The organism is Streptomyces sulfonofaciens, from assembly GCF_014656295.1.
Classification (GTDB): Bacteria; Actinomycetota; Actinomycetes; order Streptomycetales; family Streptomycetaceae; genus Streptomyces; species Streptomyces sulfonofaciens.
In genome coordinates this window covers 1-47,255 of sequence record NZ_BNCD01000035.1, presented here as the reverse complement: position 1 = coordinate 47,255, position 47,255 = coordinate 1, and the positions used below count along the sequence as shown (strand labels likewise).

40 protein-coding genes are annotated in these 47,255 nt (G+C 70.9%); 26 read left to right on the top strand and 14 right to left on the bottom strand.

Annotation, left to right across the window (positions count from 1 at the left end; all coding sequences use genetic code 11):
- Nucleotides 1-148 precede the first annotated feature (148 nt).
- Together IE313_RS33010 and IE313_RS33005 are read right to left on the bottom strand one after the other, a co-directional pair.
- The gene (locus IE313_RS33010; RefSeq protein ID WP_189938795.1) at nucleotides 149-391 is read right to left on the bottom strand and encodes a DUF5302 domain-containing protein; all 243 of its coding nucleotides are present in this window, start codon (nucleotides 389-391) and stop codon (nucleotides 149-151) included.
- A gap of 162 nt (nucleotides 392-553) precedes the next feature.
- The gene (locus IE313_RS33005) at nucleotides 554-1,540 is read right to left on the bottom strand and encodes an MsnO8 family LLM class oxidoreductase (protein WP_189938793.1); all 987 of its coding nucleotides are present in this window, start codon (nucleotides 1,538-1,540) and stop codon (nucleotides 554-556) included.
- A 182-nt stretch (nucleotides 1,541-1,722) separates the two neighbouring features.
- On the opposite strand from IE313_RS33005, the gene IE313_RS33000 reads away from it, so the two are divergent.
- A complete protein-coding gene (locus IE313_RS33000) occupies nucleotides 1,723-2,268 on the top strand; it encodes a hypothetical protein (protein ID WP_189938792.1) in 546 nt (181 codons plus the stop codon).
- On the opposite strand, the gene IE313_RS32995 is transcribed toward IE313_RS33000, so the two are convergent.
- Together IE313_RS32995 and IE313_RS32990 are read right to left on the bottom strand one after the other, a co-directional pair.
- Nucleotides 2,244-2,684: an FAD-dependent oxidoreductase gene (locus tag IE313_RS32995; protein ID WP_373317116.1), complete on the bottom strand. Its 441-nt coding sequence runs from the start codon at nucleotides 2,682-2,684 to the stop codon at nucleotides 2,244-2,246. The genes IE313_RS33000 and IE313_RS32995 overlap by 25 nt on opposite strands.
- A 1,085-nt stretch (nucleotides 2,685-3,769) precedes the next feature.
- A complete protein-coding gene (locus tag IE313_RS32990) occupies nucleotides 3,770-4,471 on the bottom strand; it encodes a sulfotransferase family protein (RefSeq protein ID WP_189938789.1) in 702 nt (233 codons plus the stop codon).
- Nucleotides 4,472-4,782: 311 nt separating this feature from the next.
- Between IE313_RS32990 and IE313_RS32985 the strand changes: the two genes are divergently transcribed.
- Entirely contained in the window at nucleotides 4,783-5,376 is a 594-nt protein-coding gene (locus IE313_RS32985; RefSeq protein ID WP_189938787.1) for an ALF repeat-containing protein, read from the top strand.
- 97 nt (nucleotides 5,377-5,473) lie between these two features.
- Here the strand turns inward: IE313_RS32985 and IE313_RS32980 are convergent, their stop codons facing one another.
- The gene (locus tag IE313_RS32980) at nucleotides 5,474-6,061 is read right to left on the bottom strand and encodes a TetR/AcrR family transcriptional regulator (protein WP_189938785.1); all 588 of its coding nucleotides are present in this window, start codon (nucleotides 6,059-6,061) and stop codon (nucleotides 5,474-5,476) included.
- A gap of 132 nt (nucleotides 6,062-6,193) precedes the next feature.
- On the opposite strand from IE313_RS32980, the gene IE313_RS32975 reads away from it, so the two are divergent.
- Both IE313_RS32975 and IE313_RS32970 read left to right on the top strand, forming a co-directional pair.
- Nucleotides 6,194-7,180: a zinc-dependent alcohol dehydrogenase family protein gene (locus IE313_RS32975; RefSeq protein WP_189938783.1), complete on the top strand. Its 987-nt coding sequence runs from the start codon at nucleotides 6,194-6,196 to the stop codon at nucleotides 7,178-7,180.
- A 115-nt stretch (nucleotides 7,181-7,295) separates the two neighbouring features.
- The gene (locus IE313_RS32970) at nucleotides 7,296-8,141 is read left to right on the top strand and encodes an oxidoreductase (protein ID WP_189938781.1); all 846 of its coding nucleotides are present in this window, start codon (nucleotides 7,296-7,298) and stop codon (nucleotides 8,139-8,141) included.
- A gap of 174 nt (nucleotides 8,142-8,315) precedes the next feature.
- Here the strand turns inward: IE313_RS32970 and IE313_RS32965 are convergent, their stop codons facing one another.
- Nucleotides 8,316-9,173 carry an aldo/keto reductase gene (locus tag IE313_RS32965; RefSeq protein WP_373317115.1) on the bottom strand — a complete coding sequence of 286 codons (858 nt, stop codon included), beginning with the start codon at nucleotides 9,171-9,173 and terminating at the stop codon, nucleotides 8,316-8,318.
- A gap of 465 nt (nucleotides 9,174-9,638) precedes the next feature.
- Here IE313_RS32965 and IE313_RS32960 point away from each other — a divergent pair, with 465 nt between their 5' ends.
- Nucleotides 9,639-10,268 (top strand): TetR/AcrR family transcriptional regulator, encoded by a 630-nt coding sequence (locus IE313_RS32960; RefSeq protein ID WP_229925153.1) that lies wholly within the window; start codon nucleotides 9,639-9,641, stop codon nucleotides 10,266-10,268.
- 186 nt (nucleotides 10,269-10,454) lie between these two features.
- The gene (locus IE313_RS32955) at nucleotides 10,455-11,024 is read left to right on the top strand and encodes a DUF421 domain-containing protein (protein ID WP_189938774.1); all 570 of its coding nucleotides are present in this window, start codon (nucleotides 10,455-10,457) and stop codon (nucleotides 11,022-11,024) included.
- 34 nt (nucleotides 11,025-11,058) lie between these two features.
- Here IE313_RS32955 and IE313_RS32950 read toward each other — a convergent pair whose 3' ends face one another.
- Complete coding sequence (locus IE313_RS32950; protein WP_189938772.1) at nucleotides 11,059-12,147, bottom strand: L-dopachrome tautomerase-related protein; 1,089 nt, start codon at nucleotides 12,145-12,147, stop codon at nucleotides 11,059-11,061.
- A 425-nt stretch (nucleotides 12,148-12,572) separates the two neighbouring features.
- On the opposite strand from IE313_RS32950, the gene IE313_RS32945 reads away from it, so the two are divergent.
- The 4 genes from IE313_RS32945 (at nucleotide 12,573) to IE313_RS32930 (ending at nucleotide 21,085) form a co-directional block, all read left to right on the top strand.
- Entirely contained in the window at nucleotides 12,573-13,505 is a 933-nt protein-coding gene (locus IE313_RS32945) for an NADP-dependent oxidoreductase (RefSeq protein WP_189938801.1), read from the top strand.
- Between the two features lie 202 nt (nucleotides 13,506-13,707).
- Nucleotides 13,708-14,721, top strand: a complete 1,014-nt coding sequence (locus IE313_RS32940; RefSeq protein WP_229925152.1) for a zinc-binding alcohol dehydrogenase family protein — start codon at nucleotides 13,708-13,710, stop codon at nucleotides 14,719-14,721.
- Between the two features lie 376 nt (nucleotides 14,722-15,097).
- On the top strand, nucleotides 15,098-17,848 hold the full coding sequence (locus tag IE313_RS36265) for a helix-turn-helix transcriptional regulator (RefSeq protein ID WP_189938770.1): 2,751 nt from the start codon (nucleotides 15,098-15,100) through the stop codon (nucleotides 17,846-17,848).
- 489 nt (nucleotides 17,849-18,337) lie between these two features.
- Complete coding sequence (locus tag IE313_RS32930; RefSeq protein WP_189938768.1) at nucleotides 18,338-21,085, top strand: helix-turn-helix transcriptional regulator; 2,748 nt, start codon at nucleotides 18,338-18,340, stop codon at nucleotides 21,083-21,085.
- Between the two features lie 101 nt (nucleotides 21,086-21,186).
- On the opposite strand, the gene IE313_RS32925 is transcribed toward IE313_RS32930, so the two are convergent.
- A complete protein-coding gene (locus tag IE313_RS32925) occupies nucleotides 21,187-22,377 on the bottom strand; it encodes an L-dopachrome tautomerase-related protein (RefSeq protein ID WP_229925151.1) in 1,191 nt (396 codons plus the stop codon).
- Nucleotides 22,378-22,728: 351 nt separating this feature from the next.
- Here IE313_RS32925 and IE313_RS35785 point away from each other — a divergent pair, with 351 nt between their 5' ends.
- Nucleotides 22,729-23,271, top strand: coding sequence for a choice-of-anchor C family protein (locus IE313_RS35785; protein WP_229925155.1), 543 nt, complete (start codon nucleotides 22,729-22,731; stop codon nucleotides 23,269-23,271).
- Nucleotides 23,272-23,643: 372 nt separating this feature from the next.
- Here IE313_RS35785 and IE313_RS32915 read toward each other — a convergent pair whose 3' ends face one another.
- Together IE313_RS32915 and rph are read right to left on the bottom strand one after the other, a co-directional pair.
- Nucleotides 23,644-24,267: a hypothetical protein gene (locus IE313_RS32915; RefSeq protein ID WP_189938764.1), complete on the bottom strand. Its 624-nt coding sequence runs from the start codon at nucleotides 24,265-24,267 to the stop codon at nucleotides 23,644-23,646.
- 458 nt (nucleotides 24,268-24,725) lie between these two features.
- Nucleotides 24,726-27,338 (bottom strand): rifamycin-inactivating phosphotransferase, encoded by a 2,613-nt coding sequence (gene rph, locus IE313_RS32910; RefSeq protein ID WP_189938762.1) that lies wholly within the window; start codon nucleotides 27,336-27,338, stop codon nucleotides 24,726-24,728.
- Between the two features lie 964 nt (nucleotides 27,339-28,302).
- Here rph and IE313_RS32905 point away from each other — a divergent pair.
- Nucleotides 28,303-28,557: a hypothetical protein gene (locus IE313_RS32905; RefSeq protein ID WP_189938760.1), complete on the top strand. Its 255-nt coding sequence runs from the start codon at nucleotides 28,303-28,305 to the stop codon at nucleotides 28,555-28,557.
- Nucleotides 28,558-28,952: 395 nt separating this feature from the next.
- Here the strand turns inward: IE313_RS32905 and IE313_RS32900 are convergent, their stop codons facing one another.
- Complete coding sequence (locus tag IE313_RS32900; RefSeq protein ID WP_189938758.1) at nucleotides 28,953-29,537, bottom strand: helix-turn-helix domain-containing protein; 585 nt, start codon at nucleotides 29,535-29,537, stop codon at nucleotides 28,953-28,955.
- Nucleotides 29,538-29,684: 147 nt separating this feature from the next.
- Here IE313_RS32900 and speB point away from each other — a divergent pair, with 147 nt between their 5' ends.
- The 4 genes from speB (at nucleotide 29,685) to IE313_RS32880 (ending at nucleotide 33,381) form a co-directional block, all read left to right on the top strand.
- The gene (gene speB, locus IE313_RS32895; protein WP_189938756.1) at nucleotides 29,685-30,677 is read left to right on the top strand and encodes an agmatinase; all 993 of its coding nucleotides are present in this window, start codon (nucleotides 29,685-29,687) and stop codon (nucleotides 30,675-30,677) included.
- 9 nt (nucleotides 30,678-30,686) lie between these two features.
- Nucleotides 30,687-32,135, top strand: a complete 1,449-nt coding sequence (locus IE313_RS32890) for a purine-cytosine permease family protein (RefSeq protein ID WP_189938754.1) — start codon at nucleotides 30,687-30,689, stop codon at nucleotides 32,133-32,135.
- The gene (locus IE313_RS32885) at nucleotides 32,132-33,004 is read left to right on the top strand and encodes a nitrilase family protein (protein WP_189938752.1); all 873 of its coding nucleotides are present in this window, start codon (nucleotides 32,132-32,134) and stop codon (nucleotides 33,002-33,004) included. Before IE313_RS32890 ends, IE313_RS32885 begins: the two co-directional genes overlap by 4 nt.
- Before the next feature lie 104 nt (nucleotides 33,005-33,108).
- Nucleotides 33,109-33,381: a hypothetical protein gene (locus IE313_RS32880; protein ID WP_373317114.1), complete on the top strand. Its 273-nt coding sequence runs from the start codon at nucleotides 33,109-33,111 to the stop codon at nucleotides 33,379-33,381.
- A gap of 663 nt (nucleotides 33,382-34,044) precedes the next feature.
- On the opposite strand, the gene IE313_RS32875 is transcribed toward IE313_RS32880, so the two are convergent.
- The gene (locus IE313_RS32875) at nucleotides 34,045-34,869 is read right to left on the bottom strand and encodes an IclR family transcriptional regulator (protein ID WP_189938750.1); all 825 of its coding nucleotides are present in this window, start codon (nucleotides 34,867-34,869) and stop codon (nucleotides 34,045-34,047) included.
- A 140-nt stretch (nucleotides 34,870-35,009) separates the two neighbouring features.
- Between IE313_RS32875 and IE313_RS32870 the strand changes: the two genes are divergently transcribed.
- The 10 genes from IE313_RS32870 to IE313_RS32825 all read left to right on the top strand — a co-directional run bounded on the left by IE313_RS32870 (nucleotide 35,010) and on the right by IE313_RS32825 (nucleotide 46,354).
- The gene (locus IE313_RS32870; RefSeq protein WP_308439246.1) at nucleotides 35,010-35,873 is read left to right on the top strand and encodes a sugar phosphate isomerase/epimerase family protein; all 864 of its coding nucleotides are present in this window, start codon (nucleotides 35,010-35,012) and stop codon (nucleotides 35,871-35,873) included.
- Complete coding sequence (locus IE313_RS32865; RefSeq protein WP_189938747.1) at nucleotides 35,870-36,376, top strand: MaoC/PaaZ C-terminal domain-containing protein; 507 nt, start codon at nucleotides 35,870-35,872, stop codon at nucleotides 36,374-36,376. Before IE313_RS32870 ends, IE313_RS32865 begins: the two co-directional genes overlap by 4 nt.
- Nucleotides 36,376-37,140 carry an SDR family NAD(P)-dependent oxidoreductase gene (locus IE313_RS32860; protein ID WP_189938745.1) on the top strand — a complete coding sequence of 255 codons (765 nt, stop codon included), beginning with the start codon at nucleotides 36,376-36,378 and terminating at the stop codon, nucleotides 37,138-37,140. Before IE313_RS32865 ends, IE313_RS32860 begins: the two co-directional genes overlap by 1 nt.
- Entirely contained in the window at nucleotides 37,137-38,756 is a 1,620-nt protein-coding gene (locus IE313_RS32855) for an acyl CoA:acetate/3-ketoacid CoA transferase (protein ID WP_189938742.1), read from the top strand. The genes IE313_RS32860 and IE313_RS32855 overlap by 4 nt, the downstream gene beginning before the upstream one ends.
- Nucleotides 38,753-40,009 carry a CaiB/BaiF CoA transferase family protein gene (locus tag IE313_RS32850; RefSeq protein ID WP_189938740.1) on the top strand — a complete coding sequence of 419 codons (1,257 nt, stop codon included), beginning with the start codon at nucleotides 38,753-38,755 and terminating at the stop codon, nucleotides 40,007-40,009. Before IE313_RS32855 ends, IE313_RS32850 begins: the two co-directional genes overlap by 4 nt.
- A gap of 39 nt (nucleotides 40,010-40,048) precedes the next feature.
- Nucleotides 40,049-41,224 (top strand): DUF993 family protein, encoded by a 1,176-nt coding sequence (locus IE313_RS32845; RefSeq protein WP_189938739.1) that lies wholly within the window; start codon nucleotides 40,049-40,051, stop codon nucleotides 41,222-41,224.
- A gap of 44 nt (nucleotides 41,225-41,268) precedes the next feature.
- Nucleotides 41,269-42,636, top strand: a complete 1,368-nt coding sequence (locus tag IE313_RS32840; protein WP_229925150.1) for a four-carbon acid sugar kinase family protein — start codon at nucleotides 41,269-41,271, stop codon at nucleotides 42,634-42,636.
- 133 nt (nucleotides 42,637-42,769) lie between these two features.
- Nucleotides 42,770-43,759 carry a D-erythronate dehydrogenase gene (gene denD / locus IE313_RS32835; RefSeq protein ID WP_189938737.1) on the top strand — a complete coding sequence of 330 codons (990 nt, stop codon included), beginning with the start codon at nucleotides 42,770-42,772 and terminating at the stop codon, nucleotides 43,757-43,759.
- Between the two features lie 40 nt (nucleotides 43,760-43,799).
- Entirely contained in the window at nucleotides 43,800-45,119 is a 1,320-nt protein-coding gene (locus tag IE313_RS32830) for an MFS transporter (RefSeq protein WP_189938736.1), read from the top strand.
- Between the two features lie 407 nt (nucleotides 45,120-45,526).
- A complete protein-coding gene (locus IE313_RS32825) occupies nucleotides 45,527-46,354 on the top strand; it encodes a class II fructose-bisphosphate aldolase (RefSeq protein WP_189938735.1) in 828 nt (275 codons plus the stop codon).
- A gap of 105 nt (nucleotides 46,355-46,459) precedes the next feature.
- Here IE313_RS32825 and IE313_RS32820 read toward each other — a convergent pair whose 3' ends face one another.
- Nucleotides 46,460-46,849: a hypothetical protein gene (locus IE313_RS32820; RefSeq protein ID WP_229925149.1), complete on the bottom strand. Its 390-nt coding sequence runs from the start codon at nucleotides 46,847-46,849 to the stop codon at nucleotides 46,460-46,462.
- Nucleotides 46,846-46,995, bottom strand: a complete 150-nt coding sequence (locus IE313_RS32815; protein WP_229925148.1) for a hypothetical protein — start codon at nucleotides 46,993-46,995, stop codon at nucleotides 46,846-46,848. Before IE313_RS32815 ends, IE313_RS32820 begins: the two co-directional genes overlap by 4 nt.
- Between the last annotated feature and the right edge of the window lie 260 nt (nucleotides 46,996-47,255).

Sequence of the window (47,255 nt, the reverse complement as noted above, 5' to 3'; positions counted from 1 at the left end):
GCTGCGGGGCCGACCCCGCAGCGGGCACGCGGAGCCCCTCACGCCGAGGCGGTGACACCTCCGGGACCCGTTCGCACTCTTCGGAACGGGTCGTAGGGGTGTCGGGCGGACGGAGTCCTGCCGGTCCCGTCCGGTGTCCGGGTGGGACTCAGCCGCCGCTCTTGCGCCGGAACGACCGCTGGTTCGCGGCCGGACCGTGCGCGCCTCGAACCTTGGACGCGTCGGTGTTCGCGGCGAGGGCAGCGGCCTCCGCCTGCATGCCTCGCTTGCGGGCCAGGGCCTCCCGGAACTTGGCCTTCAGGTCATACTGGCCGTTCTCGTCGGGTGCCAGGGCGGGGCTCTCGTCCTCGGTCGACTCCGAACCTTCCTGTGATGGGGACTCCTCGGCCATGGTGACCTCCTGGGTTCGGGTACTGGGAAGCACAGCTTGTCATGCCGGGCACCGCCGTGGTCGCCCGCGTCCGGATGTAGTCGGCCGGCGGCCGTATGCGGCTGCCGCGGGCCGGGGAACCGGGGGCGCCGGGGCCGAGGCGAACGATCTCGAAGCCCTGGACTACCGCGCCTTTGCCGCGCGGATGTGGTCCACGATCAGCTCGAAGGAACGGACCCGGTCGCGGAGGTCGTAGACAGGGGTGACGAGCATCAGCTCGTCGGCCCCCGTGGCCTCGGCGAGCAGACCGAGCTTGCGGACGGCGTCCTCCGGGGTCCCCTGGACCTGGTGTGCCTTGAACGCCGCCAGCGCCTTTCGCTCCTGGGGAGTGAACTCGTGGGCCGCCGCGGCCTCGGGAGTGGGGAAGGCGGCTTCGCTGCGCCCCTGGAGGAGCCCCGTCTTGATCACGTCCATCGGACCGGCGAGGCGTGCGGCCGCCTCCTCGGTCTCGGCGCAGACGGTTTCCACGCACACCAGTACCTGCGGCCGCCCGCTCCAGCGCGAGGGCGTGAAGTCCTTGCGGTAGAGCTCCAGCGCGGCGAGCGTGTTGTCGGGGCGGATGTGATGGGCGAAGGCGATCGGCAGGCCGAGCCCGGCCGCGAGCGCGGCGCCCGCGGTGCTGGACGCCAGGAGCCACGGCTGCGGCAGATGCCCCAGATCGACCTCGGTGATCAGGTAGTCGAGCGTTGCCGCCACGTCGTCGCGGTACTCGTCGTCCGTGGCGGGGGCGGACCCGCGGCGCAGTGCGCGAGCGGTGGCCTCGTCGAACGTACCGGGCCCGCGCCCGATGCCGAGGTCGATCCGGTCCGGGTGCAACGCGGCGAGCGTCGCGAACTGCTCGGCCACGGTGATCGGCGCGTGGTTGGGCGCCAGGACCCCGCCGGAACCCAGCCGGATCGCCGAGGTCGCGGCGGCGGTGTGCGCCGTGAGTACCACGGGCGGGAAGGCGCCGATGGCGGGGGAGTGGTGGTGCTCGGCGTACCACAGCCGGGCGTAGCCCAGCCTGTCGAGCTCCTGGGCGAAGACGGCGCTGTCGCGCAAGGTCGCCTTGGCCGGCTTGCCGGCCTCGACCATGGCGACCTCGAGCGCGGAGAGCGGTAGATCGATCACGCGACCAGCCTAAACGCTCCGGGGCGGCTGCGTTCGGTGCATCGGGCGGACCGGGAGGAGGACGCGAGGGCGGGCGCCCGCAACCGGGCCCGGCCGCGGGCACGTTGAGTGGGGCCGCCGCCCAGGCTGTCTGTGCGGTGGTGGGCTGTGTAGCCACCGCACCTGGTGGAGACCGTTCAGGTGTGAGCGACACGATTGCGATTGCCTTGGTCACGGCGGTGTCCACGTTGCTCGGGGTCTGGTTCAGCGGGCTTGTCGCGTTACGGACGACGGCGCGTCAGTTGGAGGCCCAGGAGAAGCAGCGGCGCGGGGAGCACGAGGAACAGCGAGCGGCCAGGAAGCGAGAGCTGCGCCGTCAGGTGTACGTGCAGTTCCTCGACGAGTCCCAGGCACTGGAGAACGCGTTGATCCAGACGTGGGACCACCCGCTGCCCCAGGACTGCGAGTCCATCGTCAACGACCTCCGCACCAGGCTGCTGAGGCTTCGGGGCATATTCCACGTGCTGGACCTGGAAGGGCCCCCGCCCGTGACGGAGGCGGCACGCGACGTCCAGATCGCGGCGCAGAGGCAGATCGACCAACTGGAGACCGTTGCGCGCAGGGCACGTGGCCAGCGTACGACCAACAGCCTCGGCATCTTCGCCGGTGCTGAGTGGGAGGCGTGTCTGAGGGTTTCGGACAGCGTGCGTGACGAGCTTCTGCGTCAGGCACGCAGTGCGCTGGAATGAAGGGCCGCAAACCGGCGGGACGGAGAGCACGTCCCTTTTCGCACGAGCTCGTTACGGCCGGGACCCGGGCGTTCCCGCAGCCCGGGAACCGGGGGCAGCTCATCGACCAGGCCCGTCGTCACCAGCAGCCGCCTCGCCCGGAAACGGCGGCCGCTTGCGGCCTCGACGACGAAGCCGCCCGCCACGCGCCGGGCGGCCACGACCCGATCGGACACGATCCGCCCGCCGTAGCCGGCAACCTCCTCCCGCCCGATGCGCAGCAGCCCAAGCGGCGGCACACCGTCCCGGGACAGCAGACCGTGCGCGGCCGCGGCGGGCGCGTTGCGCGGTTCACCGGAGTCGACGACCAGTACGGAACGGCGGGCGCGTGCCAGGGTCAGCGCCGCTGAGAGCCCGGCGACACCTCCTCCGACCACCAGACGTCACATTCGTCGCAAGCCTTCTTCGCGGTCATGCCCACACCGTGCTCCGGGCCCATGAGACCCGCAGTCTTTCTTGCCGTTCCGGCAATCCCTCGGGGACGCACTCAGAGTCCCGGTTCTCGACGGCGCGTCGGAGTTCGCCGGTGAGGTGGGCGAACAGTTTCCGGTCGGGACGTGCCGCACCCTCGCCCACCTCGGAGGCAACTGCCGCCCGTGGTCGGTGATCTTGGGGCGGGCGGCGTGGCCGTGCCCGGGTGGGGTCCGCTGCACCGTGCCCCGCTGCTCCAGCGCGCGCACCGTGGCGTGCGTGCGCTGCGCCGTGACGCCGGCCCGGCGGGCGAGGTTCGGAGCGGAAGAGGCCGGGGCGGTGCGGCAGAGGGGCCAGTGTGCCGTCATGGCGCATGGTGAGCCCCGGCGGCGCGAGTTCGGCATCGACTCTCCGGCTCGGCATCCGCCCGGCGGCGACCATCAGAACCGCACGGGAGCCCTTATGCGCGGGCTCGCCCTCACCCGTCATGGCCAGCGTGTTCTCCCGGCTCGGGCGGTACTCCCTGCCCTCCGCGCCCCAGTAGTGGCGCGGAGGGCAGGAAGCCGCCCGGCTACCGGATTGGCGGCGGCCGGGTCGGGCGGCGTGGCGGAGAGCCGGGCGCCGGGGCAGAGGATCGGGCACAGCCCCGGCTGCCCCGACCGCGACGGGGTGATCCGCCTGGATCAGGAAGCTGACGCGGGCCGGACGACGCTGGACAGGGACCTGCGTCTACCCCTCGGGAGGCGGTGGGGGCCGGGTGGGCCGGGCGGGGCGATGCCGAACGGACGAGTCGATCCTGCCGTCCTCGGCTCCGGTCCGCCGCCCGCTGCCGTGCCGGTAACGCCCCGGACTCGGCTGAGGCCCAGCGCTGCCGCACGTGTGGGCGGAGAGCCGGATTCAGCTCGGTCGGCGCGTACCCGGGGCGACCGATCCCGCCGGGTCCCTCTATGCGTATGCGTACAGGCCCGCTTGCCGGCGGGGGCCAGGCGTCCCGCCGACCGTCCACCGTGCAGTCGCAGACACCCGTCAACGGGACCCCGGTCAGTGGGAGTCAGCCGTCGGTGTCCCCGCCGGGCGCGGACCGGGCGGCGACGAGCGCCCGCTGCCGCCGTGCGAGGAGCTGCTTGGCGAGTTCGGCGAAGCCGCCGGACTCGTTGACGCGTGGGAACTCTTCCTCGGGGACCGGCACCTGCAGGAAGTCGCAGAGCGGGCCCCAGCCCTCGCTCACCTGGAAGACCAGCAGCCGCTCGGCCGGCACGGTGGCCTTCACCTCGGCGATGTGCCGGTTGAAGGCCTTCACGGCGTCGTCCTCGTCCATCTCGCTCAGCAGACGGTCGCCGCCGACGTCGAGGATGCGCGGATGCAGCTCCTCGGACATGAAGCGGATGAACGCGGCGGTGCCCGGGTCGACGTCCTGCGGATGCGGCATGTGCTTGGCGAAGATGGTCTGTCTGGCGCTCGCGTACCAGCGGTGCGGGTCCCGCACCGTCAGCACGACCTTGGCCTCGGGCCATGCCTCCATCAGCTCCCGCCAGAAGACGCAGCCGGGGAAGTCCACCGTCGCCCGGTACCCCTCGAACAGCCGGCGCACGTCCAGCGTGTCACTGGCCAGCTCCTCCTGCCACAGCGGCATCTGAAGAGGATTGGTGATCACTTCGGCCATGTGATGACAGGGGTCGAAACCGAGCCTCTTGAGCGCCGCTTGCATCGATAACGTACCGGTGCGGCCGTATCCGGCGCCTATCACGTCCATGCTGATCGTTCCCTCCTGCGCGGGGTACTTCCCCGTGCGTTCGGGACACTACGCCTGGCCGGCGCCGGCAATCGGAGTGGTGTCCAGCTCAGCAGGCCCTGGTGCGCTCGCCGTTGCGCCGACCGCATCCGCGGGATGCCGCCGACGATCCGACCAGTTCCTCTACGCCGGCCGGCAGCCGGCACCATGGCGGCAGGGGAACGACACGATGTCCGCTCGACAAGGGCATGTCCCTGGATACTGTTGGTGCCTTTGGTGCACAAAGGGTGAGGACCACCTCACCCACGGCATGCCCGTGGAGGCATACACACATGAGACCGACCCGTGCCGCGCTGCTCGTCGCTGCCACCGCCATGGCGCCCGCCCTCCTTCTCGCCGGCCCGGCATTCGCCGCCGTTCCGACGGGCACGTCCACTGTCACGACGGCCACGTCCGGCACACCGGTGGATGAGATGACGGAAGCGGAACTGCGCGCCGCGATAGCCGACATCCTGGCGGACGACAGCGGCAGAGCAGTCGTTCGGGAGGCCGGCGAGGCCCTCAACGGCACCGTCGAGGACATGCGCGCGTTCCTGGTGTCCGGGTACCGCCAAGCCCGGTTCGAGGACGACCTGGTCGCCATCGCCCGCATCCTCGACGGGGCGTTGAGGAACGGTGACAAGGCGGTCATCGCGGGGTGCAACGAGGCGCTCGACGCCCATACCCCGGAAACCGCGCGCGCCTTCCGGGAGACGGGGTACCGGCTCGCTCAGGCGGAGGACGACGCCGTCTACATCGCCCGCATGCTCGCCGACCCGGACATCAGCGACGCTCTGCGCGCTGCCGCAAACGCGGTCCTCGACGACGGCTCCCCCGAGGCCCTGCGGTACTTCCGGGTGACCGGGCAGTACGAGGTGAACGGCTAGGACTCCTCCCACCGGCGGGAACGGCCGCCGCCGTTCCCGCTCGGTACCCGCCCGGCGACGGCCTGCACACCCCCGCCGAATGCGGGCTGCCCCCGGTTCAGGCCGCGGGCTGTGCGGCGTGGGTGCGCACGCAGTCGCGGGCTGACGCCTTGGCGGCGTCCACCACGCCGCGGTCCTGCAGGAGGCGGCCCGAAGCGAGGGCACCGTCGATCAGCAGTCCCAGGTGGTCGGCCAGTGCGGTCGGGTCCCCGGCGCCCGCGGCGCGGCCGAGCCCGGCCAGCCATTCCTGCCGCCGTCGGGTGTGGGTCGTGGCGGCCTCATGGGCCTTGGAGCCCGGCTCGGCCTCGACGGCGGCACTGATGAAGGGGCAGCCGAAGAAGCCGTGGCGGTCGAACGAGGCCACCAGTGCGTCGAACAGCCCCACTATCTGCTGGGCGGGGGCAGGCCCGGCCGCCTCGGCCGCTGTCCGCAACTGCTCCATCCATGAGTCGTCCGTGCGCCGCAGATAGGCCGCGATGAGGTCGTCCTTGGTGCGGAAATGGGCGTACAGCGTGGACTTGGCCACCCCGGACTCCGCGATGACCTGGTCGATCCCGACCCCGCGCAGCCCGTGCCGGTGGAAGAGGCCGGCGGCCGTGTCGAGGATCTTCTGCTCGGTGTTCGTCTTGCGTACGCGCGTCGCCATGCCATACAGACTAGTCCGTTTTATTAACTGCCGCATCCGGTTGCATCCGCTTAATCGAACAGACTAGTCTGTCTTCCTGCCGGGGGCTGGAGACGCCGGCCACCGGGAGTGGTCCGAGAAGAAGGTGCTGTGATGCGTGCGATGGTGCTGGAGCAGTTCGGCGGGCAGGTGGAGCTGCGGGAGATTGCGAGGCCCGTGCCCGGACCGGGTCAGGTCCTGGTGCGGATCCATGCCAGCGGGGTCAATCCGCTGGACACGAAGATCCGGGCGGGTCAGGCCGCGCACGCGCAAACCCGGCTGCCCGCCGTGCTCGGCATGGACCTGGCCGGTGAGGTGGTGGAGACCGGGGCGGGCGTGGACGGGTTCCGTGCCGGTGACGAGGTCTACGGGCTGACCGGCGGGGTGGGGGATCTGCAGGGCTCGCTGGCCGAGTTCGCGGCGGTCGATGCGCGCCTGCTCTCACCCAAGCCCGCCGCGCTGACGATGCGTGAGGCCGCGGCCCTTCCGCTGGCCGTGATCACGGCGTGGGAGGGGCTGGTGGACCGCGCCGGTGTGCATGGCGGGCAGCGGGTGCTGGTGCACGGAGGGGCCGGCGGGGTGGGCAGCGTCGCCGTCCAGATCGCCCGGGCCCGCGGGGGCGAGGTGTACGCGACCGAGTCGGCGGCGAAGGTTCCCGTCGTGCGCGACCTGGGGGCGGTCCCGATCGACCGCACCGCGATGTCCGTGGCCGAGTACGTGGCCGAGTTCACGGACGGAGAGGGGTTCGACGTGGTGTACGACACCGTGGGGGGCCCGGTTCTGGGCGTCTCCTTCGAGGCGGTGCGCACCTATACGGGGCACGTGGTCAGTTCGCTGGGCTGGGGCACCCACGCGCTGGCGCCCCTGTCGTTCCGCGGTGCCACCTACTCCGGTGTGTTCACCCTGCTGCCGATGCTGACGGGGCGGGGCCGTGAGCACCACGGCCAGATCCTGCGCGAGGCGGCGGTGCTCGCCGACAGCGGCAGGCTGCGGCCGCTGCTCGATCCGACGCACTACGACCTGGCGGAGGCCGGCGAGGCGCACCGGGCGATCGAGGACCGCACCGCGTCCGGGAAGGTCGTCGTCGACATCGTGCCCTGACGGGAGCCCGAGCCCACGGGCCGGGAGAGGGGGCCGGGGGCGCCGGGGTCCCGGGAGCGGCAATGAAGTAAACTGATCGTACAGTTCAGTTCTGGCCCCAGTCAGGGAGGACGCCATGGGTGTCTGGTTCATCACCGGTGCATCGCGGGGCTTCGGCCTCGAACTCGTCCGTGCGGCGTTGGCCAGGGGGCATCGGGTCGTCGCCACGGCCCGCAGCTCCGCGCCCCTCGGGGAGCTCCTGCCCGGCGCGGGAGGGGACCTGCTGGCTCTCGATCTCGACGTGACCGACCAGGAGCAGGTCAGGAGCGCGGTCGCCGCCGCCGTCGACACCTTCGGCCGGCTCGACGTCGTCGTGAACAACGCGGGCCGCGGACTGCTGTCCGCCGTCGAGGAGGCGAGCGACGAGGCGGTGCGCGCCGTGTACGAGGTCAATGTGTTCGGCACGCTGCACGTCCAGCGTGCCGTACTTCCCATCCTGCGGGCCCAGCGCGCGGGCCACGTCATCAACATCTCCTCCGTCGGCGGTCTCGTCGGATCAGCCGGGTGGGGCATCTACGCCTCGACGAAGTTCGCCGTGGAGGGCTTCAGCGAGGCCCTCAGCCACGAAGTGGGTCCGCTGGGCGTGCACGTGACCATCGTCGAGCCCGGGTATTTCCGCACGGACTTCCTGGACGGATCCAGTCTGCACACCGGGGCGACCGTGATGGAGGACTACGACGACACCGCCGGAGCCATGCGTCGCCGGGCGAGGGCGGTCAACCACGCACAGCCGGGCGACCCCGTCAAGGCCGCCGCGGCGATCGTGGGCATGACCGAGGCCGAGCAGCCGCCGCTGCGCCTGCTGCTGGGCAAGGACTCCGTTCGCGCCGTGGAGGCCAAGCTCGCGCGGTTGCACGCCGACATCGACGCATGGCGCGAGGTGTCGGCCGCCACCGACCACGACGAGGCCGGGGCGGCCTGACGGCCTGAGCCACCTGGCCGTCTGCCACCTGGCCGTCTGCCGGCGCGTCGCCCGAGGTGTGGGGCGAGCACCGGCCGTGTGCGCCGCGGGACGCACCCGAAGCGGGGTGCGTCCCCGCCCGGCCGGATCCGCCTGCGCGCCCCCGGCCCGCGCACCCCCCGGCTGCGGCCCCGCTCAGACGGCTGCCGCGAGGGTGTCGAACGCGTTGTCGTCCAGCTTGATCAGGGCGGCGCCCACGTTGTCCTCCAGATGCGCGACGCTCGACGTCCCGGGAATCGGCAGCATGACCGGGGACCGCTTGAGCAGCCATGCGAGCGCCAACTGCGAGGGAGTGGCGTCGTACTGCTCGGCCAGGGCCGTCAGCGGGCCGTTCGGAGCGGCGAGAGAGCCGGTCGCCAGGGGGAACCACGGGATGAACCCGATGCCGTGGGCGGTCGCATGGTCCAGCAGTTCCTCGGCCGACCGGTCGGCGATGTTGTACATGTTCTGCACCGTCGCGATGTCCGCGATCTGCGCCGCCGCCCGCACCTGCGCCACGGTGACCTCGCTGAGGCCGATGTGGCGGATCTTGCCCTCGTCCTGGAGCTTCCTCAGTTCGCCGACCTGGTCCTCCAGCGGTACCGCCGGGTCGACACGGTGCAACTGGAACAGGTCGATGCGGTCCACACCGAGGTGCCGCAGACTGAGTTCGGCCTGCTGTCGCAGGTATTCCGGCCTCCCGATTGGCGTCCACACGCCCGGCCCCTGCCTGCTGAGGCCGGCCTTGGTGGCGATGACGACGTCGTCGGCGTACGGATGCAGCGCCTTCCTGATGAGGAGTTCTGCGGTGAAGGGGCCGTAGGAGTCGGCGGTGTCGATGAAGTTCACACCGAGTTCGACGGCGCGGCGCAGCACCCGCACGGCCTCGTCGGGATCTTTCGGGTCGCCCCAGACCCCGGGGCCGGTGAGCTGCATCGAGCCGAACCCGAGCCGCGTCACCTCCAGGCCGTCGTGGCTGAAGGTGCCGCTGGGAGTGGCAGACATATCGGACATCATTACTCCTGCAATCTTTTGAACTGTATGTACAGTTTGGAGATGTGGGCCGGACTGTGCAAGGAACGTCCCATTGTGCTCCCGTGTCACGCATGAGTGTCGTCCGCTCCCGTACTGCCCGTGCTCGTGGGGCTCGGTCGCGGCCGACGCCCCGTACCTCGACGGCGAAGACGGGCGTGCCGATCCGACCGGGGTGAAGGGACTCGGCGAAGTCGCCATCGTCGGGGTGGCACCGGCCATCGCCAACGCCGTTCAGCACGCCGCCGGCCGCCGGCCGCCGAGTCCGCGATCTGCCGATCACCGTGGAGCCCTTGATCCGAACCCTCCTGACCTGGTCCGACGCATCTCTTTCCGCTCTGGGCGGCCGGTTCGTGGAGTAGGCTGTGGGTTCGTCCGGTCGTCGAGAGGCACGGCTGACCCACCGTGGCGCACGCCATGACACACCGCTGGGAAGGTAAGACGAGAGTGTCGTCGCGCAAAGCCGAGCCCCCTACGGGAGCGGGGCCGGGGATCATCGCCCACCCCACAGGTCCACGCAGTGACCGCATCCACCAGGCCGTCCTGGACGCAACGCGTGAGCTGCTGGCGGAAGGGGGCCTGCCGGCCGCCGGCATCGACGCGATCGCAGCCCGCTCGGGCGTCAGCAAGGTCACCGTCTACAAGCACTGGCCCTCACGCATCGCGGTCGCGGCTGAGGCGTTCGGCCGCATGATGGCAGGAGCCCTCCCGCTGCCCGACACCGGAAGCGCCGTCGCAGACCTCACCGAACAGGTGGTGCGCGTCAGCGCCTTCTACGCCAGCGACCACGGAAGGATCTTCGCCCAACTCCTCGCCGCCTGCGTCGAGGACACGGCCGGCGCCGCCTACTTCCGCGAGTACTTCCTCGCCGACCGGCGCGCGGCCATCACCACGCTGTGGCAGCGGGCCGTGGACCGGGACGAGGTGCGTCGGGCGATCGCCGTGGACGATGTCATCGACATCCTGTTCGGCCCCTTGATCTTCCGGCGCCTCACCGGCCACTACGACCTCACCGAGGCACACGCACGAGCCCTGGCCGCCACCGCGCTGAAGGGCCTGCTCGCCCGCTGCGAGTGACTTTGCCGGCCGGATGGCCGAAGCCACCGGGCGCCCTCCCGGTGCCGCTGGGACCCGGAGCACCCGGGCGAGACCGGTGCCGGTGCCGGGACTGCCCGCCGCATCTCGACTAGTTTGAGTCGCGCGGGGACCCGGCGTCGTCACCCTGCACGCCCGGAGGGCGACCGCGGAACGGGAGAGGCAGCCGTGTGGCACGACTTGTCGGACAGTGGGATCACGTACGCCGAGAAGACACTGCGCACGGTCGCGGTGTACGTCCTCATCCTGGTGCTGCTCCGCCTGGCGGGCAAGCGTGAACTCGCCCAGGTGAACAGTTTCGACCTCGTGGTGATGCTGCTGCTGTCCAATGTGGTCCAGAACGCGATCATCGGCCCTGACAACTCGTTCACGGGGGCGGCGTACGGCGCCGCCGTCCTGGTCGCCACGAACGCGGTGTTCGTCCGGCTGGCCGCGCGCTACGACCGCCTCGGCCGCCTCTTCGAGGGCAGGCCCACGACGCTGGCCCGCGACGGGCGATGGCTCCCGGCGGCCACCGGATGGCGCGGGATGCGCCGGGAGGACCTGGAAGTGGCCATCCGGCGGCAGGGCGGCGACGGCGTCGGGGACACCGCTCAGGTGACCCTCGAACCAGGGGGGACCTTGGTCGTCTCCCTCAACGAGGAGGACCAGTCGGCCGACAAGGCAGACGTGGCGGCGTTGCAGGCCGCCATCGGGGATCTGCGCCGGGAGATCGACGGCCTCCGGCACGGACGATGACCCCGCCCCGGGCGGAGCCGGTCCCTCTCGCCCCTCAGGCGCGGGACAGGCGTACCGGGCGCCCGCTCACCGGGACGCGGATGATCCGGTACGGAGGCACTCGGGTGTCCACACCGTCGTTGAAGAGGGGCGTCCGCGGAAGCTGGTTCACGCTGAGGTACAGATGGCCGTTGTCCGCCAGGGCGAGGGTGTCGGGCCACAGCAGTTCCGGCGCGTGCAGAACGGTGGAGAAGGTGCCGTCCGGATCCCGTTTGACGACCGCACTGTGCTCATAGGCCGTGGCGTACACGCTCCCTTCGGCGTCGGTCTCCAGCCCGTCCGAGGCGGCCTTGTCCCCGAGGTCCACGACCAGGGCGCCGACCTCCTCCTCCGACACCGACCGATCGAGAAGGGCGGCGGTCCCCACGCGGTACAGGCGTCTGCTCGACAGCGGGCAGTAGAACAGGTCGCTGCCGTCCGCGCTGATCGCGATGCCGTCGGCGCCCACCTGGTAGTTCTCGCGGACGATGCCCTGGACGATCGCCCGGAAGCCGTCCACCGCGCGCGTGGAGGCGTGTCCGCGCAGCCGGCTCCAGCTCTCCCCCGAAGCGAGGTCGATCACGATCAGCGCGCCTTCCGGCTGCGAATCCGTGACGTACGCGTACCCGCCGGCACCGCGGGACAGGTCGAAACGCACGTCGTTCAGATAGGTCGTGGGGGTCACGGCCGCGCCTTCCAGGCGCACGACGCGAACGACCTCGTCCGTGGCCGGATCGACCTCCACGAGCTTGGGTCCGCCCGCCTGCCACGGGGCGAAGGCCAGGCTGCCCGTGTCGAGAAGCCAGACGTGCCCCGCCGGGTCCGTGATCACGCTCTGCACCGAGAGCAGCCTTTCCCCTCCCGCTTCCGGACGCCATTCGTTCATCCCGGAGCTGGGATAGGGCACCGCCCTGCCGTCCACTACTTCGGCGACGGTGCAGGGAACCTCGTCCCCCCACCGCGGGAACGAGACGAATATCCGCTCCTCGCTCGTGACCGTCACGCCGGTGGGCATGAGGTCGTCGAACTCGGCGACCACTTCGTACTCGGGTGCCACCCAGCTCCCCAGCGGGGAGGCGGCGGAGGAAGCCGTCCTGTTCTGCATACCACCGTCCCTTTCACGGGCAAGGGTGTCTCGCGGCGTACAGGAAACCTTCGCATATCGAAATGAAGCGGGCCTTTCATTGGCTACCCGCGCGGAACAAGGAAAATCCCCATAGGGGTGACAGGAATAATTCCAGATATAGCATCCACCGCCAGACCCGGCCATTCGACAGGTTCCGGAGGGCTCCGAAGAGCACCGGGCCTAGTCGACGGGCGCAGGCCGGTGCCGCCGCGGCGGGCGCGACCCGCGGTGCCTCACCCGTCGGCCCCGGTCCGGGCGCGACCCGTGCACGGCGGGTCGGCAACGCGCGCGGGCAGGGCGAGCGGGCACGGCGAGATGCAGACGAGTGGCTGATGGCGGGCGCGCCCGCGCGCTGCGAGGCTGGAACCGAGCGTCCGACGGGGAAGGTCTTCATGCCGCAGATGATGCAAGCGATGCGCCAGGAGCGCCTCGGTGGTCCCGAGGTGCTGCGACCGGTGACCGTGCCCCGGCCGGAGCCCCGGGCGACCGAGGTGCTCGTACGGGTGCGGGCCGCAGGGGTCAATCCGGTGGACTGGAAGACCAGGTCGACGGGCGGGCAGCTCGGCCGGCCGCCGTTCGTCCTCGGCTGGGACGTCGCGGGCACGGTGGAGGCGCTGGGGCCCGGAGTGACACGGTTCGCCGTGGGCGACCGGGTCTTCGGAATGCCCGCGTTCCCCTTCGAGGCCGGTTGCTACGCCGAGTACGTGACCGCGCGCTCCCGCGAACTCGCCGCCGTCCCCGAGGGACTCGGCGACATCGAGGCCGCGGCGCTCCCGCTCAGCTCGCTCATCGCCTGGCAGAGCCTGATCGACACCGCGGCCGTCGCCGAGGGGCAGCGCGTGCTGATCCACGCGGCCGCGGGCGGTGTGGGCCACCTCGCGGTGCAGATCGCCAGGAGTCGCGGTGCGTACGTCATCGGGACGGACGGCCCGCAGCACCAGGAGTACCTGTCCTCCATCGGGGTGGACGAGCCCGTGGACTACACCCGTCAGGACGTCGCGGAGACGGTCCGGGACGTCGACGTGGTGCTCGACCTCGTAGGAGGACGGACGGGCCTCGCCTCGCTCCCCGTTCTGCGCGACGGCGGGATCCTGATCTCCGTACCGTCCGCCACCGACATCACACCCGCCCGCGAGGCCGCCGGCGGGCGGGTGCGGGTGACCGGCATCTTCGTCGAGCCCGATCGCCTGGCCCTGGAGGACATCGCGGGGATGGCGGCACGGAGACTGCTCACCCCCCGGGTGGCGAGGACGTTCTCCCTGCACGAGGTGGCACGTGCCCACGAACTCGGCGAAAGTGGGAAGGCCGGCGGGAAGATGGTGCTCGTCGTCGGGTGACCCCGCACATGGCGCATGCCGCTGCACCTCGCCGCACCGCCCCCTTTCTCGGCCGCCGGGCACGCCCGCACCGGCCCGCGCCCGAGCGCGCCTGCGTGCACGGGCACGCACCCCGTTCCCGAAGACACCTCGTAGTGCCGTTTGCCACTCGACCTGCGAGTACGCCGTTCACAGATCAGCGCGTCGTGCGAAGGAGTACCTCATGACCACCGCCACCATGCGAGCCATCGCCTCCTATCGAGGGCTGCCCGTCGACGACCCCGAATGCCTCCAGGACGTCGAGGTGCCGGTTCCCGAGCTGCGCCCCCGGGACGTCCTGGTACGGGTGCACGCGGTGTCGGTCAACCCCGCGGACGTCAAGTCCCGCGCCGGCCTGGCCCCCTCCTCCGCACCGCGGATCCTCGGTTTCGACGCCGCAGGCGTGGTCGAGGCGGTGGGTCCCGCGGTCACCACCCTGTCCGTGGGCCAGGAGGTCTGGTACGCCGGTGACATCACCCGCCCCGGCAGCAACGCCGAACTCCAGGCGGTGGACGAGCGGATCGTGGGCCGCAAGCCCTCCTCGCTCGGGTTCGCCGAGGCCGCCGCGCTGCCGTTGACCACGATCACCGCGTGGGAGACGCTGTTCGAACGGTTCGGGCTGACCTCGGGGCACACCGGCACCCTGCTCGCACTCGGCGCGGCCGGCGGCGTCGGGTCGATACTGGTCCAGTTGGCCAAGGAACTCACCGGAGTGCGTGTCCTGGCATCCGCCAGCCGCCCGGAGTCACGCGACTGGGCACGGGCGATGGGCGCGGACGACGTCGTCGACCACCACGACCTGGTCGCCACCACGACCGCGGCGGCGCCGGACGGCGTCGACTACCTCTTCAGCCCGCATTCGGGCGGCCAGATCGAGTCGTTCGCGAGGATCATGCGGCCGTTCGGCCAGATCGTGGCCATCGACGAGCCCGAGAACATGGATCTGCTGCCGCTGAAGTCGAAGAGCATCGCATGGCACTGGGAGCTGATGTTCACCCGCTCCCTCTTCGAGACACCCGACATGATCGAGCAGAAGAACCTTCTGGAATCCGTCGCCGACCTGGTCGACGGGAAGCGGATCCGTACGACCCTCACCACGACGATCGACGACTTCTCCGCCGACGGCATGCGCGAGGCGCACCGCGTCGTCGAGTCCGGCCGTACGACAGGCAAGGTCGTCGTCAGCCGCCGGTCCTGACGGACGGCCCGGCACGCGGGGAACGCGAAGGCACCCTCGAAGGCCGCGAGCGGCCGGCGGCGCCTGACGGCGCGCCGGCCCCGCACCGAGGGCGGCCCTCGGCAGGAGGTTGGGGCCGGGTCAGCACAGGGCCGTTGTTTGTCCGGCGGCGTTCCACCGCCCCGCCGCAGTGCCGCGGCCCCCAGGCATGCCTGGTACCCCCGCCCCCCGGGCCTCCGTCCCGGCCGCCGGTTACCGTCTCCGGCAGGCCACGGGTCACGGGCCACAGGGCCAGGGGCGGCGGAGGGGTGCCCGCGGAGGGTACCACCGTCGGCCTTGGACTCCTCTACCGGGGCACCAGCGGCCGCACACCGCGCCGGAAGGAAGGGAACGGACCGTGACGACCACCGCGCCCGAGGGCCCGGAGTTCTTCGGCAGGACGACGGAAGTCGAGTTCCTGCTGGAGGAGGCCGGCCACGCGGACGGCACACCGCACACCTTCGTCGTGGGTCCCGCGGGTGTCGGCAGGACGGACCTGCTGTCGGCCGCCGCGCGGACTGCCGCGTCCCGTGCGCACGTCGTGCTGCGGGCCGGCGGGGCGGCCGCGGAGAGGGACCGGCAGTACGCGCTCGTACACCGGTTGGTGGCACCGTTGCTGGCGTCGGCGCGGCTGCGGGACCAGGCTGTCGCCCACCGGGTGGGCGAGGCGTTCGCAGCCGGTCCGGGAGCGCACGCAGCCGTGGCCGAGGCGGTCCCGCATCTGCTGCGCCTCGCCGCCGAGTCGGCTCCTGTGCTCGCTGTCGTGGACGACGCCCACCTGGCGGACCCCGCCTCCCAGGTCCTCCTGGCGGACCTCGCACGGGAAGGTGCGGGGACGGCCCGCCTGCTGCTGTCGGCGCCCGGGACCAGGATCCCCCCTGCGTACGGCGAGCACTGGCGCTCCCTGTGCCTTGGCCCCCTTCAGCCCTGGGAGGCGGCCCGCCTGCTGGATGCACTGCCGGGCGCCCCCCAGGGACGCGAGCGGGCCGAGATCCTGTTGGCCGCGGCGGGCAATCCGCTGGCCGTCACCGAACTCGTCCGCTCGGCGGCCCGTCGGCGCCCTGCCGCCCTCCACCCCCGGCCGTCGACGTCCGCCCTGATGGAGGACCTCCTCGCGACGGTGGAGGCACTGTCGCCGCGGACCCGGAGCCTGCTGCTGCACGCCGCGCTCGCCGCCGCCGGCACCCCGCGGTCGCGGATCGACGCGGCCGCCGGCACCGTCGAGACCTCGTGGGCTCCCGCCCGTGAGGCGGGGCTGGTGGAACCGCACGGCGACGGCTACGACTTCACGCACCCTCTGGCCCGGGCCGTCGCCGCAACCGCCCCCCTCGCGCAGCGGCAGGCCGCGCACGCAAGGCTGGCCGCCGCAGTACCGGCGGGCGACCCGCAGCGGCCGCGCCACCTGGCACGCGCGTCGTTCGGCCCCGACGAGGCGTTGGCGGCCCGGCTGGAGGCCCAGGCCGAGCGGGAGCGCGCACACGGTGCGTTCCTCGACGCCGCCCGTGACTTCGCAACCGCGGCGGAGCGCAGCGCCGTTGCGGGAAGGCGGGTGCGCCGGTACGCGATGGCGACGTTCTGCGCCGACCGCTTCGGGGATCCGGGCTGGGCGCGGCAGTTGCAGGACCGCGCCCTGCGGGAGGGCGCACCGGGCGCGTACGACGTGTGCGCTTCCCTGGCGCTGGCCGACCGACAGAGCAGCAAGGGGCACCAGCGGCAGGCCATGAACACCGTCGCCGCCGCACTGGAGACCGTCCGGCCGGGCAGCTCGCCGCACGCCCTGCTGACCGCCCGGGCAGCACGTGTCGCCGACGAGTCCGGGTGGGACGCGCACCGGGCAGTGGTCCGCACCGCGGTCCTAAAGGCGTCCCGGACCGCCTCGCCCGGCGCAGGACCGGGGCTGCGGACAGACGGCCCCACCCCGCTCACCTGGGAAGGGCACACACTGCCGTACGGCCTGGCCGCCCTCGTGTCGGGATCGCGCGGGCCGGCGGACACGCCCCTTGACGCCCTCCCCGCGGCGGACGGGGAGATGCCGGCGGAGCGGCTCGCCGCGGAGGCGGTGCTCGCCTGCCACCTGGACCGGCAGGACCTCGCGGTGGAGCGCTTCGAGCTGGTGCTGCGCGGGACCGACCCGTTCCAGGCGGGCGGCCTCCTCCGGGAGGTCTGCCTCCCGTACGCCGCGGCGCTCGTCGACACCGGACGCCTTCGCCCCGCGGCGCACCTCGCGCGCCGCGGGCACGAGCTGGCCCTCGTGCACGGCAGCGCACTGGACAGGGTCAGGACCGCAGCGCTGTACGCCAGAGTGCTGATCCAGACGCGGCGCGGCACCGAGGCGAAGGCACTGCTGGAGCAACTGCCCGACCTGGACTTCACGGAGAACCGCGCGGCCCAGTGCCTGGTGGGCCGGGCCCGGGCCATGCTGAGCTGCTCGCTGGGGGACTTCGAGGACGCCTACCACCACTTGCGGGGACTCTTCGGCCCTGACGGCGAACCCCTCCATCCGGTGCAGGGCCTCTACTGCGCCGTTCCCCTGGCCCTCTGCGCGCAGCGCGCGGGCCGCGGCGAGGAGGCCGCGGTGTGCGTCAAAACCCTGCCGGCCGTGTCCGGTCCGGTCCCCACCCCCAGGCAGGCGGCTCTCCTCGACCACGCCGAGGCCCTGACCCGCGACCCCGGCGGTGCGGAGGAGCGCTTCCTGCGGGCGCTGAAGGTCCAGGAGGACGGACTGTGGCCCTACGACCTCGGCCTGGTCCGCTACAGCTACGGTGCCTGGCTGCGCCGCAGGCGCCGCAGCCGGGAGGCGCGGGAGGTGCTGCTGGCCGCGCGGCGGACGTTCGCACGACTCGGCCCCTCGGCCGTCGACGCGCTCGTGCTCGGCGAACTGCGCGCCGCGGGCGGCGGTCGGGCCGAGGGACCCCAGCGCCTGACGCCGCAGCAACGCCAGGTCGCCGAACTGGCGGCCGACGGGCTGCGGAACCCGGAGATAGCGCGGCGGTTGATGATCTCCCCGCACACGGTGCGCTGCCACCTCTACCGGGCCTTCCACAAGCTCGGCATCAACGACCGGCGGCACCTGCCCGGCGTCCTGCCCCCGCAGGACCCCACTCCCTGACGCCCCCCGGTCGGCGCCTTGGGCGGCAGACCGGGCGGGCCGGCCGTCCGATCGGCGCCGCGGTCCGCTGAGCGCCGCACCCCGCTCAGCAGCGCGTCGGGCGGGGCGGCCGTGCGGGCACGGCGGCACGCCGCCGTGCCGATCAGGACACGCCGCGGTGCCGACCAGGAGCACGGCGGGACGAACCGCCCATCCAGTGGCACATGGCGGGGAGACCCGATGGGCACATGACGGGAAGGCTCGACGGGCACACGACGGGAACGCTCGGCGGCGAGGCGCGCGCGGGTGTGCGACGGCGCGGAGCGCGCGGTGCGACACCGTGCTGCGCAGGTAAGCTGCACTGTGCACGGAACCGTCCGCCCCGCGTACCCGCGCCCTCGGCCCGGGGGAGACCGCGCGGACGCGGCCACCCGTGCCGACCGGAGACCGGACGCCGGCCACCTCCCGGCCCCCGCCACCACGCCGACGGCGACCACCCAGGAGGTGCACATGAGCAGGTGCCGTCCGGCACCCGTGCCCCTGGTGGGACGAGAGCGCGAACTGGCCCTGCTCACCGGCCCGGCCGACGGGGCGCGCGCCCGCGTCGTGCTCGGTCCGCGGGGCGTGGGCAAGACGGCCCTGCTCGACGCGGCCGTCGACCGCCTCCGCGAGTCGGCTCGCGACACCCTCCTGCTGCACGCCGGTGCGGCCGACCCCCGCAGCTCGAAGCCGTACGCCCTGCTCCGGGGGCTCCTCGCCCCCCTCGGGCCGCCGGCACACTCGCTCCCGCGCGCCGAGGCCCGGCCGATCGAGGACATGCTGGACGGAGCATCACCCGATGCGCGGGAGTCGGGCCCCGCCCTCCACGCGCTCCTCCTCGCCGCGGCTGCCCGCCGCCCCCTGACGGTCGTGGTGGACGACGCCCACCGTGCCGACGAGGCGTCGCTCCTGCTGCTGGCCTTCGTGGCACGGCGGTCCGGCGATGCCCCGCTGCGCTTCCTGGTCGCCGGGCGCGGTGAGACGGCACCGCCTGCGCTGCGCGACGCTTGCGAGGCCGTCCGCCTCGGCCCGCTCCGACCGGCGGACGCCGCACGCCTGGTGGACGCGTTCCCCGGTGCGCCGCGGGGCGGGGAACGGCTGGAGATCCTCCAGGAGGCGGGCGGCCATCCCGGCGCGTTGCTCGCGCTCACCGCATGCGCCAGGGCCGCCGCTCCCGGTGAACGGGGCATGCTCCTGTCCCGTCTCGCGGGGGCGGGGCACGCCGACGACGCCCCGCGCGGCCTGCCTCGGGCCACGCGCACGCTGGTGCTGTACGCGGCGGTGGCGGGCGGCGGGGTACCCGTCGAGTTGGTCATGCGGGCCGTCGGCCCCCCGGCGTGCGTCGGTGACTGGACGCCTGCCGAGCAGACGGGCGCGGTGCTCGTCGCCGACGACCGCGTGTACTTCCCCGACCCGACGGCGCACTGGGACGTGCTGGCCGCCGAGGACCCCGTACTGGTGAGCACGGCGAGCCGTCGTCTGGTCGCCGAGTTCGCGGCCCGTGGCCACACGGCGGGCGCCGCCCGGCTCGCACGGGACGCCGAGGGGCCCGACGACGCCCTGGCCGCCAGGCTCGACGAACTCGCCCGCGCCGCCGGCCCCGGGCGTGCGGCACTGGCCACCGCCCGCGCCTTCGAGGCCGCCGCCCGGCTGAGCTCCTCCTCGTCCGAGCGGCGGCGGCGTCACGTGCTGGCCATGCTCGCCGCCCGCGACCACGGCGACCAGGACTGGGCGATGCACCTCGGATCGCAGGCCCTGCGCGGCGGGCAGGAAGGACCCGGGCCCGCGGCCGTCACGGCCGTCACGGCCTGGGGGCTGTCCGGGGCCGGCCGGCAGCGTGACGCCCTGGCGGTCCTGCGGTCGGCCCTGCACGGGAACGCACTGACGGCCGACGAGCGGACCGCGCTGCTGCGGGTGCTGCCCGGTATCATCGGCGACACGTGCCCCGATGCCGCCGGGGCGGCTGGCCTCCTCGGCGAGGCGCCGGCCCCCGCCTCGCCGGCCCCCGCGGACACGGGACACCCGGGCGCCGCCCCCGCCGACAGCCACGCCCCGGTGCGCGCCGCGGCCCGCCGCTGCGTCGGCCTGACGGTCGAGCCGACACCGGACGTGGCACCGCACGGAGCCTCCGCGGAGCGACTCGTCGCGGAGGGCACCCTCGCCTTCATGAACGACCAGCAGTGGCGCGCCGTCGAGCGGTTCGAGCGCGCACTCTCCCTGATCGACGCGGACACCGCGGCCGGACTGTTCCGGGACGCGGTCGTCCCCTACGCCGTGGCACTGATGGACGTCGGCCGGTGGGACGACGCCGAACGCGTCGCGAGGACCGCGCAGGAGCGCGCCGTAGTCCACCGGGGCTGGCGCATCGTCGTACAGGCCGCCGCGGTACGGGCCCGCATCCTGGCCCTGAGGGGTGACGCGGTGCGGGCGCGCGCGGTGCTGGACGAGGCGGCCGACCTGATCGATCTGTCCCAGAACCGCGCGGCACACGCGCTCGTGCTGCGGGCCGAGTCGTCCATCGCCTGGGCCGCGGGCGACCTGGAGGCGCGCCGACGCAGCCTGCGTGCCCTGTTCGGCCGGGACGGCGAACCGCTGCACCCAGTGCTGGCACCGCCCGCGATAGCCGAACTGACCTGCGCCGACGCCCCTCTGGGAGGCTCCGCCGACACCGCGCGGGTGGTCGAGGGCGTCGGCCGCGCCGAGCGGCTGCACGCCGCAAGGGTCACACTGCGGACGCGCTTCGCGCAGGCACTGTTGACGGGGCGCTCCGCCGAGGCCGACGACCTGTACCGCATGGTCACCCGGCATCCCGACGCCGAGCAGTGGCCCTACGAGCACGCCACGACCCGCCTGTACTACGCCGGCTGGCTGCGCAGGTCCCACCTCCAGGCGCAGTCGCGGCCGCTGCTGCACACCGCCGCCTCCACCTTCGAACGCCTGGGCGCCCACCGTCTCAGCACCCAGGCCGCCGCCGAACTGCGGGCCAGCGGTGTGAGCACGGCACCGCCCTCCCACCAGGCGTTCACCGGGCTGACGGCCCAGCAGCAGAACATCGTCCGCCTCGCGGCGTCCGGACTGACCAACTCGCAGATCGCGGCACACCTGCATCTGTCACCGCACACCGTCCGTTCGCATCTGTACCGGACCTTTCCGCAACTGGGCGTCACGCACCGCGACCAACTGCGCCGCGTGCTGCCCCTGGACACCCCGGCCGTCTGACGCGGCGAGCGTCCTGCTGCCCCACCGGGCTGCGGCCCCGTGGAGCCCGCGACGTCGGCAGACGGGCATCGCGGGCTCCACGTCTCATGACCGTGCCGGTGTCAGCGCCGGGCCGGCCCGCTCGCGATGGGCAGGCGGTACAGCGCATAGGGCCTGTCGCGGAGGTCGGTGCCTCCGGTGTAGGCGGCCTGCCGGTTGAGCTGGTTGGCGATCACATAGAGATTGCGGTCGTAGCCGACGCAGAGGGTGTCCGGCCACACCAACCGGTCGTCCTGTACGACCGTCCGGTACACCCCGTCGTGGTCGCGGCGGACGATGGCGTTGCGTTCGATGTCGCCGCCGTACACACGGCCCGCCTCGTCCGTCTCCAGACCGTCGGACATGCCCTTCGCACCCAGGTCGTGCACACGCGGCTGATCCGATGCCCGCCGCCGTACGGTGAGGTCCTCGGTCGCGACGGCATAGAGCCTCCGGCTGGACAGGGGGCAGTAGTACAGCCAGGCGCCGTCAGGGCTGAGCGCGACGCCGTCCGCGCCGATCCCGACGGGAGTGCCGGGCTCCGCACCGGGCTTGTCCAAAAACGGTCTGCCGTCGACGACGGGCACGAAACCCGGCTCGGGGAGGGTGGAGGGCGCGTTGTCCAGACACCGCCACGCGGCTCCGTCGGCCAGGTCGACGATGATCAGACCGGTGGGGCCGTCGGGCGTGGCGTCGGTCAGGTAGGCGTAGCCGCGGGTGAGGTCGAAGCGCACGTCGTTGACGAAACTGCGCGCCCCGGCCACCTGCGCGGGCAGGATGATGGTGCGCACGACACGGTCGGTGGCGAGGTCCACGGCCACGAGCTTCGGCCCGCCGTAAGGCGCGTCGGCCCACTCGACACGGCCGGTGTCGACGACCCACAGGCGCTCGGCGGCGTCGACGACGACGCTCTGCACACCGAGGAAGTGGTGTTCGGGGTCGGTGGCGTCCGGCGCGTTGATCGCCTGGTCGGGATAGGCCACGGCCACGCCGTCACGGATCTCGGCGACGGAGAAGGGCACGTCGTCGCCCCAGCGGGGAAAGTTGACGAAGATCCGACCGCTGCGGGAGACGGTGACGCCGGTGGGCATGGCCCCGTCGAAGGCGGCCACCGCCTCGAGGGAGGCGCCGCGGCTGCCGTGACTGCGGACCGGGGCCGCAGAGGCCCGCGACGAGCCGAGCACCGCTGAGGCGCCGAACGCCAGGGACGTGGTCATGACCACGCGTCGGCTCGGTCCGACCGGACCACCGGGCTGCGCATCGGGCACGTGCATGGTGTCAGGGTCCCTTCAGGGATCAGAGAAATGGGTACGACGGACTACGGGACGGCGGTCCGCCACCGTGCCGGGCTCGCCGCACAGGCGGCGTGCACCCCCTCAGCCTCCACCGGGAGGCAGCGGGAGGCATCAGCCACGTGTCCGCACCGCGCACCACGAATCGCGGGTCCACCCGCCCTGGGACGGCCGACGGGCCGACAGGTACCCCGCACTGGCAACGCATCGAGACTCCCCACGGGCAGAAGCCCGCCCGCCGCACCCGGCCCCGCACACCCGCGACACGCGCGTGACGCCGCCAGAAGGGGGCCTCGGCGGGCGCGGCGCCGCGCCACCGGCGCCGGTACAGCACTGGCCGCCCCGGCCCAGCACTCCGGATCGTCCCACCCCACTGTCCTCGTCAGCCGGTTCGACAACGGCAGCTTCGAGTACCCGATCGCCCGGGCGAACTCGTTCACGACGTACCCGGCGGGGCAGTACATCGGGCCGTGGGCGGTGACCAGCGGGGCCGTGGACCTCGTCGATGACGGACTCCGGCAGGCAGCCGAGGGCGACCAGTCACTCGACCTCCACGCCACCGGCGCCGGAGCGGTGGCACAGACCTTCACCACGGTCCCGGGGCAGACCTACACCGTCACCTACGCGCCGGCCGGGAACCCGGCGGGCGGCCCGGTCGTGAAGACCGGCCGGGTCCTCGTCGACGGCCAGAACGTCCAGGACTTCTCCTTCGACGTCACCGGCAAGACGTTCACCAGCATGGGGTACATCAGGCGTCAGGTGACCTTCGTGGCCACCGCCACGACCACGACGCTGGCGTTCGCCAGCACCACCCCCAACGCCTACGGCCCGGTGGTCGACGACGTGCAGGTCACCTCCTGCCACTGCCCCTGCTGACCCGGCAACACCCCGGCGTCCTCTGCGCCCGCATGCCGCGGACGACCCCCTGGCCCACCGCCGTGTGAGGCCCCGGCACGCCGGGCTCGTCGCCCGGCTCGCGTGCCGGGGTGCGGGGATGAGAGCCCACCGGGCCCGGCCGTCCGCCGTTCGCCCGCCTCCGGCGGCACCCACGACGCATACGCAGGGCCCCTGTTCCGAAGCCCGGCTCCCGGAAGCCCGGCCGCCGGAAGCCCGGTTCCGCCGGAGACGGGAGTGCGACCCGGCGGCCTGCCCGTCCACTCGACGGTGCAGGCCGCCGGACCCTCGATCCAACAACCAGCCGGGGCACGGAGCGTTCCGCCGGCGCCTGGTGGGCGGCCGCGCGCGGGGTCAGGAGAGCTTGTCGACCGCTGTCCTCGTGGTCGTCTTAAACGCCTTGACCGGTGCGTCGCCGAACGTGCCCATCTGGGACCACTTCACGACCGTCACGGTCGTGCCGTCGCGGCCGACCGAGAACAGGGCGATATCGGAGGCACCCCAGGAAGTGGTGGTGTGGACGCCGTAGACGTGCGCGCCCTCCTCGACGTCGACCTTGCCGTAGTCCTTCCCGACCGCTGTGATGTCGGGGTCCTGCTCGAGGTTCGTCGCACAGTCCGCGAGGTCGCTGCGCAGCAGGGCCGCGAAGTCGGCCGCCCGCTGTTGGTCGCGCTCGACGACTGTCACCTGCAGTGCGCTGGTGTCGAGGTCCGTCCAGTAGGCGCGGTGCACGGATGTCGACGGCAGGGCATCGCCGACGCACGCAGGCAGCGGGTCCGGCTGGCCGGCGGTCACAGGGCCGCCGTACCAGGGCGACGACGGGTGGGGCGGCAGCTCGGCAGGGTCGAGGAAGCCGGGCCCGTCCGCGGCGGTGGCGGCTGTCGCAGAGGGTGCGGCCAAGGCAAGAACGGCACCGGTGGCCAAAGCGGTCAGGGCGGTGCGGGCGCGGGTGCGGGCGTGGCGCCTGCGGATCGTCATATGTCCCCCTGTGCGGTGTACTGCCCGTGCCGGCGAACGGGTCGTCCCCGGCGGTTACGTCCAGTACGACTCGCCCGTCGCCGGTTGGTTGTGCGCCGCGCCTGGCGCAGAACGATCACGAATGTCACCGGTCTGCAACAGCACCCGTCGACGGGTACCGGAAAGTGCGGGGAGCCGGTCGACCGCAATGGGCTCGCATGCGGGACAGTGTCCGGCACGAGCCCGAGGGGGAGGTTGATGCGACGGTTCCGGACCACCGGCCGCACACCGCCTCGGAAAGGCAACCCATTCACTCGTTCCGCCGCCTGCGGACCCCTTGGGAGATCCGCAGGCGGCGGCCACGAAACCTTTGGGCGACTGATCTCTTGGCACGCCCGAAGTCATGTCGCGACGCTCGAAGCCATTCCGACAGCAGCACCCGGTCCGAGGTGGCGCAGCGGTCTTCCCGGTACGGTCGGTCAAGGCAGGATCTCGACGTACCCGTCGGTACCGTGCACGCGGATCCGCTGCCCGTCCCGGATCAGCCGGGTGGCCTGCTCCACGCCCACCACGGCGGGCAGGCCGTACTCCCGGGCGATCACCGCGCCGTGGGTCATCAGGCTGCCCACCTCCGTCACCAGGCCGGTGATGCCCACGAACAGGGGCGACCAGCCGGGGTCCGTGAAGGTCGTGACCAGGATGTCGCCCGGTTCGAGATCGGCCTTCGCCATGTCAAGGATGACACGGGCCCTCCCCTCGACGGTTCCCGCGGAAACCGGCAGGCCGACCAGGGCACCCGCCGGCACGTCGTCGCGCCGGTGCGCCCCGGTGACGGCCTCGCCATCCGATGTGAGTACCCGGGGCGGTGTGAGCGCCTGGTACGAGCGGAACGCCTCCTTGCGCCGACGGATGAGCCCGCCGTCCACCTGCTTCGAGCGCACGGCGTCGTGGAACTCCTGGAACGTGAGGTAGAAGACGTCCTCCTTCTCAGGGAGCACGTTGGTCTGCACGAGGCGCTCGGCCTCCTCCATCAGGGCCTGCTTGTAGACGAAGTAGCGGCTGATGATGCCGTACTTCGGGTACTCCCGGTAGCCGACGAAGGTCCGGACCCGGTCGATCATCCGCTTGGCCTCATCGGCCTTGCGCTCCCCGTCCGGCAGGGCCCGCAGGCGTGACAGCACCTCATGCTCCTTCTTCTCCGCCTCCTGCCGCCCCTGCTCGAACCGCCGCCGGGCGGCACCCGGCCCGAAGTTCCTGACGTTGTCGAGGATCAGGGGCACGAGCATGGTGGGGCGCTCGCGCCAGCGCGGCCTCGTGATGTCGATCTCGCCGGCGCACCGCATGCCGTACCGGTCGAGGTAGCCCTCGATGGCGTCGCGTGCCTCGGCCCCGCCCGCGAGCTTCGCCAGATCGTCCAGGAACCCCTCGTCCTCGACGCCCTGCAGGAACCGGACCACCTCCGGATGCGGGCGGATCACGTCCGCGACGTCGAGCAGCGCAAGCCCCATCTCCGACGTGACGTTGCCGGGGGCGGACAGGGTGAGCTTGTCAGCCGCGCTCTTCTCACCCAGCCACTCCCGCAGCTTGTCGTTGAGCCACCACGTGGCCTCCATCCCCGCCGTGATCGCCTGCATGCTCAGCGGATCACCGAGGACTCGCTTGTGCTCCTCGAAGGCCTCCAGCAGGAAGTCGAACAGCGCCGCTCCGGTCTTCGTCCGGATACCGCGGCTCAAGGTCGTGATGGACGCCTGGCTCCGCTCGATCAGCTCGGTGACGACAGCCGGATCGTTCTCGATCGGGGTGGACGCGATCGGGGCGGACGCGCCCCTGGCCGGGGGCCCGCCAGGGCCCGCGTCCGGGAGGGACGGGACGAAGTCGCCGCGGTCGACGACGGTTTCCAGCGCGTCCCTGATCGACGGATCGGATCTTCCGAGGACGTCCAGGAGACCGGCGCGGCTCGCGGGCGAGGCCAGCCGCCGGGTGACGTCGACGAACAGCCTCCCGCCGGCCTCGTGCATCGGCGCCATGGCCGTGAGCTGCCACATGGAGAGGCCCAGGGGCTTCATGGGGTCGGTCATCATCTGCTGATGGCCAACGGAGACGTAGACGTGATTCTCCTGGTCGTCGGCCTCCGGTACGGGGAACAGCGTCGTGATCGGCCGACTCTGGACGATGTGGAAGCCATCGTCGACGAGGCACCACTCGATGTCCTGCGGCCGGCCGAAGTGCGCCTCGATCCGCCGCCCGAGTTGAACGAGCCGCAGAACCTGCGCGTGCGTCAGCGACGGCTGCTCCTGCTGCTGCGGGTCGATCGCCACCTCCTGCGTGCCTCCGGCGGCCAGAGCGTGCACGGCATGCTCCTTGGCGGCGATCGCCTCGGCGACGACTTCGCCGTGCCGCACCGTGAAGACGTCCGGGTTCACCAGACCGGAGACCAGGGCCTCGCCGAGGCCGAAGCCGGCGTCCACGGTGGCGACCTTCCGGTTGCCCGTGACGGGGTCGGCCGTGAACATGACGCCGGCCGCACGCGGGAAGACCATCCGCTGCACGACCACGGCCATGTGGACCGCCCGGTGGTCGATGCCGTTCCTCCGGCGGTAGGCCACGGCCCGGTCGGTGAACAGCGAAGCCCAGCACCGACTGATGTGCCGGAGGACCGCCGCCGGCCCCACGACGTTCAGGTACGTGTCCTGCTGACCGGCGAACGAGGCCGTCGGCAGGTCCTCTGCCGTCGCACTGGATCGGACGGCGTAGGCGGCGTGCTCGCCGAGCTGGGCGAGTGCGCGGGTGACAGCCGCCGCGAGATCGCCCGGGACGGCGATCCCCTCGATGGTCCGGCGGATCTCCGCGCTGAGCGCGCGGACCGCCTCCCGGTCGTCCGGGTTCAGGCGCGAGAGCTGTTCGAGCCGATCATCGATCGACGGTGCTTCCGCCAGGACCCGCCGGAAGGCGTCCGTGGTCACGCAGAAGCCGGCCGGCACACGGATGCCTTCGATCCGCGACAGCGCGCCCAGGTGCGCGCCCTTGCCGCCGACGACCGCGACCTGACTCTCGTCGACCTTCTGAAGTTCCCACACGTACTGCTCGATCACCGCGACACCTCCGAGACAGCCGTGCTCCGCCGTACCGCACTGACCGATCGCATCCCCGGCACCTCCACTTCTGGTGCCCGCAACCGCGCTGCCAGCCCCACCGCCGGCCGGACGCCACCGCGTCCCCCGTACGCCGACAACAACACACGCACGTCGTGCCCCCCATTTCCGCAGCCTGTGGCCTCGGCCGACGATTCTGGGGTACCACGGGGGCCTTGCCGCAAGCCCCCCAGTGTGCTATATGTTGGGAGTGGCAAGGAGAGGTCTCCTTGCTTTTTCTTTTTTCCAGTTCGCCGTAGGCAAGGCTCGAACGCCGCCGAGCGGTCCGCGTCCCCCGGGCGCGGGATCCGCCACGCGAGCACTGGTATCGAATGACTGGTATCGAATGGAGACCGGACGCGAGCTTCGCCCGGTCGCCTGCTTCCGAAGCCGCCAAGCGCCGAGGCGGCAACGGCCGCCTGTACTCCGGTACATGCGTGGTCCGGGTTTCGGCCGCACCTCCCACCCATTCGGGTCTCGGCCGCACCTTTGGCCCCTTACGGCGCTTGCGCGCGCCGGGCCCGGACGTCGAGCCGACCTGCCGTCCGGACGGACGGCTGCACCGCCACGCGGCGGCCGTCCACTGAGCGTCAGCCGCAGCCGCAGCCGCAGCCGCAGCCGCAGCCGCAGCCGCAGTCGTAGCCGCAGTCGCGAGCCGGGTCGGATCCGTGGCCGCCGACCAGCCGCTTGCCGCTGAGGATGGTCCTTCTTCCCGGCGCATGCGCGGATCGTCAACAACCCGGCGTTGAACGACAAAGACAGGCGCAGTGGCCCACGGCATTCTCTTTTTCAAGGCCGAGTCGAGGGCAACCGGCCCGCAGTGCCCGGCCCGCGGCACAACATGTCGCAGCAGAAAGAGGCCGCGACTACTCAGAAACGCGGCGCCGAAAGGCGTGCACATCCATCAAGAAAAGGGAGAACACATATGCGTACACGAGTCTGGCTCACCGGCGTCGTGCTGGGAGCCGCACTGCTGACCGGTGGCACGGTCGCGACCGCCCAGGCCGCATCCGCGTCCTCCGACGCGAGCACGATCGCAGCCGGGTATACCGACATCGGTACCTTCCCTTCTCTTTCCGCGTGCCAGTCGTTCGGGGCGGCCGGCGTCTACTCCGACTGGTACTGCAAGAAGAGCACCACCACCAGCAACTACCACCTCTGGGTGAATCTGGATTCCTGAGGTCCACCGTCCAGGCGTCCGGACGAACCGGTGCACGAACGTCGGAACCTGCGTCCGATGCTCAGGCAGGGGTGACCTCGCCGCACGTCAACTGCGTTTCGGACGAGGGCGGGACCTGCTGGCCGGCCCAGGAGCAGCCGTGGCTGCAACGGACGACTTCGACCCCGAGAACACCAGTGACCAGACGATCACCGTGGTCCCCGCAGCAGATCCCGCTGCGGGGACCACGGGCGATCCGGAGCCACCCCGAAGTGCTCAGCCGCACTCCGAAGGCATGTCCTCGGTGAGGTTGCCCGCCGAGCACCTGCGCCGGTCCGTGGCCCTGATGGTCCTCGCGGCCCGCCTGCGGCCCGCCTGCTGCTGGGACGGTCTGGAGCGGTTGGGGGTTTTTCGGGTCAGCGGGAGCTGCTCCAGGGCGCCGGGACGAAGGTCCAGGTGGCTTCGGCGGGGCCGGGACCGGAGTTGAGCCATGTGTGCGGCTCCCGGCCCGGGAAGGTCAGGGTGTCGCCCGCGGTGAGTACTTCGGTGCGGTCGGTGAAGCGGATGGTGATCTCGCCGCTGAGTACGTGCAGTACCTCCACGTCGCAGTTGATCGTGTACAGGTCGTCGCCGCCGTGGGCATCCGGTTCGAGTCGCGATCGCAGGATCTGGATCTTCGATTGGGCACGGGGCGTGACCATCCGGTCTTCGACGGCGTGCCCGCCCATGTTGAGGCGAGGGGCCTCGTTCAATCGGATCACCTCGGCGTCGGCGCTCTCGAAGAGCGAACCGATCGGCAGGGACAGCACCTGGCAGAGGGTGACCAGGGAGGTGACGCTCGGCGAGGTCTCGTCACGCTCGACCCGGCTGAGAAACCCTCTGGTCAGGCCGGTGGCGGCGGCGACCTGTTCGATGGTGAGGCCCTGGGCCTGGCGGGAGGCTCGCAGACGCGCCCCGACACGGACCGGATCAGGTGATGGCGTCGGGTGCAGCGCTTTCATCGAATCCTCGCGTCATTCGTTTTGGCTCCCGGACAGCCCTTGACAGGGCGGTCACTCAGAGCAAACACTACCCGGAATGCAAGTTGCCTAATAGGAATCTGTTGTTGTGTATAGGTAACCTTCGCCTGGAACGGATCCGAGGTCCCGATGAACTCAGCCGAACCCCCGCAGTCCCCGATCGGCCCCCCGGACGCAAGTCTGACCCCCCGCTACGCGGGGATCGCGACGTTCGCCCGGCTGCCCTGCCTGGAAGACGTCCCGCGTGCCGACATCGCCGTCGTCGGTGTGCCCTTCGACAGCGGGGTGAGCTACCGGCCCGGCGCCCGTTTCGGGCCTGCGCACATCCGTGAGGCGTCCCGGCTGCTGCGGCCCTACAACCCGGCGCAGGACGTGGAACCCTTCGCCGCCCAGCAGGTCGCCGACGCGGGTGACATCTCCGCCAACCCGTTCAGCCTCGACGAGGCGGTCACCCGGATCCAGACCGCCGCCGAGGAACTGACCGCGGATGGTACCCGGCTGTTGACCCTCGGTGGCGACCACACCATCGCCCTGCCGCTGCTGCGCGCCGCCGCCCGGCGGCACGGCCCGCTCGCCGTGCTCCACTTCGACGCCCACCTCGACACCTGGGACACCTACTTCGGTGCCCCCGTCACGCACGGCACGCCCTTCCGCCGTGCGTCCGAGGAAGGACTCATCGACCTCACCACAAGCCTGCACGTGGGAACCCGGGGTCCGCTGTACTCTCGGCAGGACCTGCGGGACGACGAACGCCTCGGGTTCGCCGTGATCTCCAGCCCGGAGATCGAGACCGAGGGCCTGCCCCGGGCGATCGAGCGTATGCTCGCCCGCCTCGGGGAGCGGCCCGTGTACCTGTCCATCGACATCGACGTACTCGACCCGGCGCACGCCCCCGGCACCGGAACCCCCGAAGCGGGCGGGATGACCAGCCGCGAACTGCTCGCGATGATCCGCGCCCTGCGCGGGACGCGTCTGGTGGGCGCCGACGTGGTCGAGGTGGCCCCCGCCTACGACCACGCTCAGATGACCGCCGTCGCCGCCGCCCACACCGCCTACGAGATCCTCTCGGCGATGACGCCCGACCACCTGCCTGTGCCGGACGACCGGCCCCGCGAACGATAGGGGAAGGCGATGACCTCCTCGGACACTGCGACGCAGCCCGACTCGGCGATCGAGCAGCACTCGATCGACTACGTGCCGGCCGCTGAACGACACGGCAAGGTCTGGCACCAGGGACCGTTCTGGTTCACCGGCAACTTCGTCCTGCCGACGATGGTCGCCGGTTTCGTCGGCGCGGCCATGGGGTTGAGCGTCTGGTACAGCGTGCTGGCCATTGTGCTCGGTGTGTGCGTCGGAACGTTCTTCATGGCCTTCCACGCCAACCAGGGCCCCCGGATGGGCCTGCCCCAGATGATCCAGTCCCGTGCGCAGTTCGGCAGCCGCGGTTCCGCGGTGCCGTTCGCCGCGACCGTCTTCGTCTACGTGGGCTTCCTGGTCTTCGACACGGTCCTCGCCGCGCAGGGCCTTGGATTGTGGCTCCCCGACGGCAAGCTCTTCTGGTACCCGCTTCTGATCGCCCTCTCCATCGTCATCGCGGTCGTGGGCCACGACCTGCTCCACTTCGTCCAGCGTTGGCTGACGTACCTGCTGGTCGTCGTCTTCGCCGTCCTCACCGTGGTCGCGGTCGTCCACTTCGGCTCCCACGCCACCCCCGCCCATGTGCCCGCCGCCACGGCGGGGTGGAACCTGACGGCCTTCCTGGTGCAGTTCTCCCTCGCCGCCGGGTACAACATCAGCTACGCCGTCTACGTCTCCGACTACACCCGCTACCTGCCGGCGAAGGTGCCCGCAAGGGGCCTGATAGGCGCGGTGTACTCGGGCGCCGCGTTCTCCGCCGTGTGGCTGATGTCGCTCGGTGCTATCCTCGCCAGCCACCTGCCCGACCCCGACCCGATCCTCGCCCTGCGCGACGTCGGCGACCTGCTCTTCCCCGGCTTCGGTGTGATCGCCGTCATGGCCTCGGTGCTCGCGCTGGTCTCGATCATGGGGGTCAACGCCTACGGTGCGATGCTCACCGGTGCCAGCGCACTGGACGGGTTCCGCGGTGTGCGCCCCACCGTGCGGCTGCGCGTCGTCGGACTCGTCGTGGTCGGCCTGGTGTCCCTGGTGGTCGCCCTGCTGATCCCGGACGACTACATCGGCAGCTTCAACAACTTCGTGCTGATGATGCTGTACTTCCTCGTGCCGTGGACCGCGGTGAACCTGGTCGACTTCTACCTCGTGCGCCGGGGGAAGTACGCCATCGCCGAGGTCCTGAAACCGGACGGCATCTACGGACGCTGGGCGTGGCGGGGCGTCACCGCCTACGTCGTCGGGTTCGTTGCGATGATTCCCTTCTTCTCCACGAGCTTCTACGCCGGTCCGGTGGCCGATGCCCTCGGTGGTGCGGACTTCTCGTTCGTCGTCGGCCTGATCGTCTCCGGCGTGCTCTACCTGCTGTTCTCCCGGACCCTGGACCATGAGGCGGAAGCCGAGGCCCGGGTGGTGAGCGAGGTGGAACTGGAGGGATCCGTCCGATGAGCAGGCAGCCGTCCCACCAGGCCGCCCGGAAAGGCGGGGTAACCGTCGCGGTCTGCCAGATCGCCCCCCGGATCGGCGACATCGAAGGGAACCGACTGCGGATCCGCACAGCGGTCGAGACGGCGGCCCAGCGCGGCGCCCACGTCGTGGTCCTGCCGGAACTGGCCGGCACCGGCTACGTCTTCACCGACGCCCAGGAACTGCGAGCCATGGCTCAGCCGCCGGACGGTGACACGATCAAGGAGTGGGAGGCGCTCGCCGCCCGCCACAACCTGGTCATCGTCGGCGGCTTCGCCGAACGCGGCGACGACGGGCACCTCTACAACTCTGCCGCCCTCGCCGATCCGACCGGGCTGCGCGCCACCTACCGCAAGGCTCACCTGTGGAACGGCGAGAAGACCTGGGGCTTCTCCAGCGGTGACGGGCCCCCGCCGGTCGTCGACACCCTGTACGGCCGCATCGGGTTCATGGTCTGCTACGACCTGGAGTTCCCCGAATGGGTGCGGCTCGCGGCCCTGGACGGCGCGGAGCTGCTGTGCGGACCCGTCAACTGGCCGCTGTACCCGCGGCCCAAGGGCGAGCGACCGGCTGAGATCGTCCGTGTGCAGGCCGGCGCCTCCGTCAACCGCATGTTCATCGCGGTCGCCGACCGGACCGGCGTCGAACGGGGACAGGACTGGCTCGGCGGCAGCGTGGTCGTGGACGCCGACGGCTACCCCGTGACCCCGCTGAAACTCGGCGAGGAAGCGGTCCTCACCGCCACCCTCGACCTCTCCGAGGCACGGAACAAGGCCATCAGCGAGCTCAACGACGTCCACGCGGACCGGCGCCCCACGCTGTACGGACACTCCTCACGGGACGGATCGTGACCACCTCCGTCGCCCTCGTCCAGCAGCCGCCGGCGAACAAAGTCGTTCGGCGTTGACCGACGGCTCACGTAGGGTGCCCAGGTCATCGAGGTGGAGGGCGGGACGTGGGCGTGGCACCCCAGCGCGTGACACGGGATCAGTTGGCGGCTGCGGCGCAGGCGGCGCTGGGCGGCGGGCGACGGCTGGAGGCGGTCGAGCGGCTTCCGGGCGGCACCACGAAAGGCGTCTACCGGCTGACGATGGACGACGCCATGACGGCGATCGCCTACCTGTGGGAGGACACCGAGAACTACTGGCCGATCACCGAGCACGATGGCGACCTCGCCGACCCGTTCTCGCCCGGCGGTTCATGCGAGGAATCGCCGAGCATCACCTGAACGAGGCGCTGGCGCTGGTCACGGCGAGTTGAAGAGGCGAGTACCCGGTGGTCGGTCTCGTGTGTGAGGCGCCGTGGATCTGGTTGTCCCGGCCTGGTGCGACGAGTGGTCCAGTTGGGGGCGCGTCTCTCGGTTCGTGGCCGAGGCCGGGAGCGGTCGCCAGTTGACGGGGACGCTGCGTATGACCAAGGCGCGGTCGAGGACGGCGCTTCCCGGCGGGGGCCGGCCCGGGTCGCCGAAGAAAGAAGACGCGGGGGAGTGGGCACTGTCGTGTGATCTTGAAATGGGTGGCACGCGCCCTCTACGAACGATTGGACCGACTGCCAACACCCCTCGGCGGGCCGACCACGGATTCGTCCGACATCCGCCGAATACGAGACCAACCACTACCGCACGACACCGAAACCCCAGGTCACAGCCACAACCTGAAGTCTCTGCCGAACCCGGAACGGTTCAAGGAAATGGCAAGGTCGACGGGAGGCCGGTGGTCGTAGTCATGGACGACGCGCCGGTGAAGCATCAGCGAACTGTTCGCTTGTTCCACCGCCCACGGTTTCGGCTGTGCCTTTGCCCTGCTCGCCCGGGCAGTGGCGGACGACCTTGACGTCGATGTCCAGCAGGGCGCCGTGGATGACGACAGGGGTCGGGCACTGAAGGCGAGTGCTATCGGCTGAAGGAGAGTGAGGACGCTCGCCCATTCCGGGACTGCAGCTCGGTCGACAAGCTTCCGGAGATGCCGGAGAGTTCTGCAGCCGTGGCCATGAGGGCGGGGGCCAGTTCTTCCATGCGGTCGTCGGTGAGCTGGAGGCTGGGGCCTGCGATGCTCACCACGCCTAGGGCCTTGCCGGTATCGGGGTTGCTCAGTGGGGCGGCCATTGCGGAGATGCCGTCTTCGAAGCTGTTGTGTACACGCGCCCAGCCCCTCTTGCGGGCCTCGTGTATCCGCGACTGCACCTCGACCAGAGTTTTGGGGACGTTCTGGCCGATGGGGTGCCTGTCGTCGGGCTCCTGCCGGGCAACCAGCCGCAGAGCCTGTTCGTCTTGCAGGCAGGACAGCCAGGCCAGACCACTGGCCGTCGAGGCGAAGGGGATCTCCGATCCGTGGTCGGGATCGGGTTCGTAGCGCAGACCAGCTTTGGCGCCCTGGGATTTGGCGACCCACAGAAGTTGTTCACCGTCCACGAGACCGAGGCGGACCAACTGGCCTGACTCGTTCGCGAGCTTGGACAGCACGGGGAGGGCCAGCTCGAAGACGGTGCTGCTGGCGAGGTGGCGCAGGCCGAGACTGGCGATCCGCAGGGTCAGGGCGTAGTTGCCCGACTCCATCTGCTGTACGAAGCCCTCTTCGGTGAGTGTCGTGAGGATGCGATGCGCCGCGCTCTTCGGCAGGTCGACCTCCTCCGCGATGCGTGACAGCGGCAGGCCGTCGGGGGCGCCGACCAGCCGCTGCAGAACGGCGAGGCCCCGCGACAACATTCCTGTGGCCATGCCCCCCTGCTCTCCGCCGGACGAGTGGTCCGGCCATCGTAGCGAGCGCTGCCCGGTACCTCGCTCGTCATGCCGTCGTAACGCGTTGACAATCTACCAGAACGGTGTTCCACTCTGGAAAACTTTTCCAGGGGTGCTGGATGGCGCGATGTGGCGAGAGCGGAGGTGCCGGGATGTGCGCCGATCATGGGAGTCGTCCGCGGACGGTTCTTAGCCAGGGCAGCTTTCTGCACCTGCCTACCGGCAAGTTCGTTTCCGCTGCGGCGGAAGCCGGCTTCGATGCCGTGACGCTGTGGCGGCATGCACCGACCTTCGGGGACGCAGGCGACGCTGCAGCCGCCGCGCGGGCGGCCGGCATCAGGGTCGAGGCGGTCTGCCGGGGAGGCTACGTGACCGCGGCCGGCAAGAAGGAGACCCTGCGCGCTCTTGCGGACGCCGCCGTTCTCGGAGCGTCCCAGATGGTGGTCATCGCCGGTCCTCCGAGTCCGGGTGATCCCCGGGCCGCTGCTGCGGACCTGAGCCGCGCGCTGGAGCAGGTACTTCCCGCCGCGGAACGCGCCGGGATCGCGCTGGCCCTGGAGCCGTTCCACCCGATGTTCGCCGCAGACCGCTCGTGGCTGGTCACGCTGGGCCAGGCCGTGGATATCGCGGACGCCTTCGACTCGCCGTTCCTCGGGATCACCGTCGACAGCTACCACCTATGGTGGGATCCGGCTCTCGCGACCGGGCTGCACCGGGCGGGGGACCGTATCACCGGGGTCCAGATCGCCGACTGGACGACCCCGGGCGGGGACGTCCTCCCCTCTCGCGGGATGCCCGGCGAGGGTGTGATCCCCCTGCGGGAGTTCCTCCGCCTCGTCACCACGGCTGGCTACACCGGCCCGGTGGAGATCGAGGTACTCAGCGACCGGTTCCGCGCGCTGCCGCCCCTGGACGCGGCCCGCGCACTCAAGACCGCCCTCGACAGGACTACCGCCGACGTCATGGAAGGAAGCCAGGCATGAGCAAGGAGTTGCCCCGCCAGGGGCTGCTGTACGAGGACTTGTCGGTGGGGCTCTCGTTCCGCAGTCCCGGCAGGACGATCACGGACGCCGACGTGATCGGGTTCGCCGCACTGACGGGCGACTTCTCCGAAGTGCACACCAGCGACGTGTACGCCAAGGCCAGCCAGTTCGGACGGCGGATCGCGCACGGCATGCTGGGCCTGGCCTACGCGCACGGGCTGATGTGGCCGCGTACCGAGATGCTGCGGCACACCGCGATCGCCTTCCTCGGCATCAAGGACTGGCGCTTCGTCGCGCCGATCTTCCTGGGCGACACGATCTTCGTGAACTACTCGGTCGCCGAGATGCGCGACAGCCGGTCCAAGCCGGACCAGGCGATCGTGACGTTCGACGTCGAAGTGGTGGACCAGGACGGCCGCCTGTGCCAGAAGGGACAGAAGGTGGAGCTGCTGTCCAAGGTGCCCCTGGGCGGGGTCGCCGCGAGCGAGAAGGACGACGGCTGATGGCGGCGCGGTTCGCCGGCAAGCGGGCCCTGGTCACGGGAGGCGCCAGGGGTATCGGGCGGGCGGTGGTGGGGCGCCTCGCGGCCGAAGGCGCCGAGGTCGTGGTCGCCGACCTGGACGCCGCCCAGGCCGCGGCGGTGGCGGCCGGGCTGCGGGACGAAGGACACAGCGCCGAACCCCTGCCCCTCGACGTGGGGGACCCCACCGCGTTCGAGCGTGCGGGTGAGCGGTGCGGAACCCTGGACATCGTCGTGGCGAACGCGGGGATCCAGACCTTCGCGCCGGCCAGCGAACTCGGCGCCTCCGACTGGGACCGGGTTGTGGACATCAACGCCCGTGGCACCCTCCTCACCCTGCAGCTGGCGGCACGTCATCTCGCCGAGGGAGGAACCGCGATCACCATAGCGTCCATCCAGGCACTGCTGCCCAATGCGCTGTCCGCCAACTACGCGGCGTCCAAGGCAGCGGTGCTGAGCCTGACGAAGTCCTTCGCCGCCGAACTGGCACCGCGCGGGATCCGGGTGAACGCGGTGGCGCCGGGCCGCATCGACACCGGTCTCTCGGACTACGCGAGCAGCGAGGTCGGCAGGATCACCCGGCAGGACGCCGCGGAGACCCTGGAGCGCCGCCTGGCGGCCAATCCGCTCGGCCGCATCGGGCGGCCCGAGGAGGTCGCGGCAGTCGTAGCGTTCCTCGCCTCGGACGACGCGTCGTACATCACCGGCGAGTGCGTCAACGTGTGCGGCGGGGACGTGATGGCATGATTCCCGTCGAAGCCGCCCCCTCGGGGCGGGCCACCCACAACCTGCTTCTGACACCCGGCGTGGCTGCGGGACTCATCCGCGATGGCGCGACCGTGGCGGTGGGCGGCACCGGGTCCCTCCTCCAGGTACCCGAGACACTGCTGGCCGCCGTGGAGCAACGCTGGGGACACGATTCCTCTCCCAGGGGCCTGACCGTCGTGCACGTCATGGGCCTCGGCGACCACCAGGGCCGGGGCATCGACCACATCGCCGTTCCCGGGCTGGTCGACCGCTTCATCGGGTCGCACTTCGTGCTCTCCCCCCGGCAGCAGGCGGCCATCGCCGGCAACGAGATCGAGGCGGTGGCGCTGCCCGCCGGCACGATCTCCCTGTTGTACCGGGAGATCGCCGCCCGGCGACCGGGCCTGTTCACCGACATCGGCCTCGACACGTTCGTCGATCCGCGCAGGCAATGGGGACGGATGAACGCCCGGACCAGGACCGGGCTCAGCGAGGTCGTCACGATCCGCGGCGAGGAATGGCTGTTCTACCCCCGGTTCGACATCGACGTCGCACTGCTGCGCGCCAGCGAGGCCGACACCGACGGCAACATCAGCATGGACGACGAGGCGGCCTTCGGGGACAACCTGGCGATCGCCCAGGCGGCGCGCAACAGCGGCGGACTGGTCATCGTCGAGGTGAAGAAGGTGGTGGAGCGCGGGGCGATACCAGCAGGCCGCGTGCGTGTCCCGGCGCCGCTGGTGGACCACGTGGTGGTCACCGACTACCCCAACCAGACACCGATCACCGTCGCCGACCCGCGCCGCACCGGTGTCGCCGCGAACACCCTGACCGAGGTCGAGGCGCTGCCGTTCGACCACCGCAAGGTCGTCGCCCGGCGCGCGGCGTCGGAGCTGCACGACGGTGACCTGGCGAACCTCGGCGTCGGGATGGCCAACGGGATCAGCTATGTGGCACTGGAGGAGGGCTTCCTCGACCGGTTCACCCTCACCGTCGAACAGGGGGTGTTCGGCGGTGTACCGGGTGTCGGGCTGGACTCCGGCACCGCGATCAACCCGTCGGCCATCGTGGACATGCCCAGTCAGTTCGACCTCTACGATGGCGGCGCGCTCGACTTCGCGGGCCTGGCCTTCGCCGAGATCGACCAGCGCGGCAACGTGAACGTCGCCGCCGCGGGCGGCAGGCCGATCGGTCCGGGTGGCTTCATCGACATCAGCCAGAAGGCACGCACCATCGTCTTCTGCGGAACGCTGCGGGGCGGCGGCCTGAAGGTCCAGATGGGCGACGGCAGGCTGGCCATCGAAACAGAGGGCCGCTACCCGAAATTCGTGCGCGAAGCGCAATACGTCAGCTTCAGTGCCGAACGTGCCCACCGCCGCGGACAGCGGGTGCTCTACGTGACCGAGCGAGCGGTCTTCGCACTCACCGCAGAGGGTGTGGAGCTCCTGGAGATCGCTCCCGGCATGGATCTGCGACGCGACGTGCTCGACCGGATGGAGTTCACGCCGCTGATGCGCTCGGCGCCGAAGGTGATGGATCGTCGCCTGTTCCTGCCCGCGAAGGCCGGAATCGGCCCGCGGCCGCGGCGCCCGAAGACAGAGAGGCAGTACACGTGACCGACGCCTACGAGGGCATCCGCGTTCTCGACTTCACCCAGCTCGAACAGGGCCCCTCCGCCACCCAGGTCCTCGCGGACTTCGGCGCCGACGTCATCAAGGTCGAGCGCATCGACGCCGGAGAGATCGGACGGTTCCAGCCCCCCTTCCTCACGGGCGGTTTCAGTCCGCACTGGTCAGCGACCAACCGCAACAAGAAGAGCATCAGCGTCGACGTCAAGTCCGAACAGGGGCGCGAGCTGATCTACGCGCTGGCCGAGGACGCCGACATCGTCGCCAGCAATTTCCGCCCCGGTGTCATGGACCGGCTCGGATTCGGCTGGGAGCAGCTCTCGGCGATCAACCCCCGGATCATCGTCGCCTACGCCTCCGGCTACGGGCTGTCGGGTCCGTACGTCCACCGGCGGGGGCAGGACCTGGCCGCGCAGGCGATCAGCGGCCTGATGGCTCTCACCGGCACCGAGGAGACCGGGCCGGTGCCCACCGGCACGTTCATGATCGACTACCTCGCGTCCATGCAGTTCGCGCAGGGCATGATGATCGCGCTGGCCGCTAGGGAACGCACCGGCCGGGGGCAGGTCGTCGACTCCAACCTGCTGAATGCGGCGATCACCAGCCACCTCCAGGAAGGCACCACCTACCTCAACACCGGCCAGCGCTACCCCCGCCCTACCGCCGGCATCGCACACGCCCACAACACCGCGTTGTACGGCTACTACCAGGCCGGCGACGGACTGTGGTTCACCCTGATCGGGGAGTTCTACGTCGACCAGCAGTGGAAGCGCGCGGCACGGGCCTGCGGACTGCCCCCCGGCGTCGTGGACGACCCGAGGTTCCAGACCCTGGACGGACTGCGGGAACACACCGAAGAGACCCACCGGCTGCTCGCCGAGGCCATCCGCGGGTATCCGCGCCAGGACATCATGGCCCGCTTCGAGGCCGAAGACGTGCTCGTGGCACCCGTCCACGACTACGACGCGGTGTTCGATGACCCGCAGGTCCGGCACAACGGACTCGTCATCGAGGGCGAGGTCCACGGCGTGGGCTCCGTGAAATGGGTCGGAATGCCCATCGCCCTGTCCGACACGCCGGCCCGTCTGCGCCACGTCCCTCCCACCATCGGCCAGCACAACGACGAAGTCCTCACCCGCGCCGGACTGGATGCCGACCGGATCGCCGAACTCAAAGCCGCCGGCGTCGTCGGAAGCGAGCGGGACCGGGAGAAGACAGGCGCACCCGCCGCCTGGTCGTGACCTCCCCCACCACCGCGCACCACAAGGAGAAGTAACACAGTGACAGCCAAGACCTCGACCGGACTCGTCCTGCCCAAGGCGGACGGGGGCACCGTGCAGCACGTCATGCACGAGCCGGTCGACTACCCGCGCCACCCCGCGCCGTTCACCTCCCGGACGGTACTGGCCGCGGCCCACGTCGTCGCCGATGCCCGCGCCGAGTACACCCCCGGAGAAGCGCCGCCCGTCGACTGGGAAGCCACCATCGCCTTCCGGCAGCACCTCTTCAGCTACGGGATCGGCATAGCCGAAGGCATGGACACCTCCGAACGCGGACCGGGCGGCCTGACCTGGCCCCAGGCCCAGGAACTCATCCGCCTGGGGGTGGCGGCCGCCCTCGACGCCGGCGCGGCCGTCGTCGCGGGCGCCGGAACCGACCAACTCACCGCCCCGCGCCCCGAACTCCCCCAGATCGTCGACGCCTACACCGAGCAACTGGAATTCGTCCAGGCACAGGGCAGCGCCGCGGTCATCCGCGCCAGCCACGCACTCGTCTCCGCCGCCCGGTCCGAGGACGACTACCTCTCGGTCTACCGCGACGTACTGGCCAAGACCGACAAGCCCGCCATCGTGCACTGGCTCGGCACCGGGTTCGACCCCACGCTCCACGGCTACTGGGGACACACCGACCCCCTGGCGGCCATGGATGTCGTGGTGCGCATGGCGCAGGAGAACGCCGACCGCATCGACGGCATCAAGTTCAGCCTCCTCGACGAGGAACTGGAGAAGGAGTTCCGCCGCCGCCTGCCCACCGGCGTCAAGGTCTTCACCGGCGACGACTACGGCTACACCGACCTGCTGCTCGGCGACGGCGAACACCACAGCCACGGCCTGCTCGGCGTCCTCGACCCGATCGCCCCGATCGCCTCCGCCGGTTTCACCGCGCTCGACGCCGGGGACGAGCAGGGCTTCGTCACCACGATGAACCGCTCCATCCCCATGGCCGTCAAGATGTTCGAGGCGCCGGCCGACCGGTACAAGGTCGGCACCGTCTTCATCGCATGGCTCTCCGGCCACCAGGACCACTTCCGCATGGTCAGCGGACGCGAAGGCATGCGCTCCCTCCAGCACCTGGCCGACCTGTTCGTCCTCACCGACGAGCTGGGCCTGTTCCCCGATCCGGACCTCGCCGTGCTGCGGATGCGGACGCTGCTCGCCACAGCAGGTATCGAATGAACACCACCCCGCTCCCCCCGCAGGCCCTACCCCCAGTCCGCACGGTGAGCGCCGCACAGGTGCGCCAGGCTCTGGCGGGCGCGCGCCGGGTCGTCTTCCTCGACGACGACCCCACCGGCACGCAGACGGTACGGGATCTGCCCGTCCTGACCCGATGGAGCGTCGAGGACATCCGCTGGGCGCTGCGCCAGGAGACGGCTGGATTCTTCGTCCTGACCAACACCCGCAGCCTCCCGCCGCGGGACGCCGCGAAGCGCAACCGCGAAGTCGTCGAAGCCTGCCTGCAAGCCGCCGAACCCGACGGCACACGGCTCGTCTTCGCCAGCCGGGGCGACTCCACCCTGCGCGGGCACTTCCCCCTGGAGACCGATGTGATCGGCCAGGTGGTCACGGCTCGCACCGGCGCGGTCGACGTGGTCGTACTGGCCCCCGCCTACACCGACGCCGGGCGCGTCACGATCAACGGCGTCCACTGGCTGCGCACGGGCGGCAACCTGCTGCCCGTGGCGGACAGCGAGTTCGCCCGGGACGCCACCTTCGGCTACCGCTCCTCGCGGCTCGCCGACTGGGTGGCCGAGAAGAGTGCGGGCCGCATCCCCGCCGGGCAGGTCACCGAAGTAACGCTCGACGTCATCCGCGACGGCACGACCGAAGACCTCCACGAACGGCTGACGAGGGCCGGCGCAGGGCGCGTCGTCGCCCTGGACGCGGCCGAGGACGACGACCTGCGCGCAGCCGTCCTCGCGATCCTCGCAGCCGAGGACGCCGGAAGGAACTTCGTCTACCGCATCGGACCGTCCTTCGTCAGGGCACGCGTCGGCCAGGAAGCCCACCCGCCACTCGAAGACCCCATACTGAAGGCGCTTGTCCCGCGCGGGGGACACGGCCTGGTCGTCGTCGGATCCCACGTCGCCCTCACCAGCAGGCAACTGGCCAAGCTTGCCGAGCGCCGCCGCCACGTCAGCGTGCAGCTCGACGTACCGACCCTGCTGGACAGCGACCGGGCCGAGAACCACCTCCGGGACGCCGTGGCGACCGCGGCAGCGGCCCTCGCGGACGACCTCGTCGTCCTGAGCACCTCCCGGCACCTGGTCACCGGTGACAACGAGACGTCCAGCCTCGACATCGCGCGCACGGTGAGCGCCGCGCTCACCGAAACAGCCGGCCGTGTCGTCGCGGCGCGCCGTCCCGCGTTCGTGGTGGCGAAGGGGGGGATCACCTCGTCGGACGTGGCCACTGAGTCCCTGGGTATCGACCGGGCCTGGGTCCGCGGCTCCCTCCTGCCGGGAATCGTCTCGCTCTGGGAACCGGTTTCGGGCCCCGCCGTGGGACTGCCCTACGTCGTCTTCGCCGGGAACGTCGGCGACGAGGACTCGCTGGCCGACGTGATCGACCGTCTGGAGGCACCGTGATCCCCGCCGCCTCGTCCGCCCTCGGCCACGAGAGCGCCGCTTCCCCGACCGGTCCGCAATCCCGGTCCCACGTCCGTCGCGACGGACAGACCACCGCCTGCTCCGCCAGGGCCGACGAAGGGATGGTTCCCTGATGAGCAAGACAGTCGCCATCACCGGAGGTGCCGGTTTCCTCGGCTCCCTGCTGGCACGCCGACTGCTCGCGACCCCCGTCGCGCTGGGCGGCGAACCTGCCGCGCCAGTCAGCGAACTCACCCTGATCGACGTCGTCGAGCCGCAGGCCGACTTGGCCCACGACGAGCGGGTCCAGCCCGTCATCGCCGACCTTGAGACCGCGCTGGCCGGCCTGGGCGAGGTGGACGCGGTCTTCCATCTCGCCGGCGTGGTCAGCGGCGCCGCCGAAGCCGACTTCAACCTCGGCATGCGCACCAACGTGGACGGGACACGAGCCCTGCTGGAGTACACCAGGCGGCACCGGATCCCGCCGATCCTGGTCTTCTCCAGCTCACTCGCCGTGTTCGGCAGCGACCCGGCCATCGGACCGATCGGCTGCGTCGACGACGACACCCTGCCCCGTCCACAGTCCAGCTACGGCGTGCAGAAGTTCATCGGCGAGCAGTTCGTCGCCGACTACACCCGCAAGGGCTTCGTCCGCGGCCGTTCCGTACGGCTCATGACGGTCTCCGTACGCCCGGGCAGACCCAACGCCGCAGCCTCCAGTTTCCTGTCCGGCATCATCCGCGAGCCACTCGCCGGCCAGCGCGCCGTGTGCCCCGTCCCACCCGACACCCCCATCGCGCTGTCCTCACCCCGGCGAACCCTGGACGGCATCCTACGGGCGGCCGAGGTCGACGACGCGGCCTGGGGAAGCCGGACCGCGATGAACCTTCCCGCCCTCACCACCACACCACGCGAGATGGCACAAGCCCTCGACCGCGTCGCGGGAAGCGGAACAAGCGACCTGATCGACTGGAGCGACGACCCCGCCGTAGGCGCGATCGTCCGCAGTTGGCCCTCTGTTTTCCGCACCCCCCGCGCGCACCGGCTGGGCCTGGCCGCCGAGCAGTCCTTCGACGACATCATCAGCGCTCACCTCAACGACAACCCCGGAGGCAGACCATGACCGCGACGACAAGCACCCTCCGTACGGACGGAGACATATCATGAGCGTCGACGAACTCAAGGCGTCCTCCGTCCAGACACCCGCCCAAGTGCGGAGGGTCGTCCTCGCGGGCGGCCTCGGAACACTCATCGAGTACTACGACTACGCGCTCTACGGCTACGTCGCCACCATCATCGCCCCGCTGTTCTTCCCCGGGCAGGACCCGGTCGCCTCCCTTCTCTCAGTGCTGCTGGTGTTCGCCCTGTCCTACGTCGTCCGCCCGGTGGGCGGAATCGTCTTCGGATGGGTCGGGGACCGCTTCGGCCGCAAGCGTGCCCTGCTCGTCACCGTGGTGGGTATCGGCCTCGCCAACACCGCGGTCGGCCTCCTGCCCACCTACGCCACGGTCGGCCGACTGGCCCCCGTTCTGCTGCTGATCGTCCGCATCGCTCAGGGATTCTTCGCCGGTGGCGAGGTCGGCGGCTCCGCGACCGTCATCGCGGAAGCAGCGCCCCCCGGCAAGAAAGCCCGCTACGGCGCCCTCACCCCCATGGGCACCAATGCGGGATTCGCCGTCGCCTCAGCCGCCATCGGCATCGTCTCCGGCCTGCTCGCCACCGACCAGCTCAACAGTTGGGGCTGGCGCATCCCCTTCCTCGTCGGGCTGCCCCTCACCGTCCTGTGCTACCTCGCCCGCCGCATGCTGCCGGACATCGACCGCAACGTCACCCTCGGCCGTCACGGCTTCCCCCTGTTGTCCGCACTGCGCTCCTACCCCCGTGCCCTGCTCCAGGCCATCGCCCTGGGCATCGGCGTGCAGGGTGCCGCCTACATCGGATCCACCTTCATCGGCATCTACCTGGTGACCAACCTGCACTACCCGAAGACAGCGGTGTTCTGGATCACCGCAGGGGTCACTCTCGTCGCGGTGGCGCTCATGCCCCTGACCGGTCGGCTCGCCGACCGCATCGGCCCGCTGAAGGTCGCGGCCATCGGCCTCATCGGCTACGCGGCCATCACCTATCCCGGCCTCCTGCTGATGAATGTCGGCAACCTGGGACTCGCAGCCCTGGGCTACGTCCTCATCATGGTCAACATGGCCTTCCTCCAGGTCGCCAGCTACACGCTCACTCCGCAACTCTTCCCCGACAGCGTCCGCTACACCGGCACCGCACTCGCGACGAACCTCTCCGTCCTGATCGCCGGCGGCACCGCGCCCTACATCGCCACCTGGCTCGTGAGCAGGACACACGACCTCCGCTCCCCGTACTACTTCGTCGCCACCACCTGCGTCATCGGCCTGGTCGCGCTCGCCACCTTGTGGCGCAAGTGGCGGCAGAACTTCCTGTTGGCCACGAACACGGCGAACTCCGCCTCCTGACAGCGCGGGACACCGGACCGACACCCGCAGACCTCCTCGACTCCCGGCAGGCCACCCCCTCGAAGGCCCAGACACACCGGCCGTGGCCTGGCCCCTCACCCCCCGGCCAAGCCCCTCCCACCTCGGCAGCCTGCACCTGCCAGAGTCACATCGATATCCATCTCAGCTCACCTCACGCCACGCCTCAGCTCTGCCTGCCCCGCAGGCACACCTCTGCAGAGCATCAACCGGAGAGCCCACCCCGCGAAACCCCGCACGTGGGAACCCGCCCTCGACTCGATCGAGCAGGGCGGCCTCCGGTCCACACCCACCTGAGCCAGGACGACGCCATGGCGCCGACCTCGCGCGCCCCAAGACCCGCAAGCCTCGCGCCCGACCAAGAAACGGACCTGCCAGTGAGAGCGACATTGGACGATCTCCTCCGCCAATGCCCTACCGGCACCCTGGCCCTCCCCGCCTTCACCTGCTACAACCTCGAACAAGCCGTCGCCGTGATCCAGGCTGCCGAGTCCGCAGACCGTGCCCTCTGCCTCCTGCTCGCCGAGAAAGCCTTCCGCGGACGCGCTGGTGAGATGCTCGCCGCGACCCTGGTCACCCTTGCCGACCGGGCCCACGTCCCGACCTGCGTTCAGCTCGACCACGTCGCCGACCTCGAGACCATGCACAAAGCACTGGACATCGGCGTCACCGCCCTCATGGCCGACGGGTCCAAGCTGACGCTGCAGGCAAACACCGAACTCGTCGCCCAGGCGGTAACCCTGGCAGAACGATACGACGCTTCCGTCGAGGCCGAACTCGGACGAATCGAAGGCGACGAAGACCAGGCCACGGGCTCAATGGCAGGGACCATGACCAACCCGGCCCAAGCCGCATCCTTCGTCAAACAGACGGGCGCGCACGCTCTCGCCATAGCCATCGGCAATGTGCACGGCACCTACACCAGCCCACCAATCCTGGACTGGCAACGACTCGACGACATTCGAGCCACAACGTCCACCCACATCACCCTCCATGGCGCATCCGGCCTCAAAGAGGGAGACCTCAAAAAGGCAATCACTCACGGCGTCGTCAAGATCAATATCAACACGGAACTTCGACGCACGTTCTTCGAAACCCTCACCACAGCGACTCCCGTCCATGCAAAAGGCTGGAACCTGCTCGAACTCAGCCATTCTCTGACGACCGCCGTCCGGGAAACAGCCGCAGACCTGCTCAGTGAGGCTTTCTCAGGGTAGATCACTTCCGGATTCCGTTGAGTACGAGGGCGGCGCGGGCGATGTCGCCGATTCGGCTGGGACTGAGGGCGGCGTGTTTGAGTGCGCGCCAGCGCGGAGTCGTGTCTATGGCCGGGTACGCGGCACTGGTCGGCCCGAGGCGGCCACGCGCTGCCATTCGACGTTGAGCTTCGAACCTGTCGTGAGGTCCACCCATATCCAGGGCACTTTGTGCCATTGGCGTATTTCGCCGACAACCAGCTCGATTGTGCTGCCCACCGCCGGTAGGTCTTGGGCGAGTGGGCTCACGCCGGGTTCGCGGCCGCGGCGGATGACGTCCAGCGAGGCACCGACCGGTTCGTATCCGTTGACCGTCGCTGTGATGCCCCACGGCTGGTGGCTGGTGATCGTGGCCTGGACTCGTGCGCCGGCGTGTAGATCGCTGAGCGAGCGGAGGCCGCGGGCGGCCATGATCTCGCGCAGCCTCCAGGGGTAGGTGATCGTCTGGCGGGTCACGGAGTCTCCTTGAGCTGGGCGGTGATGCGGTCCAGTGCGGCGCGGACCGTGCGGGCCCGGTAGTCCGGCGAGATGTGTGTGTAGAGCGAGGTGGTGCTGGCGTGTTCGTGGCCGACTTGCTGCTGGATTATCTTGAGTTGCAGCATCTGCCGACGCCCTGAAGTGGGCTGTTGCGTTGTGGACGTTGTGCTCGACGGACAGGTTGTGGTGATCGTCGGTTCTCTGAGACCGGCTTGATCGTTATCGTGACGAGACAGTAGCTGGCGTCGTTGGGAGAGCAGTTCGCTTGAACCATCGAGCGTCACGCGTCCGGGTCGGCACCTCATGAGGTGAACCGCCCCGGGTTCGGTGGAGAACTCAGACTGTGGTGGTGACCTGGGGTTTTGTGAGTTCGGTGTAGTAGTTG

Coding starts and splice junctions, on each gene's coding strand:
- IE313_RS33010 (WP_189938795.1), bottom strand. CDS start 391: ATGGCCGAGGAGTCCCCATCACAGGAAGGTTCGGAGTCGACCGAGGAC.
- IE313_RS32990 (WP_189938789.1), bottom strand. CDS start 4,471: ATGGACGTGATAGGCGCCGGATACGGCCGCACCGGTACGTTATCGATG.
- IE313_RS32985 (WP_189938787.1), top strand. CDS start 4,783: ATGAGACCGACCCGTGCCGCGCTGCTCGTCGCTGCCACCGCCATGGCG.
- IE313_RS32980 (WP_189938785.1), bottom strand. CDS start 6,061: ATGGCGACGCGCGTACGCAAGACGAACACCGAGCAGAAGATCCTCGAC.
- IE313_RS32975 (WP_189938783.1), top strand. CDS start 6,194: ATGCGTGCGATGGTGCTGGAGCAGTTCGGCGGGCAGGTGGAGCTGCGG.
- IE313_RS32970 (WP_189938781.1), top strand. CDS start 7,296: ATGGGTGTCTGGTTCATCACCGGTGCATCGCGGGGCTTCGGCCTCGAA.
- IE313_RS32965 (WP_373317115.1), bottom strand. CDS start 9,173: ATGTCCGATATGTCTGCCACTCCCAGCGGCACCTTCAGCCACGACGGC.
- IE313_RS32950 (WP_189938772.1), bottom strand. CDS start 12,147: ATGCAGAACAGGACGGCTTCCTCCGCCGCCTCCCCGCTGGGGAGCTGG.
- IE313_RS32945 (WP_189938801.1), top strand. CDS start 12,573: ATGCAAGCGATGCGCCAGGAGCGCCTCGGTGGTCCCGAGGTGCTGCGA.
- IE313_RS32940 (WP_229925152.1), top strand. CDS start 13,708: ATGACCACCGCCACCATGCGAGCCATCGCCTCCTATCGAGGGCTGCCC.
- IE313_RS32930 (WP_189938768.1), top strand. CDS start 18,338: ATGAGCAGGTGCCGTCCGGCACCCGTGCCCCTGGTGGGACGAGAGCGC.
- IE313_RS32925 (WP_229925151.1), bottom strand. CDS start 22,377: ATGCACGTGCCCGATGCGCAGCCCGGTGGTCCGGTCGGACCGAGCCGA.
- IE313_RS32915 (WP_189938764.1), bottom strand. CDS start 24,267: ATGACGATCCGCAGGCGCCACGCCCGCACCCGCGCCCGCACCGCCCTG.
- IE313_RS32905 (WP_189938760.1), top strand. CDS start 28,303: ATGCGTACACGAGTCTGGCTCACCGGCGTCGTGCTGGGAGCCGCACTG.
- IE313_RS32900 (WP_189938758.1), bottom strand. CDS start 29,537: ATGAAAGCGCTGCACCCGACGCCATCACCTGATCCGGTCCGTGTCGGG.
- speB (WP_189938756.1), top strand. CDS start 29,685: ATGAACTCAGCCGAACCCCCGCAGTCCCCGATCGGCCCCCCGGACGCA.
- IE313_RS32890 (WP_189938754.1), top strand. CDS start 30,687: ATGACCTCCTCGGACACTGCGACGCAGCCCGACTCGGCGATCGAGCAG.
- IE313_RS32885 (WP_189938752.1), top strand. CDS start 32,132: ATGAGCAGGCAGCCGTCCCACCAGGCCGCCCGGAAAGGCGGGGTAACC.
- IE313_RS32875 (WP_189938750.1), bottom strand. CDS start 34,869: ATGGCCACAGGAATGTTGTCGCGGGGCCTCGCCGTTCTGCAGCGGCTG.
- IE313_RS32870 (WP_308439246.1), top strand. CDS start 35,010: ATGGCGCGATGTGGCGAGAGCGGAGGTGCCGGGATGTGCGCCGATCAT.
- IE313_RS32865 (WP_189938747.1), top strand. CDS start 35,870: ATGAGCAAGGAGTTGCCCCGCCAGGGGCTGCTGTACGAGGACTTGTCG.
- IE313_RS32860 (WP_189938745.1), top strand. CDS start 36,376: ATGGCGGCGCGGTTCGCCGGCAAGCGGGCCCTGGTCACGGGAGGCGCC.
- IE313_RS32855 (WP_189938742.1), top strand. CDS start 37,137: ATGATTCCCGTCGAAGCCGCCCCCTCGGGGCGGGCCACCCACAACCTG.
- denD (WP_189938737.1), top strand. CDS start 42,770: ATGAGCAAGACAGTCGCCATCACCGGAGGTGCCGGTTTCCTCGGCTCC.
- IE313_RS32830 (WP_189938736.1), top strand. CDS start 43,800: ATGAGCGTCGACGAACTCAAGGCGTCCTCCGTCCAGACACCCGCCCAA.
- IE313_RS32815 (WP_229925148.1), bottom strand. CDS start 46,995: ATGCTGCAACTCAAGATAATCCAGCAGCAAGTCGGCCACGAACACGCC.